General features: G+C 71.4%; 38 protein-coding genes and 6 pseudogenes (1 of these 44 running past the window's edge). 14 read left to right on the top strand and 30 right to left on the bottom strand.

Annotation, left to right across the window (positions count from 1 at the left end):
- Nucleotides 1–313: 313 nt before the first annotated feature.
- A pseudogene (locus AB0N16_RS33965) lies at nt 314–718 on the bottom strand (ATP-binding protein); the annotation flags it as partial.
- A 182-nt stretch (nt 719–900) separates the two neighbouring features.
- Nucleotides 901–1,224 carry a hypothetical protein gene (locus tag AB0N16_RS33960; RefSeq protein WP_351742676.1) on the bottom strand — a complete coding sequence of 108 codons (324 nt, stop codon included), beginning with the start codon at nt 1,222–1,224 and terminating at the stop codon, nt 901–903.
- 357 nt (nt 1,225–1,581) lie between these two features.
- On the opposite strand from AB0N16_RS33960, the gene AB0N16_RS33955 reads away from it, so the two are divergent.
- Complete coding sequence (locus AB0N16_RS33955; RefSeq protein WP_365803490.1) at nt 1,582–2,706, top strand: PLP-dependent cysteine synthase family protein; 1,125 nt, start codon at nt 1,582–1,584, stop codon at nt 2,704–2,706.
- Nucleotides 2,707–2,758: 52 nt separating this feature from the next.
- Here AB0N16_RS33955 and AB0N16_RS33950 read toward each other — a convergent pair whose 3' ends face one another.
- Complete coding sequence (locus AB0N16_RS33950) at nt 2,759–3,217, bottom strand: SRPBCC family protein (RefSeq protein WP_365803488.1); 459 nt, start codon at nt 3,215–3,217, stop codon at nt 2,759–2,761.
- Between the two features lie 67 nt (nt 3,218–3,284).
- Entirely contained in the window at nt 3,285–4,100 is an 816-nt protein-coding gene (locus AB0N16_RS33945) for a DeoR/GlpR family DNA-binding transcription regulator (protein ID WP_351712876.1), read from the bottom strand.
- A 638-nt stretch (nt 4,101–4,738) separates the two neighbouring features.
- On the opposite strand from AB0N16_RS33945, the gene AB0N16_RS33940 reads away from it, so the two are divergent.
- Entirely contained in the window at nt 4,739–7,033 is a 2,295-nt protein-coding gene (locus AB0N16_RS33940) for a hypothetical protein (RefSeq protein ID WP_365803605.1), read from the top strand.
- Here the strand turns inward: AB0N16_RS33940 and AB0N16_RS33935 are convergent, their stop codons facing one another.
- The 4 genes and pseudogenes from AB0N16_RS33935 to AB0N16_RS33920 all read right to left on the bottom strand — a co-directional run bounded on the left by AB0N16_RS33935 (nt 7,034) and on the right by AB0N16_RS33920 (nt 11,478).
- Nucleotides 7,034–9,472, bottom strand: a complete 2,439-nt coding sequence (locus tag AB0N16_RS33935) for a right-handed parallel beta-helix repeat-containing protein (protein ID WP_365803486.1) — start codon at nt 9,470–9,472, stop codon at nt 7,034–7,036.
- A gap of 176 nt (nt 9,473–9,648) precedes the next feature.
- Entirely contained in the window at nt 9,649–10,254 is a 606-nt protein-coding gene (locus tag AB0N16_RS33930) for a hypothetical protein (protein WP_365803603.1), read from the bottom strand.
- A gap of 525 nt (nt 10,255–10,779) precedes the next feature.
- Nucleotides 10,780–10,977, bottom strand: a pseudogene (locus AB0N16_RS33925) (MOSC N-terminal beta barrel domain-containing protein); the annotation flags it as partial.
- 42 nt (nt 10,978–11,019) lie between these two features.
- Nucleotides 11,020–11,478 (bottom strand): DUF6643 family protein, encoded by a 459-nt coding sequence (locus AB0N16_RS33920; protein WP_365803484.1) that lies wholly within the window; start codon nt 11,476–11,478, stop codon nt 11,020–11,022.
- 297 nt (nt 11,479–11,775) lie between these two features.
- Here AB0N16_RS33920 and AB0N16_RS33915 point away from each other — a divergent pair, with 297 nt between their 5' ends.
- Nucleotides 11,776–13,080 carry a TerD family protein gene (locus AB0N16_RS33915; RefSeq protein ID WP_365803601.1) on the top strand — a complete coding sequence of 435 codons (1,305 nt, stop codon included), beginning with the start codon at nt 11,776–11,778 and terminating at the stop codon, nt 13,078–13,080.
- Between the two features lie 15 nt (nt 13,081–13,095).
- Here the strand turns inward: AB0N16_RS33915 and AB0N16_RS33910 are convergent, their stop codons facing one another.
- The gene (locus AB0N16_RS33910) at nt 13,096–14,289 is read right to left on the bottom strand and encodes a glycosyltransferase (protein WP_365803482.1); all 1,194 of its coding nucleotides are present in this window, start codon (nt 14,287–14,289) and stop codon (nt 13,096–13,098) included.
- A 39-nt stretch (nt 14,290–14,328) separates the two neighbouring features.
- On the opposite strand from AB0N16_RS33910, the gene AB0N16_RS33905 reads away from it, so the two are divergent.
- Complete coding sequence (locus AB0N16_RS33905; protein WP_365803480.1) at nt 14,329–15,120, top strand: aspartate/glutamate racemase family protein; 792 nt, start codon at nt 14,329–14,331, stop codon at nt 15,118–15,120.
- Nucleotides 15,121–15,208: 88 nt separating this feature from the next.
- Entirely contained in the window at nt 15,209–15,769 is a 561-nt protein-coding gene (locus AB0N16_RS33900; RefSeq protein WP_365803478.1) for a hypothetical protein, read from the top strand.
- Nucleotides 15,770–15,972: 203 nt separating this feature from the next.
- Here the strand turns inward: AB0N16_RS33900 and AB0N16_RS33895 are convergent, their stop codons facing one another.
- Nucleotides 15,973–17,001, bottom strand: a complete 1,029-nt coding sequence (locus AB0N16_RS33895) for an O-antigen ligase family protein (RefSeq protein WP_365803476.1) — start codon at nt 16,999–17,001, stop codon at nt 15,973–15,975.
- A gap of 184 nt (nt 17,002–17,185) precedes the next feature.
- On the opposite strand from AB0N16_RS33895, the gene lnt reads away from it, so the two are divergent.
- From lnt to AB0N16_RS33875, 4 genes are all read left to right on the top strand, one after another.
- Nucleotides 17,186–18,799, top strand: a complete 1,614-nt coding sequence (lnt, locus tag AB0N16_RS33890) for an apolipoprotein N-acyltransferase (protein WP_365803474.1) — start codon at nt 17,186–17,188, stop codon at nt 18,797–18,799.
- Nucleotides 18,800–18,866: 67 nt separating this feature from the next.
- A complete protein-coding gene (locus AB0N16_RS33885) occupies nt 18,867–19,346 on the top strand; it encodes an NUDIX domain-containing protein (protein WP_365803472.1) in 480 nt (159 codons plus the stop codon).
- A gap of 54 nt (nt 19,347–19,400) precedes the next feature.
- Nucleotides 19,401–20,213, top strand: a complete 813-nt coding sequence (locus tag AB0N16_RS33880; protein ID WP_365803470.1) for a 3-hydroxybutyrate dehydrogenase — start codon at nt 19,401–19,403, stop codon at nt 20,211–20,213.
- 76 nt (nt 20,214–20,289) lie between these two features.
- Nucleotides 20,290–22,257 (top strand): GAF domain-containing protein, encoded by a 1,968-nt coding sequence (locus tag AB0N16_RS33875; protein WP_365803468.1) that lies wholly within the window; start codon nt 20,290–20,292, stop codon nt 22,255–22,257.
- Between the two features lie 24 nt (nt 22,258–22,281).
- Here AB0N16_RS33875 and AB0N16_RS33870 read toward each other — a convergent pair whose 3' ends face one another.
- Nucleotides 22,282–23,652, bottom strand: coding sequence for an MFS transporter (locus AB0N16_RS33870; RefSeq protein ID WP_365803466.1), 1,371 nt, complete (start codon nt 23,650–23,652; stop codon nt 22,282–22,284).
- Nucleotides 23,653–24,013: 361 nt separating this feature from the next.
- Here AB0N16_RS33870 and AB0N16_RS33865 point away from each other — a divergent pair.
- From AB0N16_RS33865 to AB0N16_RS33855, 3 genes and pseudogenes are all read left to right on the top strand, one after another.
- Nucleotides 24,014–24,193, top strand: a pseudogene (locus tag AB0N16_RS33865) (IS256 family transposase); the annotation flags it as partial.
- A gap of 35 nt (nt 24,194–24,228) precedes the next feature.
- Nucleotides 24,229–24,882, top strand: coding sequence for a class I SAM-dependent methyltransferase (locus tag AB0N16_RS33860; protein ID WP_365803464.1), 654 nt, complete (start codon nt 24,229–24,231; stop codon nt 24,880–24,882).
- Between the two features lie 50 nt (nt 24,883–24,932).
- Nucleotides 24,933–25,712, top strand: a complete 780-nt coding sequence (locus AB0N16_RS33855; RefSeq protein ID WP_365803462.1) for a GIY-YIG nuclease family protein — start codon at nt 24,933–24,935, stop codon at nt 25,710–25,712.
- A 53-nt stretch (nt 25,713–25,765) separates the two neighbouring features.
- On the opposite strand, the pseudogene AB0N16_RS33850 reads toward AB0N16_RS33855, so the two are convergent.
- From AB0N16_RS33850 to AB0N16_RS33825, 6 genes and pseudogenes are all read right to left on the bottom strand, one after another.
- A pseudogene (locus AB0N16_RS33850) lies at nt 25,766–26,077 on the bottom strand (hypothetical protein); the annotation flags it as partial.
- 14 nt (nt 26,078–26,091) lie between these two features.
- A complete protein-coding gene (locus AB0N16_RS33845) occupies nt 26,092–28,158 on the bottom strand; it encodes a serine protease (RefSeq protein WP_365803460.1) in 2,067 nt (688 codons plus the stop codon).
- A 1-nt stretch (nt 28,159) separates the two neighbouring features.
- The gene (locus tag AB0N16_RS33840) at nt 28,160–30,013 is read right to left on the bottom strand and encodes a peroxidase family protein (protein WP_365803458.1); all 1,854 of its coding nucleotides are present in this window, start codon (nt 30,011–30,013) and stop codon (nt 28,160–28,162) included.
- Nucleotides 30,010–31,941 (bottom strand): GMC oxidoreductase, encoded by a 1,932-nt coding sequence (locus AB0N16_RS33835; RefSeq protein ID WP_365803456.1) that lies wholly within the window; start codon nt 31,939–31,941, stop codon nt 30,010–30,012. Before AB0N16_RS33835 ends, AB0N16_RS33840 begins: the two co-directional genes overlap by 4 nt.
- Nucleotides 31,938–32,342 (bottom strand): hypothetical protein, encoded by a 405-nt coding sequence (locus AB0N16_RS33830; protein ID WP_365803454.1) that lies wholly within the window; start codon nt 32,340–32,342, stop codon nt 31,938–31,940. Before AB0N16_RS33830 ends, AB0N16_RS33835 begins: the two co-directional genes overlap by 4 nt.
- A gap of 644 nt (nt 32,343–32,986) precedes the next feature.
- A complete protein-coding gene (locus AB0N16_RS33825) occupies nt 32,987–34,861 on the bottom strand; it encodes a DNA/RNA non-specific endonuclease (RefSeq protein ID WP_365803452.1) in 1,875 nt (624 codons plus the stop codon).
- A 559-nt stretch (nt 34,862–35,420) separates the two neighbouring features.
- On the opposite strand from AB0N16_RS33825, the gene AB0N16_RS33820 reads away from it, so the two are divergent.
- The gene (locus tag AB0N16_RS33820; protein WP_365803450.1) at nt 35,421–35,675 is read left to right on the top strand and encodes a Smr/MutS family protein; all 255 of its coding nucleotides are present in this window, start codon (nt 35,421–35,423) and stop codon (nt 35,673–35,675) included.
- A gap of 184 nt (nt 35,676–35,859) precedes the next feature.
- Nucleotides 35,860–36,090: pseudogene (locus AB0N16_RS33815) on the top strand (S1 RNA-binding domain-containing protein); the annotation flags it as partial.
- A gap of 111 nt (nt 36,091–36,201) precedes the next feature.
- Here the strand turns inward: AB0N16_RS33815 and AB0N16_RS33810 are convergent.
- The 13 genes and pseudogenes from AB0N16_RS33810 to AB0N16_RS33750 form a co-directional block, all read right to left on the bottom strand.
- A pseudogene (locus AB0N16_RS33810) lies at nt 36,202–36,528 on the bottom strand (SDR family NAD(P)-dependent oxidoreductase); the annotation flags it as partial.
- Nucleotides 36,529–36,913: 385 nt separating this feature from the next.
- Complete coding sequence (locus AB0N16_RS33805) at nt 36,914–37,837, bottom strand: GNAT family N-acetyltransferase (RefSeq protein ID WP_365803599.1); 924 nt, start codon at nt 37,835–37,837, stop codon at nt 36,914–36,916.
- A gap of 520 nt (nt 37,838–38,357) precedes the next feature.
- Entirely contained in the window at nt 38,358–39,584 is a 1,227-nt protein-coding gene (locus AB0N16_RS33800; protein WP_365803448.1) for a metallophosphoesterase, read from the bottom strand.
- A 192-nt stretch (nt 39,585–39,776) separates the two neighbouring features.
- A complete protein-coding gene (locus AB0N16_RS33795) occupies nt 39,777–41,339 on the bottom strand; it encodes a carboxylesterase family protein (protein WP_365803446.1) in 1,563 nt (520 codons plus the stop codon).
- Nucleotides 41,340–41,354: 15 nt separating this feature from the next.
- Nucleotides 41,355–41,990, bottom strand: a complete 636-nt coding sequence (locus AB0N16_RS33790) for a GPP34 family phosphoprotein (RefSeq protein ID WP_365803444.1) — start codon at nt 41,988–41,990, stop codon at nt 41,355–41,357.
- A gap of 113 nt (nt 41,991–42,103) precedes the next feature.
- Nucleotides 42,104–42,763: a response regulator transcription factor gene (locus tag AB0N16_RS33785; protein WP_365803442.1), complete on the bottom strand. Its 660-nt coding sequence runs from the start codon at nt 42,761–42,763 to the stop codon at nt 42,104–42,106.
- The gene (locus AB0N16_RS33780; RefSeq protein WP_365803440.1) at nt 42,760–43,932 is read right to left on the bottom strand and encodes a sensor histidine kinase; all 1,173 of its coding nucleotides are present in this window, start codon (nt 43,930–43,932) and stop codon (nt 42,760–42,762) included. Before AB0N16_RS33780 ends, AB0N16_RS33785 begins: the two co-directional genes overlap by 4 nt.
- Nucleotides 43,933–44,329: 397 nt before the next feature.
- A complete protein-coding gene (locus AB0N16_RS33775; protein WP_365803438.1) occupies nt 44,330–44,842 on the bottom strand; it encodes a hypothetical protein in 513 nt (170 codons plus the stop codon).
- Nucleotides 44,843–45,055: 213 nt separating this feature from the next.
- Nucleotides 45,056–45,616, bottom strand: coding sequence for a hemerythrin domain-containing protein (locus AB0N16_RS33770; RefSeq protein ID WP_365803436.1), 561 nt, complete (start codon nt 45,614–45,616; stop codon nt 45,056–45,058).
- Between the two features lie 206 nt (nt 45,617–45,822).
- Entirely contained in the window at nt 45,823–45,996 is a 174-nt protein-coding gene (locus AB0N16_RS33765; protein WP_365803434.1) for a hypothetical protein, read from the bottom strand.
- A gap of 412 nt (nt 45,997–46,408) precedes the next feature.
- Entirely contained in the window at nt 46,409–47,416 is a 1,008-nt protein-coding gene (locus AB0N16_RS33760) for an SDR family oxidoreductase (RefSeq protein WP_365803432.1), read from the bottom strand.
- A 20-nt stretch (nt 47,417–47,436) separates the two neighbouring features.
- The gene (locus tag AB0N16_RS33755) at nt 47,437–47,793 is read right to left on the bottom strand and encodes a hypothetical protein (RefSeq protein ID WP_365803430.1); all 357 of its coding nucleotides are present in this window, start codon (nt 47,791–47,793) and stop codon (nt 47,437–47,439) included.
- A protein-coding gene (locus AB0N16_RS33750; RefSeq protein ID WP_365803428.1) for a thiamine pyrophosphate-requiring protein crosses the window boundary here: on the bottom strand, nt 47,790–48,778 show its 3' portion. It continues 814 nt past the right edge of the window; the window shows 989 of its 1,803 coding nt (coding positions 815–1,803); the start codon falls outside the window, past its right edge; its stop codon occupies nt 47,790–47,792. Before AB0N16_RS33750 ends, AB0N16_RS33755 begins: the two co-directional genes overlap by 4 nt.

Below are 48,778 nucleotides of genomic sequence, written 5' to 3'. Positions count from 1 at the left end.
CTTGTTCGGTGGCGGTGGCGCCGATGGCCGCGGGTACGGCGGGGGACGGACCGGAGGCCGTGAGTGCGGCAGCGGTGGCGCCGATGCCGACTTGTTCGGTGGCGGTGGCGCCGATGGCCGCGGGTACGGCGGGGGACGGACCGGAGGCCGTGAGTGCGGCAGCGGTGGCGCCGATGCCGACTTGTTCCGTGGCGGTGGCGCCGACGGTCGCATGCCCGGCAGCGGGCGCACCGGCGGCCACCGGCCCCGCCGCGACGACATGCCGGGTCGCCGGCTCGGCCGTATGGCGCTGCGGGTGGGCCGCCTTCGGTGTGGCGGTCGGCGTGGGCAGGGTGAACCACACGACCTTGCCGTCGTCGTGCGGCCGTACTCCCCAGCTCTCGCTGACCGCGGCCACCATCGCCAGGCCCCGGCCGCAGGTGGCCATCGGTGCGACGTCCGTCCCGTCCTCGACCACCGGCAGACGGGGATCGTGGTCGCGGACCGACACCGTGAGCCGGTCGAGCTGGAGCTCGATCTCCACGGTGCAGTTCTTGTCGGGCTGGGCGTGTCGGTGGACGTTGGTCAGCAACTCGGTCACACCGAGCGCGGCCCGGTCTATCAACGGGTCCAGCTGCCAGTAGCGCAACTGTGCAGATACGATTCTGCGGATCTGTCCGATCCGCGCGGGCAGGGCTTGGAGCTCCACCGAGCAGTGTCTGCTTGGGTGTTCGATCACGACTGCGACTCCCCGACGTGAGGTCCGGAAGAACACGGAGAACGGATCCAGCGGGCGCCGCCGTCCAGGGGGCCGCCTGCTGTCGTGGCCGGCGGGCTGCTTCGCAGCGTTATCGCCGGTAAACCCAGAGTGACGTGAGACAAGCGTGACCCCGTGCGCACGGTCCCGCAACTCGCCGTGGTTCAGCGGTCACGCCCGGCGGCCCGCCGTACCGCCTCGATGAAGCGGCGCGCCGCGGGCGGCCCGGGCTCGCCCGGCGCCGGATCGTGGTCGCCCAGAGTGAGGGAGTAGCGCTGGCCGTTCAGGTCGGCCAGGGCCCGGTCCTCCGACGCGAACCATGGCTTCGAGGCCCGTACCGCCTGCACGGGCGCGCTGTCGATCTCACTGCCGTAGCTGGTCAGCAGCTGCAGCCTGCCGTCGCTTATCCGGACCTGCCCGGCCCGGGTGAGCGAACGCAGCCGCTTGTCGATCCGCACGCCCTTCGCCGTGAACTCCGGCTCCGCCATCCTGCCCCGCCCCTTTTCGAGTACCTCGGTCACCGGCCCGCGAGCTTGTGGCCCTGGCCGGCGCGCTCCGGCTCGCGTCGTGATCCAGTGTGCGCCCCCGTTCGGGACGTTCGTCCCGTCCGGTGGCAGTCTGCCCGCCCTCGACGAGGAGCACCAGTACGCACGGGCCGCCGGGCAGGGGGCGCCCGGAGCATTCGAGGCAATGCGCCCCGGAAGGGTTTGAGTCACCGTGCCACAGGGGGCCTTTGAGGCGCTAAAAGATGCGTTTATGCAGGTGAGAAGCCGTGTGAAAGGTGTTTATGATCGGTGTGTCGGCCGCGCTCGAACGCCGTCGGCGCCCAGCGTAAGGAGCCCGCCGTGAGCACCACCCCGCAGATCCGCACCGGCGCCACCCTCGACGTCGACCACACCGACACCGGGTACCGCGACTGGCTCAAAGAAGCCGTCCGCAAGGTCCAGGCGGATGCGAACCGCTCGGCGGACACCCATCTGCTGCGCTTCCCGCTGCCCGAGGCGTGGGGCATCGATCTCTACCTCAAGGACGAGTCGACCCATCCCACAGGAAGCCTCAAGCACCGGCTGGCCCGCTCGCTCTTCCTCTACGGTCTGTGCAATGGCTGGATCCGGCCGGGCCGCCCCGTGATCGAGGCGTCCAGTGGCTCGACGGCGGTCTCCGAGGCGTACTTCGCCAAGCTGATCGGCGTCCCCTTCATCGCCGTCATGCCACGCACGACCAGCTCCGAGAAGTGCCGGCTCATCGAGTTCCACGGTGGGCAGTGCCACTTCGTGGACGACTCCCGCAAGATGTACGAGGAGTCCGCGCGCCTCGCGGGGGAGACCGGCGGCCACTACATGGACCAGTTCACCTACGCCGAACGGGCCACGGACTGGCGCGGCAACAACAACATCGCCGAATCCATCTTCCGCCAGATGGAGTTGGAGCGGTTCCCGGAGCCGGCGTGGATCGTCGCCACGGCAGGGACCGGCGGTACGTCCGCGACCCTCGCGCGCTATGTCCACTACACCCAGCGCGATACCCGGATCTGTGTCGCCGACCCCGAGAACTCCTGCTTCTTCGAGGGCTGGACCACCGGCGATCCGGACGTCACCTGCGACTGCGGGTCCCGGATCGAGGGCATCGGCCGGCCACGGATGGAGCCCAGTTTCGTGCCCGGGGCCATCGACCGGATGATGAAGGTGCCGGACGCGGCGAGCGTGGCCGCGGTGCGGGCGCTGGAGCGGGCGATCGGCCGGAAGGCGGGCGGTTCCACCGGGACCGGGCTGTGGAGTGCGCTGAAGATCGTGTCGGAGATGGTGGCGGCAGGGCGCACGGGGAGTGTGGTGACGCTGCTGTGCGATCCGGGGGACCGGTATCTCGACAAGTACTACTCGGATTCCTGGCTGGGGGAGCAGGGGCTGGACATCGCTCCCTGTACGGCTGCGATCGAGGCTCTGCTGGCGACCGGGGTGTGGCCGGAATGAACGGGCGTGCTGCGGGCCGCCCGACGCGGCGGGCGCCTTTGGACCGCGGCGTTCACAGCCTTCTCTCCAAGGCCCGTATCCCCTCGCGGATCGCCCGGCCCATGCCTGGCGCCGCCAGTCGGCACATCGCCCGGAACGGGGCCGTACCGTCCAGTGCGAACGTCATCCGCACCCGCGTCCCGGTGCCGGACGGCATGAGGCGCCACTCCTCCAGCCATGCCCTCGCGCCCGGTACGTTCGCCACGTCCACCCGGTAGGCGTACACCTCGGGCGCCTTTGACGCGAGCACCGTCTCCTCGAAGCGCACGCCGCCCCGGAGCCGCACTTCACGGCCGTGCTCCGTCCGACGGGCCGACTTCACCCCGGTGAGCCACTGCGACCAGCCCGGCACGTCCTCCGCCAGGGACCGGAAGACCGCCTCCGGCGCCGTCGTCACCTCCCGCCCGAACACGAGCCGTACGGGTGCGGTCTCGACGAAGTCGATTTCCACCGGGCGCAGTTGGTGAGCCATCGGGCCGGCCTCCTCGTGAGACGCTGCCCCGAAAAGGTAACTGACGGCTCGTCAGCTGTCTGCACCCTCAGTCGGTTTCGCCCGCCACCACCAGGCGGCGCAGGTGTTCGGAGATCTCCGCACGCGCCGCGGCCGGCAGCCCGGCGTCCGTCACCAGTGTGTCGACCTGCTCCAGCTTGGCGAACGAACTCAGGCCCACCGTGCCCCACTTGGTGTGGTCGGCGACCACCACGACCCGCCGGGCCGACTGCACCAGGCGGCGGTTGGTCTCCGCCTCCGCGAGGTTGGGCGTGGACAGGCCGGCCTCCACCGATATGCCGTGCACGCCGAGGAACAGCAGGTCGAAGTGGAGTGCCCCGATCGCCTGGTCCGCCACCGGGCCGACCAGCGAGTCGGACGGGGTGCGCACCCCGCCGGTCAGGACGACGGTCGCCGCGCCCTGCCGCTGCCCGGAGACCCGCTGTGCCGCGTGGAAGACGTCCGCGACCCGCACCGAGTTCGTCACCACGGTCAGATCGGGGACCTCCAGAAGCTGATGGGCCAGCGCGTACGTCGTCGTACCCCCGGACAGGGCGATCGCCGTCCCCGGTACGACCAGTTCGGCGGCGGCCCGGGCGATGTCCTCCTTGGCGGTCAGCTCCAGCCCCGACTTGGCCTCGAACCCCGGCTCGTGCGTGCTCGCCTCGACCACCGGTACCGCGCCGCCGTGCACCTTCTCCAGCACGCCCTGCCGCGCCAGCGCGTCCAGGTCCCGGCGTACGGTCATGTCCGAGACTCCGAGCTTGCGGGTCAGCTCGTTGACCCGAACGCCGCCCCGGCGCCGGACCTCGTCCAGGATCAGGGCGCGGCGCTGCTCCGCGAGGAGGTTCTGGTTCTCGCTCACGTACGCTCCGGTCCTCTCGCCTCAAGCCGTCCGACACGCCCTGCGTACCGGTTCCGACCAGGACATTCCGCCCGGCTCCGGTGCGTGGGCGCCCCATCCTTTCACGGGACCACGCCGGTTGCGCCACTCCCTGTGTCGGTGCGCACATGTCATTCGGTCACCCCGTGTTCCACCGGGTGTCACACACAACGGGGAGATTCCGTGGCGAGTGGTGTGCGTCACACCGGAATCGGAGATCCTGAGATCCGCACGGACACAGACCATCGGCGCGTCACGGGGGAAGTGCGAGAAGAGTGGAACGCGCGCAGGAACGTACCGCCGGCGACCTCGCGGAGCGGCCGCCGGCGACGGAGACCGCACCCGCCCAGCCGCCCGGTGCCCCGCGGACCGACCCGGCCGAGCGGCTGGTGGCCGAGACTGCCGGTCCGGTCGAGCGGTTTGCGGCCGAGACTGCCGGTCCGGTCGAGCGGTTTGCGGCCGAGACTGCCGGTCCGGTCGAGCGGTTAGCGGCCGAGACTGCCGGTCCGGTCGAGCGGCTGGTGGCCGACTCCGCCGGTCCCGGCGAGCGGGTCGTGGTGCAGACGACCGGTCCGGTCGGGCGGACGACGGGCGAGCAGGGCGGGTCCGTCCAGCGGCTCATCGGTGGGGAGACCGACTCGGTCGGGCTGTCCGCCGTACCGGAGATCGACCTGGAACTGCTGGTGCACGGTGTCGGCGGCAGCACGCCGGAGAAGATGCTCGGTGATCCGCGCACGGTGCGGATCACCGGCGACGACACGGCCGCCGTCTTCCGGCGCGCCGAGGATGTCGACGCGGAGTCCCGGCCCGGCGACTACCGCGACCGCCCGGTGCCCGAGGCGTACGTCTGGTGCAACCTCACCTCCGGCAACGCCTCCCGCGCCCTGTGGCTGCTGCTCCTGCCGTTCATGGTGGTCAACCTCGCCCACTGGATGCGCCCCGCCGCCCAGGATCGGCCGCGCACCGTCCGCTTCTACGGCCTGCTGGTCCGGCTCGTCGGCCTCACCCTGACGGTGCTGCTGGTCGCGGCCGCCTGCGAGGTCGCCCTGGATCTGGCCGCCTGGCAGTGCGCGGGCGTCACCGCCTGCGCCCGCCGGCACTCCTGGCTCGGTTTCCTCTCACCCGGCGGCCCCGACGGCGGCTGGTGGAGCGCCCCCGGCCGCCGGCTCGCCCTGGCCGCCCTGGTGCCCACCGCGCTGACCGGCCTGCTCTGGTACCTCTCGCACCGCACCTGGAGCGCCTACGAGTCCACCCGGCCCCTGGCCCACGACGCCGAGCCCGGGCACACCTCCCTCGGCAGCCCCGGCTTCTGGTACGGGCGCCGGCTGGTGGCCCGGCTGCGCGCCGCCCACACCACGGCGGGCCTGCTCACGGTCGCCGCCGCGGTCCTCGCACCGCCGGCCGCCTTCGACCGCCGGGCCGGCGGACCTGCCGTACTCGACGCGGCTGGGTGGCTGCTGTCCGGTGCACTGGCCGCCCTGGCGGTCGCCGTGGTGTGGGTGGTCTGCCGCCGGGGCCGCAGCGAGAACCTCCTCGACCAGGAACTCGACCGGCATCTGGTACGACGCCTGCCGCTCGGCGCGCTCGCCCTGCTGAGCCTCGTCGCGCTGTACGCCGGCTGGTCCCGGCCGGGATGGCGCTCCGTGGGGCGGCTCGCCGGGGATCCCGCCTTCGGCGGCCTGGTCCTGGCCCAGGGCGTGCTGGTGGTCGTCCTCGGGGTCGTCGCCCACGACCTGCACCGCCGGCTGCCCGATCCGCGTGCCGCGATGCGCGGTCTGGGCGGCCCCGCGGTCGCGCTGCTCGCCTGCGCGCTGGGCGGGGTGATCTCGGCCGGGGTCGCCCAGCGGGTCTCCGACTGGCTGGACGGCACCGGAACCTCACTCGCCGGGCCGCCGGTACTGCTGACCTGGCAGGCCTCGGTGATCCCGCCCGTCCTCGTGGTGCTGTGCGCCGCGGTCGCCTGGCTCTCCTGGCGCACCTCGCGGCTCGGTCACGCCGAACGCGCCGCCGTCGGCCTCGACCACGCCAGCGAGCCGGAGGACACCGCACGCACCCGCCGTATCGCCGGGGTCCGTGCCATGGCCGCCCTCACCGACCGGACGCCGTTCGTCATCACCGTGCTCTGCGCGGCCACGCTGGTGCTGGGCGCCGGGGCGCTGGTGGGCGCGCTCGCCACCGGGAAGACCCCGGACGCGGCCGCCGACCGGACTCACGCCCTGGTGCACGGCGCGGCCCAGGCCTCCCAGGCGCTGGGCTCCTGGCTGGTCGGGCTCGGCTTCATACTCTTCGTCACCTGGGGCCGGCGCGCCTACAAGGACGCCTCCGCCCGGCGCACCATCGGCATCCTCTGGGACGTCGGCACCTTCTGGCCGCGCGCCGCCCACCCCTTCGCCCCGCCGTGCTACGCCGAGCGCGCGGTTCCCGACCTGACCTGGCGCATGGACACCTGGACCCGCGGCACCGGCGGCCGGCTGGTCATCTCCGGCCACTCCCAGGGCAGCGTCCTCGCGGCCGCGGCGGCCTGGCAACTGACCCCGTCGGTCCGCAAGCGCGTCGCCCTGCTGACGTACGGCTCCCCGCTGGAGCGCCTGTACGGCCGCTGGTTCCCCGCCCACTTCGGTCCGGCCGAACTCGGCTTCCTGCACCGCGAGGTCGCCTGCTGGCGCAACCTCTACCGCCTCACCGACCCCATCGGCGGCCCCGTACGGATCCCCGGCGACGGCGGCCCGGCGGTCGACCACACCCCTCTGAAGGACCCCCTCGCCTACGGACGCACCCCGGGGCACCCGCTTCCGGCCCCGATCCTGGGCCACTCCGACTACCAGGCGGACCCGGTCTTCGCCGAGGAACGGGAAAGACTGCTGGCGCGGCTGCGCCCGGAACTGCTCGGGCAGCGCCCGCAACCGGGGGGCTGATCAGCCGAGTTCGGGGAGGTCCTCCGCGTACAGCAGGGTGAGGTCGTCGGTGCTCGGGTCGGTGAGCTGGGCGACCCGGCTCGCATGCCGTTCGACCATCGCCTCGAAGGTCTGCCGGGCGGTGCGGCCGTTGCCGAACGCGGGGCCCTTGGGGAGCACCGTGAAGTACGTCCGCAGCGCCTCGAAGGCGCCGGGCGCCAGCCGGTACTCGTGCTCGTCGGCCTGCTGTTCCACGATCCGCAGCAGTTCGTCCGGGCCGTAGTCACTGAAGGTGATGGTCCGGGAGAACCGGGACGCCACCCCGGGGTTGACCGAAAGGAAGCGCTCCATCTCCTCCGTGTAACCGGCGACGATCACCACCACGGCGTCCCGGTGGTCCTCCATCAGCTTCACCAGCGTGTCGATGGCCTCCTTGCCGAAGTCCCGCCCGGCGTCCTCCGGCGACAGCGCGTACGCCTCGTCGATGAACAGCACACCGCCGTGCGCCCGTTGGAAGGCCTCCTGGGTGCGGATCGCCGTGGAGCCGATGTGCTCGCCGACCAGGTCGACCCGGGACACCTCGACCAGATGGCCCTTCTCCAGCACCCCGAGGGAGGCGAGGATCTCGCCGTAGAGCCGGGCGACCGTCGTCTTGCCGGTGCCGGGAGAGCCGGTGAAGACCAGGTGCCGCTTGACCGAGGCGGCCTTCAGACCGGCCTGCTGGCGGCGCCGGCCGACCTCGATCATGTCGGTCAGCGCACGCACCTCGCGCTTGACGCTCTCCAGGCCGACCAGCGCGTCGAGTTCACCGAGCACGGCCTGGGAAGTGCGGGCCGGCTCCTGGGGCGCCGCGGGGGCGAGGAGCGGTTCCTGCTCGGTGCTGCGCTGGCCGGGGATCGCGCCCAGCAGGCCGGGGGTCTGGTGTGCGGTCTGCACGGCCGGCTCGTGCGCCGGGGGCGGCCGCAGGCTGCCGCTCTCGTCGCTGGTGCAGTCCTCCACCACCGGGCCGGTGCCCGAGCCCGCGTCCGGGCCGCCGTCCGCGAACTCGTAACCTCCCCGCGCGCACCGTTCCGTGCGGCACTTGCGCAGCGTCGTACGGCAGCCGTCGATCACATGGAACCCGTAGCCGGCGCTGCCGGTGACCCGGCAGTTCTGGAAGGTGCCGCGGCCGCCGGCCGACACGTAGAAGCCCGCCTCGGCCGGGGAGTCCACCGTGCAGCGCTCGATGGTGGGGTCGGCGCCCTTGGTGACGATCACTCCGGTCTGGGTGCCGTCCACCGTGCAGTTGTTGAGGGTGCCGCCGCTGCCGTGATCGCGGAACCAGGCGCCGGTGGCCGCGTCCCGGATCCGGCAGTCGTCCAGCTGTGCGGTCGCCCCGTCGCTCACCGACACCGCCGTGTTGCGCACCTGGGAGAGGTCGCTGTCGACGACGTCCGCGCGTGAGCCGCGGTCCAGCACGAACAGCGCGTCCGGCACGTCGTGCACCCGGCAGGAGTCCAGGACGGCGGTGGCGCCGTCGCTCACCCACACCGCCGGGTAGTCGCCCGTGCTGTCGAAGATCTCGCACTGGTTGGCGTCCACGCGGGTGCCCGGGTCCCATACCGACAGCCCGTTGCGCCCGAACTGGCGCACGGTCGTGCGTGTCAGCGTCAGTACCGAGCGCGAACGCAGGTCGACCGCGTTCTCCGGGATGTCGTGGATACGACAGTCGGCGAGGGTGAGCACCGCGTCGGTGTCGAGCGTCACGCCGTCGGCGGTGGTGCGGTGCACATCGCAGTCGGTGAGGTGCGCCGTGGCACGCGCGGTGACCTGCACACCGGAGCCGCGCACCTCGTAGATCTCGCACCCCATGGCCTCCAGCGAGGAGTTCTCGCCGGTCGCCGTCATCCCCGTGCCCGAGGCGTGGTGGATCCGGCAGCGCTCCAGCCGGGGGTGGCCGCCGCCGCGCACCGCCACGCCCGCCTGACCGGCCGCGACGACCTCACACTCCTCGAACACCCCACCGCCGCCGTCGAGTACGGCGATTCCGATGCCGGCCGGGTTGTCCACGGTGCAGCGCCGCACGGTCGGCCGCGCCCCGCCGCGCACCTCGATGCCGGCGGCGGAGCGGGTGACGATCCGCACGTCCAGCAGCTCGGGCGTGCCCTCCTCGACGAGCAGCGCGGGCGCGGCCGCGTCCTGGCCCTCGACGTGCAGGTCCTGTACGACCGCCGAGGCCCGCACCGTCAGCGGCACCCCGTCCGCGGGCGCGATGCGCACCGAGCCGGGGGAGCCCTCCGGGCCGCGCAGCGTCACCGCGCGCTGGACGACGAGGTTCTCCCGGTAGGTGCCGGGCGCGACCGTCAGGACGTCGCCGTCTGCGGCGGCCTCCAGGGCGGCGGCGAGCGACGCGTACTCACCCGTGCGGCGCCGCCACCTTGATGTGCCGGTGTGCGTCACCTGGACCGTGCCCTGTGCCATGGCGTTGCTGAGCCCCCACCTCGTCGTACAGATCGCTTGCTCGCCTTCGGGTCGGCCACCTCGGAGGATGTCCGGCCCCTGCGGTCCGCTCGCGCGCGGGTCGATACCGAATGCGCTTCGGCCGGTCCACCGTAGCGTGCGCCGAGGTGGTGCATTGACCAGAGAGACAAAGGCCCTCAGCTGCCGGTGCCGGCCTTGCCCCAGTCCGGGCCCGCCCGGTCCCAGGCCTGGTCCCAACGCGCGTATCTGCGCCGGACCATACGCCAGACGATCATTCGTCTGGCGCTCTCGACCAGACCCGCGGTGAGCAGGGTCGCGCCGAACCCGGCCAGCACGGCGTGGGTCGTCGCGGTGGCGGAGTCCAGCGGGCGCGCCGTCAGCAGGCCGTGCCGGTCCGTCCAGATGCCGAAGTGGTCGCCCTTGTGCGGTGACTTGAGGACCGTCAGGGCCGCGCCGTGCTGCCGGGTGCCGTCCGGTGCGGTCCAGTCTGCGAGGACGCGGCTGCGGGGGTCGTGGGCGCTGGTGGCGTCCGGGTCGGGCTCGGCCAGGGAGCCGCTCAGCTTCCGTACGACGGTGGCGGTGACCAGATGCCGGTCGTGGTGCTGCTGCCGCACGGACCGCTGGAGGGTGTCCTGGGCCGTGGCGCCGACGAGTGAGCCGAGCACCGGCGCGGCCACCACGATCAACAGCAGTGCCACCAGGGCCACCCAGGCCTCGACCAGGTCGGTCGCGCGGCGCAGCGGATTGCGCCGCCAGCGCCACAGGCCGCGGATCGCTCGCACCGTCCACCACCCCCCTTCCGCTCCGTGATAACCCCCGCCCGAGCCGTTCACCCGCGAGCCCGGCCGAAGAGAGAGCGAAATCACCCCGGCCAGGGCTCTCAGGAACTTCTCACGACCCCAACGACCGGGCCGAGGCCTTGGGTTCCCGTGAAGGCGGAGATCACTCGAGCCGAAGTCGTAGGCGGCTCGGGGGAGGTTGACGGGGAGCGGGCCCACGTCGGCGTGATCGTCGCGCGCCATGAGGGAGTCGCGGGCGTCGAGCGGAGCCTGTGCGGTGTTCAGCGGGGGGACAGCCGTCCCAGTGAGGCGCACGGTCTCGCCCGGCAGCGCGTAGGCCGGCCCGGCCGGGCGGCGGGGGCGTCCCTGCGGACGCGGCGGGTGCCGGTTCCCAGGTGGTTGTCGCATCACGCGTGCGTGGCCCGGGCCGGGAGCGCCGCTTCTTTCTTGTGCCATGGACGACCGCCGGCACCGCGGTCGCCGGCTGCTCCGGCGGAGCCTGCCCGGGCGGGGCGGACGCATGCCGCCACCGGACAGCGGCTCGGCGGCGGCCGGTGCGAGACGCGGCTGGGCGCGCCGGGTGACGACCCTTCCCCCGTCGTCGATCAGAGCCCAGCGGCGGTCACCGGCCGGCCCCCAGGGCTCCACGACGGCCTGCCGGGGCGAGAGGCCCCGGAGCGCCTTGACCGGGTGAACGTGCACCGACCGTTGTTCGGCGATCCCCATGACGCCAGCGTGCCGGACGGCACGGACATCAGGGGATGCCGATCAGTAGCCGCGGTACTGCTGCTGCTGTTGCTGGTTGTTGTACGGCTCCTGGTACGGAGCCGTCGGCGCGGGGCGCGGAGCCGCCGGGCGCATCGCCTCGTACCCGGTGCCGCCCATCATCGGGCGCGGCTGCTGCGGCTGCTGCTGTCCGGGGTAGCCGCGCGGTGCCGTCGCCTGCTGGGGGATGTACGCCGTGGGCGCCTGCTGCAGCGGAGCGGGCTGCTGCATCTGCGGGTAGCCGTAGCCGGGGGCCTGCTGGGAGGGGCCCGCCGGGAGGGCGGGCAGCGCCGACGGGAGCGCGGGCAGGTTCAGACTGCTGGGCGCGTCGTAGGCGGGGGGAACCCGGATCGGGGCGATCTGCGGGGTGCCCCGCTCGGCCACGAGGGAGTCGTAGATCGGAGTGTCCGGGAAGGAGGCGGAGTAGTAGCCGCCGCCATAGGTGGAGCGGGGGGAGGTCATGGCACATAAGTTAAGCCCACGATGTGCTGGTTGGGGAGACCGATAAGAGGGTTGTTTTCCGCGTCGGCAGTGACGCCGGATCCCCAATCCGAGCGAACTCGGCAAAAAAGGACGGCAATCAACGTTCTGATCGTGTAAAGGCCGAGTTCCGCGCTGGTTACCGTCGGTTGGACAGGGATCTTCCTGTGCCGCTGATGGGACTTCCCTGTCCCCGGGAATAGGTTGTGCGGGTAGGGATGATCTGGGACCCGCCGGGTGTGCCCGGCGTGCCGACACGCGATGGGGGCGGACATGACAATGCCGAAAGGATCCAATACGCCGGTGCCGACCACGGCGCTGCGTGTCGAATTGGGCTGGCGCTCCGGTCCCGGTGCCCCCGACGCGGACGCCTCGGCGCTGCTGCTGGTCGCCGGAAAAGTGCGCTCCGACGGCGACTTCGTCTTCTACAACCAGCCCGCGCACGCCTCGGGCGCGGTTTGCCACGAGGGTAAACGGCGCTCCGGCGACCAGGTCAAGGACACCCTTTTCGTCGACCTCGCGCGCGTGGAGGCCCCGATCGAGAAGATCGTCCTGGCGGCCTCGGCCGACGGCGGCACGTTCGGCCAGGTCCCCGGTCTCTACATCGAGGTCCGGGACGCGGCGGACGGGAATGAGCTCGCCCGGTTCGACAGTGACGGCGCCACGGTGGAAACCGCTTTCGTCCTCGGGGAGTTGTACCGGCGCCAGGGCGGCTGGAAATTCCGTGCCGTGGGACAGGGCTACAGCAGCGGGCTCGAAGGACTCGCCACCGACTTCGGGATCACGGTGGACGAGCCGCAGCACCCTGCGTCCCCGCCCGTCCCCCCGACCGCCCCGGCCGTCACGCCCACGGTGACCGCGCCCCTCGCCGCCCCCGTACCCCCGCCGCCCGCCGGACTTCCCTTCCCACAGCCCCCGGCGCCGACCACCAGCGGCCTGCCCGTCCCGCCGCCCCCGCCGGTGCGCCTGTCCAAGGTGACGCTCACCAAGGCGGCACCCTCCGTCTCCCTGGCCAAACAGGGCGGCACCTCGGGCACGATGCGCGTCAACCTCAACTGGCAGGTCAGCAAGGAGTCTCCGGGCTGGGGCGGTCGGCGCGGCGGGTCCGACCTCGATCTCGACCTGTGCGCCCTGTACGAACTCGCCGACGGTCGCAAGGGCGTCGTCCAGGCGCTGGGCAACGCCTTCGGCTCGCTCGGCAGGCCGCCGTACATCCACCTCGACGGCGACGACCGTACGGGTGCCGTGGCGAGCGGCGAGAACCTCACCGTCAACCTCGATCACAAACAGGACTTCCGGCGCGTCCTGATCTTCGTGACCATCTACCAGGGCGCCAGGTCCTTCGCCGACCTGCACGCCACCGTCACCCTCCAGCCCCAGCACGGCGCCCCGATCGACTTCTCCCTGGACGAGTGCACGGTCCCCTCGACCGTGTGCGCGCTCGCCCTGCTCACCAACACCGGCGGCGACCTGGTCGTGCAGCGCGAGGCGCGCTATCTGGTCCCGGAACGCGGGGTGAGCCCACAGCGGACCGTCGACCGCGCCTACGGCTGGGGCATGAACTGGACGCCCGGCCGCAAGTGACCGTGCGGGCGGCGGTCAGCCCTCGTCGGCCACGGTGTCGGGACGCGCGTACGTACGGCCCTTCCAGGCCGCCCCACGCCCGCGGTAGTGCTGCACCGCCGAGTCGACCGTCATCAGGAGATAGAGGAACGCGGTGAACGGCAACAGGGGGGCGAGCCACGGCGGCTGCCGGTAGTAGCGGAGCATCGGCAGGTACGTCGCGGTCATCACCAGCCAGGCCGCCGCACCGAGGAGCGCGGCCGCCGGGCTGCCGGTGACCGCACCCGCCAGCACCGCCGCCGGGGGCACCAGGTACACCAGCGCGAGACCTACCACCGTACCGAGGAGCAGCAGCGGGTTGTGCCGCAGTTGCGCGTACGCGCTGCGGGAGACCATCCGCCACAGGTCGTGCAGGCGGGGATAGGGCCGCACGCTGTCCACCCGGTCCGCGAGCCCCAGCCAGATGTGGCCGCCGGACCCTTTCACCGCGCGGGCGAGCGCCACGTCGTCGATCACGGCGTGCCGGATCGCGTCCGGGATGCGCGCCTTCTCCGCCGTGTCGGCGCGCAGCAGCACACAGCCGCCCGCCGCTGCCGCCGTCCGCGAGCCCTTCCGCCCGATCCGGCGGAACGGGTAGAGCTGGGCGAAGAAGTAGACGAACGCGGGGACCACGAGCCGCTCCCACCGGCTCGCCACCCGCAGCCGCGCCATCTGCGAGACCACGTCGAAGCCCCCGGCGCGCGCGGACGCCACCAGCAGCCGCAGGCTATCCGGCTCGTGTGCGATGTCCGCGTCCGTCAGCAGCAGATACTCGGGGTCACGCGCGCGTGCCAGAGAGATGCCGTGCCGTACCGCCCACAGCTTGCCCGTCCAGCCCGCCGGCGGCTCGCCGGGCGAGGCCACGGCCAGCGGCAGCCCCCGGTGGCGCGCGGCCAGCTCCCGGGCCAGCTCCCCGGTGCCGTCCGTACTGCCGTCGTCGACCAGGAACACCTCGGCCCGCCCCGGATAGTCCTGCGCCAGCAGCGACGGCAGACTCAGGGGCAGTACGGCCGCCTCGTCCCGGGCCGGCACGACCACGCACACATCCGGCCATCCACCGGGATCGTGCCGGGGCGGCAGCCGGACGTCGGTGCGCCAGAAGAAGCCCTGGCAGAGCAGCAGCCACAGCCAGGCGGCCAGGGATACGGCGGCGGTCCACGTGAAGACGCTCACGCGCGCAGTCTGCCCCATCGGGCCTGCTCCCAACGGCCCATCGTCTATCGTGGCCGGGTGAAGATCGCGCTCATCGACTCCGGCATCGGCCTGCTGGCGGCCACCGCAGCGGTACGGCGACTGCGCCCCGACGCGGATCTCGTCCTCTCCTTCGACCCCGAGGGCATGCCCTGGGGGCCACGTACCCCCGAGGGCATCACCGAGCGCGCCCTGGCGGTCGCCGAGGCCGCGGCCGCCCGCCGCCCCGACGCGCTGATCGTCGGCTGCAACACGGCGACCGTGCACTCCCTGCCCGCACTGCGCGCCCGCCTGGAACCCGGCATCCCCGTCATCGGCACCGTCCCGGCGATCAAGCCGGCCGTGGCAGCCGGCGGCCCGGTCGCGATCTGGGCGACCCCCGCGACCACCGGCAGCGCGTACCAGCGGGGGCTGATCGAGTCGTTCGCCGACGGCGTGCCGGTCACCGAGGTGCCCTGCTGGGGACTCGCCGAGGCCGTGGAGCACGCCGACGAGGCGGCCGTCGACGCCGCCGTGAGCGCGGCGGCCGAGCTCACGCCCGACGATGTAAGGGCCGTCGTCCTGGGCTGCACCCATTACGAACTTCTGGCGGAACGTATCCGCGCCGCCGTGCAGCGTCCCGGCGGCGCGCCCGTCGTCCTGCACGGCTCCGCCAGAGCGGTGGCCGCCCAGGCGCTGCGCCGGGCCGGTGCGCGGCCCGCCCCCGACGCACCCGCCACCGGCACGGTGACGGTGCTGCTCAACGGCCGCGAGGGCGAGCTCCCCGAGGCCGCGCTCGGCTACGCCGAGGCGCGCCTGCTGCGAACGGCCAGCCCCGCCGCGTCCCAGTGAGCCCTCCAGCGCGCGGAAACCGTCGATCTGAGCAGTCACCCTCCGCAACGCGGTGCCCGCGCAGCGAAACCTGAGTAATCTCGTAGGTATGAGGGACCACCCCCACGACCGCCCCCTGGACGCGAAGGACGCCTCGCACCCGGATGTCTGGACAGGGCGCGCCACCAACCGGGTCCAGTGGCTGCTGGCGCTGGTCGGCGCCGCCTGTATGGCGCTCGGCGTCGAACTGGCCGTGGACTCCGCCTGGACCTCGGGGATCGCTCCGCTGGTGATGGCTGTCGTGGGCTGCATCGCCGCCGGACTGCTGGTCCTCTTCGGCACCCTCGCCTTCGTGCATGTCGACCTGAAGCTCGACAAGGAGTGCCTTGAAGTCCGGTGCGGCCATATAGGGGTACCGCGCCGTCGTATCCCGCTCTCCCATGTGGTCGGCGCCGACTTCACCGCGCAGATCACCCCACGTCACTGGGGCGGCTGGGGTTATCGCTGGCGGCCCGAGAAGGGCACGGCCGTCGTCGTCCGCCGCGGCGAGGGGATCGTCCTGCGGCTGTGGGACGGCCACACGTTCACGATCACCGTGGACAACGCCGAGTCGGCGGTCCGGGTCATCAGGGAACGCCTGCGGACCATCACACCCGGTACCGCGCACTGAAGTAGCCGACGGGGCTATGTGGCTCGGACACATGGGCGCGGGACATATGGACGTCGGTTGGACGTCGGTTGGACGTCGGCTGAACTTCGGCTGGACTTCGGCTGGACGTCGGCTGGACTTCGGCTTCGGCTCTGGGCGGGTCAGCTCTGGTCGGTTTGAGCTCTGGGCGGGTCAGCTCTGGTCGGTTTCAGCTCTGGTCGGTTTCAGCTCTGTGGGACACCTGCCACCCATGGCCGCGCCGTCGCCAGGCCCGCCAGCAGGCCCGCGCCCGCCGACACCGTCGTGAAACTCAGCGCGTCGCCGACCGCGGCGACCGCGGCCAGTGCCGTGAGCGCCGCGCCCGCGGTGAGCACGACCGGCGTGGAGCGTGCCGAGCGCCACAGGGCGTAGAGGATCCAGCAGAACGCGGCGGCCAGCAGGAGGACACCGAGCAGCCCCTGTTCGGCGGCCTGCTGGAGCGGAGCGGAGTGCGGCTTGCCGTCGGGCAGCAGGACCTCGGACGCGGTGCCGCTCAGCTCGCCGAACCGCCCGGGGCCGACGCCCAGGGCGCTGTTGTGGCGGGCGAGATGCAGGGCGTCCCGCCACAACTGGACGCGGCGCTCGGTGAGGTGGTCCGACAGGGCGGTGGTGAGGCCGCCGGGCAGGACGTTCGCGGCGACCGCCCAGACCGTGCCGGTCACCACCGTGGCCGCCAGGGCCAGCCCCGCGACGACCGGGCCCCGACGGCGCAGCCGGCCGGCGGCCAGGGAGCACAGCAGTACTGCGGCACTGGCCGCGCACCCCATCGCCGAGCCCGTGGCCGCCCCGGTCACCGCGATCCCGGCGGCCAGCGCCCGCAGTCCGAACCGCAGCGCCGGAACCGATGTCGCCCAGGCGGCACAGCACACGCCACCCGTCGCGAGGATCAGCAGCGCCGCGACGGCACCGGCATGGCCGAGCGGTGTCGTGAACTGAGGGCCCGCGGCCACCTCGGGCGTCGCCGCCGCCAGGGCCAGCCCGGCCAGCGCGCCGACGCAGGGCGCGGCCACCGGCCACAGCGCCCCCGACATCCGGCCCGCCGCATAGCCAGCGGCCACGGCGAGCACCGCCAGCAGCACGCCCTCGGGCCGTCCGTCCCGCCCGGCCGCCGAGAGCAGCGGCCATACGGCGCACGCCCCGAGCACCACGACGCCCACCGCATCAGAAACGTTTCGTCTGTCGTTGTCCGCGTCCGTCCCGGCAGCGGACATCATCCCGGTCGACCCCACCGTCGCCCCCCGTACCCGGTCCCCCGACCTGTGGCAGGCCCCGCCGCCCGCCTCGGCTCACCGTAACCGGTGATGCCCGCTTTGTGGACGACTTGCGCGGGAACGGTGTGATTCCTGTGTGCCGAGACCGCGCTGTCGGCCGCACAGTCGGCCGCCGTACACTCCCGGAGTGACCGCCACCGCAACTTCCGTCGACCAGTCGGGCCAGCTCACACCGCGCCTCGAGCCCCGCGAACGCGGCTTGCGGCTGCTGCGCCGTCTGGTCCCGGCCGCCGCCTCCGCGCTCAGCGGAGTGCTGCTCTACGTCAGCTTCCCACCGCGCACCCTGTGGTGGCTGGCCCTGCCCGCCTTCGCCGGATTCGGGTGGGTGCTGCGCGGTCGCACCTGGAAGGCGGCCCTCGGCCTCGGCTATCTCTTCGGACTCGGCTTCCTGCTGCCCCTGCTGGTGTGGACCGGCGTCGAGGTCGGTCCCGGGCCGTGGCTCGCGCTGGTGGCCGTCGAGGCGATCTTCGTAGCCCTGGTCGGTGTGGGCGTCGCCGCCGTTTCCAGACTGCCGGCCTGGCCGGTGTGGGCGGCCGCCGTGTGGATCGCCGGTGAGGCGGCACGCGCGCGTGTACCGTTCAGCGGCTTCCCCTGGGGCAAGATCGCCTTCGGTCAGGCGGAGGGCGTCTTCCTGCCGCTCGCCGCGGTGGGCGGCACCCCCGTGCTCGGCTTCGCGGTCGTCCTGTGCGGATTCGGTCTGTACGAGGTGGTGCGCCTGACGGTCCAGGGGCGTCGCACGCGTGAGATCCGGCGCGGGGCGGCGACCGCGGCCCTGCTGAGTGTGGCCGTCCCCGTGGTGGGCGCGGTCGCCGCCCGCGCGCTGGTGAGCGACCAGGCGGAGGACGGCTCCGTCACCGTCGCGGTCATTCAGGGCAATGTGCCGCGGGCCGGCCTGGAATTCGCGGCCCAGCGGCAGGCCGTGCTCGACTACCACGTGAAGGAGACGCTCAAGCTGGCCGCCGACGTCAAGGCGGGCAAGGTCGCCAAGCCGGACTTCGTGCTGTGGCCGGAGAACTCCTCCGACGTCGACCCGTTCGCCGACGCCGACGCGGCCGCCGTGATCGACGAGGCCGCCACGGCGATGGGCGTGCCCGTCTCGGTCGGCGGGGTCGTCGAGCGGGGCGGCAAACTCCTCAACGAGCAGATCCTGTGGGACCCGGTCAAGGGCCCGACGGCGACGTACGACAAGCGGCAGATCCAGCCCTTCGGCGAGTACCTCCCGTTGCGCGGTCTGGTCGGCGCCATCAACAAGAACTGGACCAGCATGGTCCGGCAGGACTTCAGCCGGGGCTCCAAGCCCGGAGTGTTCGACATCGACGGCACCAAGGTCGGCCTCGCCACCTGCTACGAGGCCGCCTTCGACTGGGACGTGCGGGACACCGTGACGCACGGCGCCGAGATGATCTCCGTGCCGAGCAACAACGCCACGTTCGACCGCAGCGAGATGACCTACCAGCAGCTCGCCATGTCCCGGATCCGCGCCGTCGAGCACAGCCGGACCGTCACCGTGCCGGTGACCAGCGGCGTCAGCGCGATCATCATGCCGGACGGGAAGATCACCCAGAAGACCGGCATGTTCGTGCCCGCCTACCTGGTCCAGAAGGTGCCGCTGCGCACCTCCGAGACCCCCGCGACCAAGCTGGGCATCCTGCCCGAGATCGCGCTGGTGCTGGTCGCGGCGGGTGGGATCGGCTGGGCGATCGGGTCGGGGCTGCGCTCCCGGCGCACCGGTGACGCGTAGCCGTACGCCCGCTGTACGCCCCGTGGTTTCGGCCGGTTCGGGGGAACCGGGCGGTTAGGGTCGGCGCATGGCCACTCCTGACTTCATCCATGCGATCCGGGCCTCCGCCGGCCACCAGCTGCTGTGGCTGCCCGGGATCACCGCCATCGTCTTCGACGACGAGGGCAGAGTGCTCCTGGGCCGTCGGACCGATACCCGCAAGTGGTCGGTCATCGGTGGCATCCCGGATCCCGGGGAACAGCCCGCGGCCTGCGCCGTGCGGGAGGTCTTCGAGGAGACGGCGGTGCGCTGTGTCGCCGAGCGGGTGGTCCTGGTCCAGGCGCTGAACCCCGTCACCTACCCGAACGGCGATGTCTGCCAGTACATGGACATCACCTTCCGCTGCCGGGCCGTCGGCGGCGAGGCCCGCGTCAACGACGACGAGTCGCTGGAGGTGGCCTGGTTCGACGTGGACGCCCTGCCGGAGCTGAACGAGTTCGGTGTGTTCCGGATCAAGCAGGCCATGTCGGATGCACCCACATGGTTCGACGCTACGGCTTTCAGCTGAAGTATGTGCGCTGACCCTATGTGGTCCCGGGGGAGGGCCGCTTAGGGTCGGATCATGAGTTCGCCCAGCGCCCTCTCCGGCCCCCACCCGCCCGCTCTCGACCTGCGGGGCCGTACCGCCCTGGTCACCGGTGCCGCCGGCGGCATAGGCCGTGCCTGCGCGCTGCGCCTCGCGGCCGCCGGAGCCGAGGTGAGAGCCATGGACCGGGACGCGGCCGGACTGGCCGAACTGACGGAGGCGGCCGGACGGGTCGTCGGCCCGGGGGGCGGTGGTGTCGAGCCATACGTCCTCGACCTCACCGACCTGGACGCGGCCGAGCGCGCCGCCGCCGGAACCGACGTCCTCGTCAACAACGCCGGCATCCAATTGGTGCGCCCCATCGAGGAGTTTCCGCCGGACGTCTTCCACACCGTGCTGACGGTGATGCTGGAGGCCCCGTTCCGGCTCATCCGGGGTGCGCTGCCGCATATGTACGGGCAGGGCTGGGGGCGGATCGTCAATGTGTCCTCCGTCCATGGACTGCGCGCCTCCGCCTTCAAGTCCGCCTATGTGGCCGCCAAACACGGTCTGGAGGGACTCTCCAAGACGGCCGCCCTTGAGGGCGCACCCCATGGCGTGACCTCGAACTGTGTGAACCCCGGCTATGTGCGCACCCCACTGGTCGAGAAGCAGCTCGCCGACCAGGCCCGGGCCCACGGCATTCCCGAGGAACGGGTGCTGTCCGAGGTGCTCCTGACGGACACCGCCGTGAAACGGCTCGTCGAACCGGAGGAGGTCGCCGAGGCCGTGGCCTATCTCTGCGGCCCCCAGGCGTCCTTCGTCACGGGCACCTCGCTGGTGCTCGATGGCGGCTGGACAGCCCACTGAAGGGCCGGGCGGCCACCGGCCCGCGAGTTTTCCACAGGGCCGACGGACCGCGGCGACGATGCGGAATCCTGTGACCATGTCGCGCAATCATGTGCAGTCCGCCAGGTGGCCGGCCCCGGCAGAACCGGTCGGCGCCCTCGCCGAGGGTGCCGAGCTGGTCTCCGGCGCCGATTCGGCGTACCTCGAACTGCTGGCCAGGGGCGCCTCGGCGGAGGCGTACGAGCAGCCGCTGCTGGTCGCCCGTGCCGAAGGCCGGCCGCCCGAGATGATCGCCGAACTGGAGCGGGCCAGACTCCTCGCGCTGCGGGTCCGCACCGAACTGGAGGGCAGACGGCGGCGCGAGGCGGAGCTGTCCGCGCTCTTCGAGACCGCGCACGACCTGGCGGGACTGCGGGACGTGGACGCCGTACTCCAGGCGATCGTCCAGCGCGCCCGCTCCCTGCTCGGCACGGACGTCGCCTACCTGAGCCTCAACGACCCGGCCCGCGGTGACACCTACATGCGGGTCACCGAGGGCTCCGTCGCGGCCCGCTTCCAGCAGCTGCGGCTCGGCATGGGGGAGGGGCTCGGCGGGCTCGTCGCACAGACCGCGCGGCCCTACGTCACCGACGACTACTTCAGGGACGACCGCTTCCAGCACACCCTCACCATCGACGCCGGGGTGCGCGACGAGGGCCTGGTCGCCATCCTCGGGGTGCCACTCATGCTGGGGCCGCACGTCATCGGCGTGCTGTTCGCGGCGGACCGGCGGGCGCGCGTCTTCGAACGGGGGCAGATCGCACTGCTCGGCTCCTTCGCCGCGCTGGCCGCGGCCGCCATCGACGGGGCGAACCTGCTCACGGAGACCCGTGCGGCCATGGCCGGCCTGGAGCGGGCCAACGAGATCATCAAGGACCGCAGCGCGGTCATCGAACGGGCCTCGGACGTCCACGACCGGCTCGCCGAACTCGTGCTGCGCGGCGGCGGAGTCCATGACGTGGCCGCCGCCGTCTCCCAAGTCCTCGGCGGCACCGTCGAATTCACCGACACCGCCGACGCCCGCTCGCTGGCGACCTCGCGCACGGAAGGGCACGCGGTCCGGCACGGCGACGACTGGATCGCCGCGGTCGCCGCCGGCGGCGAACTGCTCGGCGCGCTGGTACTGCGCGGCCACCCCGGCCTCGACCCCGTCGACCAGCGCACCCTGGAACGTGCCGCGATGGTCACCTCGCTGCTCCTGCTGGCCCGCCGCTCCGCCGCAGAGGCCGAACAACGGGTGCGCGGCGAGCTGTTGGACGACCTCCTCGACGCGCGCGACCGTGATCCGCGTCAACTACTCGACCGCGCCGCCCGGTTGCACGCCGACCTCGACGCCACCCATGTCGTGCTCGCCGCCCGGCTGGGCAGCCCGGCGGCCGGTGCCGAGGAGGCGGCGGCCGCCCGCCGCCGGCTCTGGTCGGCCGCCTCCCACCTCGCCACCACCCGGCACGGCCTGGCCGCGGCCCGTGACGGCGGCACCGTCCTGCTGCTGCCGCTGGACCCCGGCGACACCGCCGCCGACCTGGCCCGGCGCACCGCCCGCCAGCTCGGCACCGCCGTTCACCAGCCGGTGACCGTCGGGGCCTCCGCGCCCGTCGCCGACCTCGCCGTCCGGCCTGAGACGGTGGCCGCCGGCTATGCCGAGGGCCGCCGCTGCCTCGACGCGATCCACCTCCTCGGCCGGGGCGGGGACGGCGCCGCCGCCGAGGACTTCGGCTTCCTTGGCCTGCTCCTCGCCGGCGAACGGGACGTCACCGGATTCGTCGAACGCACCATCGGCCCTGTCGTCGCGTATGACACACGACGCGGCACGGAACTGCTGCGCACCCTCGAGGCCTACTTCGCCTCCGGGATGAGCCCGGCCCGCACGAAGGACGATCTCCATGTCCATGTGAACACGGTGGCCCAGCGGCTGGAGCGCGTGGCCCGCCTCCTCGGCGACGACTGGCAGAGCCCCGCACGGGTCCTGGAGATCCAACTGGCACTGCGCCTGCACCGGTTGGCGGCGTCGCCGGAGAGCCGCTGATCCCCGGGGACCAGCGGCGCATGCTCACCCGGTGTGTGCGTCGGCCCTGCTGCTCGCCGTGACGGTCCCGGTGCCGTCGTCGGTCAGGTCCCGCCGCCGGGTCTCCTTCGCAGCGGCCACCGCGACCAGGGTGAGCAGGCAGGCCGCGATCACATACAGCGCGATCGGGGTCGAACCGCCGTAGGCGGACAGGAGCGCGGTGGCGATCAGGGGGGCCGGTGCCCCGGCGGCGACGGAGGCGAACTGGGCGCCGACGGAGGCGCCGGAGTAGCGCATCCGGGTCGCGAACATCTCGGAGAAGAAGGCGGCCTGGGGCGCGTACATGGCGCCGTGCAGCACCAGACCGACGGTCACCGCCAGCACCAGGTATCCGAACCGCCCGGTGTCGACCAGGGCGAAGAACGGGAACATCCACAGCCCGATCCCGGCCGCGCCCAGCAGATAGACGGGCCGCCGTCCGACCCGGTCGGACAGCGCGCCCCACGCCGGGATCACGGCGAAGTGCACGGCGGAACCGATGAGCACGGCGTTCAGGGCGGTCTGCTTGGAGACGTCGGCGGACGTGGTGGCGTACACGAGGATGAAGGCGGTGATGACGTAGTAGCTGATGTTCTCCGCCATCCGCGCGCCCATCGCCACCAGCACATCACGCCAGTGGTGCCGCAACACCGAGACGAGCGGCGGCGGTTCGGGTGTCCCGGCACCGCGCCGGGCCTCGGACCGCGCCACCGCCTCGCGGAACACGGGTGATTCGTCGACGGACAGGCGGACCCACAGTCCGACGACGACCAGGACACCGGAGAGCAGGAACGGGATCCGCCAGCCCCAGCTCACGAAGGCGGCGTCCGACAGCACGGCGGTGAGCAGCGAGAGCACACCGGTCGCGAGCAACTGTCCGGCCGGCGCACCGGTCTGCGGCCACGACGCCCAGAACCCGCGCCGACGCGCGTCCCCGTGCTCGGACACCAGCAGGACGGCGCCGCCCCACTCACCGCCGAGCGCGAACCCCTGCACCAGCCGCAGGAGGGTCAGCAGCACGGGTGCGGCGCTGCCGACCGTCGCATGCGTCGGCAGCAGTCCGATGGCGAAGGTCGCGCCACCCATCAGCAACAGACTGAGCACCAGCAGCCGCTTGCGCCCGAGGCGGTCCCCGTAGTGCCCGAACACCAGCGCCCCGAGCGGCCGGGCGGCGAACCCGACGGCGTAGGTCAGGAACGACAGCAGCGTGCCGACGAGCGGGTCGGACCCGGGGAAGAACAGCTTGTTGAAGACGAGTGCGGCCGCGGATCCGTACAGGAAGAAGTCGTACCACTCGATGGTGGTGCCGATGAGGGACGCGGCGACGATGCGCTTGAGGCTGGCGGGGGCTGGTGGAGCGGCTGCGGGCGACGACATCGGCACCACTTCCTGGGGTGTGACGGGGACGTTTGCGTGTCGCCACACCGTAGGAATCCGCAGGTCAGGCGCACATGTGGCGGGGCAACATAGTTCGAGGGTTCGCTATGCGTGCGGCCACCATGCCGGCTCGTGGGAAGGCGGTTCAGGGGATCGATGGTGTCGAAACGAGTGCCCCTCCGGGACGCGCAGTTCAGGGTGATTTGACGGTGCGGTGCTGATTCCCGTGCTGGTTTGGTGCTGACCAAAGGCCCACGTCATCACCCCGTCTTCACCTGTCCCGTGCTGACTTGGTGCTGACTACGCTCCGTTGAACTCGGACATCTTGGGGCTGATTGGCTCAGGGCCTTGGCCGTCAAGGAAGGTCACCCACGGCGCCGGCTCCCGCACCGCCGCCCCCGCCATGGTCTTCGAGGTCGTCGAGTCCGCCCAGCAGCGGTGGCGGGCGGTGAAAGCGCCCCACCTCGTCGCCCTCGTCCGTGCCGGAGCCTGCTTCGAACGCGGCCAACTCGTCGAACGCCCTGCCGCCCTGGCAGCATGACCGGCCTCAGCCAAGCACCCAGAGAGGCATCTGCCGTGTCCGACCTCGACAGCCAGGTTCCCTACTGGGACGCCGCCGCGGCCACCAAGACATTCACCCACCCGCTCCACCTGCCCTGGTTCGACGGTCTCAGCAGGCACGCCGCGATCCTCGACTACGGATGCGGCTACGGCCGCATCATGAAAGAGCTCGAACAGCACGGCTTCGACCACCTCACGGGCGTCGACGCCTCACCGGCAATGATCAGTCGGGCACGCCGCCTGCACCCCACCATGCGCTTTGCCGCGCTGGACGCACCACCGGCCTCGCCCTGTCCGGACGCAGGCTTCGACGCCGTTCTGCTCTTCGCGGTGCTGACCTGCATTCCCGGCGATGAAGCCCAGCACCGACTGATCGCCGAGCTGAACCGCATCCTCAAGCCCGGCGGGATGCTCTACATCAGCGATCTTCTGCTGCAGGACGACGAACGCAACCGCAGCCGTTACGGCCGCCACGCTGATCACTACGGCAGCTATGGCGTGTTCGAAACCGGCGACGGTGCGGTCTGCCGCCACCACCCCCGCGAATGGTTCTCCACCCTGCTCACCGAGTTCCAGAACGTCGACACCCGGACCACCACGGTGCCCACCATGAACGGGCACGAGTCAACGGGGATCCAGATCCTCGCCCGCAAGCCCACATCAGCATGAAAGCAGCTCAGATCCACGGGTATTGACAATTACTCTGAGTGAGGACGTTGATGCAGCCCGACCGCGTCGAGGCGCAACCGCCAGTGCCGTCGCCCGTCTGCACTCTGGACACGCGGGCCGCGCTGCTACACCGGCTTGTCGACGCGACCGGCTGCGAGTCATCCCGCTACCCTGCCCAGGACGCCGAGCACCGGGCCGCCGACGCCCACGCGGCCGCCGAGACCGTGGCCCGCGAGTGCGGTGACCCGCCAGGTCCGAGGGAGCTAATCACCGTCATATGGCTGCCGATGCCCACCCGGACCGGGCAGGATGAGCGGGTGACGATACCGCCGTCCACGCCCCTCCAGCCGTTCATACCGCTGCCCATTCCCGCCCCGCCTCCATTCCAGCAGACCAAGGAGGAGGCCGAAGCGATCCTGCTGACCGGGGCGGAGGCTCCGCTGCCGCCCGCAGTCCGACGCCATCAGCAAAGGGTCCTGACCCGTGTCCGCGACGTCCTGGCCAGCACGGGCGCCAAGGGACACCGGCTGTACGTTCTGGAGATCGCCGGGCCCATTCCCCGCATCAAGATCGGCCGCAGCAACGATCCCCGGGCACGTATCCGTGATCACGTCCACGAGATGAACAGCTACCAGTACGGCCTCATCGACGCCCACGTCACCGACCCGGTGGACGACCTGCTCTCCATCACCCAGGCCGAGAACGAGGCCCACATCGGGATGGGCAAGCGCTACGAGCGGATCAACCAGGAGCTGTTCCGGGACGCCGACTTCTTGTACGCCACCCTGTGGGCTGACCTCGCCGTCACGGTCCAACTGAACCGGTTGTAACGAGTTGGTGCGTGATAGCGGGTGAGGCGTGTTTGGTCTGGTCGTGGCCGTTCTCAGGTCGTGGCGGTGCGGTCGGAGGCGAGGTTGGCGATGGCGCGGTAGGTGTCGGGGAGGCGGTCGCGGCGGTGGGTCCAGCGCGTCAGTTGCTTGCAGCGTTTGTGGTCGGCGAGGGCGTGTTCGACGGTGATGCGGTCGGAGGAGTGCCCGTGGCGGTCGCGGCTCAGGCCTAGGTAGCCGTCGTCCAGAAGGACCTAGACGTCGGGGACCGCGCACCCCCGCTCGGTCAGGAGCGTACGTATCTCGGCGATCGCACGGGTGATGGTGGAGCGGTCGACACCGAACAGCAGCCCCAGTAGCGCGATCGGCGGGACACTCAGGCTCAGCCGCCGAGGTGGCTGCCGATCGACCGGGCGACCTCGGCGTGGGCGAGGTACTCGACGATGCTGTGGGCCCGGTCGCGGGCGTTGACGACGGCGAGGTCGGACAGCCCGTCCGCCCAGTCGTCGCCCAGCGGGCATCCGATGGCCACCGCGTCGGTCGGGCACCATGCGTTGAGCCAGTCCGCCACGGTGTCCGGACGCTTCGGCCCGCCGACGAGCAGCCTGCTGTACACGCTGTCCAGGCCGAGCGGACTGCCCGCCGTGGTCAGATGGACGAAGTTCACTCCGGGGGACAGCCGGGTGAGGAGATCCAGGCCGACGACCGTGCCGAGGCTGTGGCTGACGAGCACCACTTCCCCGGCGTCCGGCATCGTCTCCAGTACACAGTCCAGGACCTCGTCCCGGATGCGCCGGTCGTCCAGGTACGCGGCCACGTCTCGGAAGACCAGGGCGATGGCCCAGGCATCGAGGTCGCTTCTGGCGGCCAGCCAGCCCAGCCGCTTGTGGAGGGTCCCGACCACGTCGTCCAGACCGATCCGTTCGGTGGCCAGCCGGTCCTCCGGCGGCATGTCCCACTTCGTGGCGGCCTCGCCGATGATCTCCTCGTACACCGTGCGGGCGGTGGGGGTGGCGGGTGCGACAGCCTCCGCCGCCCTGGCGGTCGGCGCCTCGGTGAGGTGGGGGACGGCCTCGTGCGTGGTCAGGGACTGCACCAACCGGTCGCCGTAGTAGGGGAACCAGACGTCCGCCGGGTCGACCGGACGGAGCCCGGCGCGGACGAGCCCCTGGTTGAGTCCGGCCGCCCACTCGCGGCGCAGTTTCTCGGGGTCCTTGCCTTCCTGGGAGCGACCGTGCAGGAAGACCAGATGCCGTGTGCCGCCGAACGCGCCGACCCGAGCGGGCAGGCCCGCACGCGCGGTGGCTTTCTCGACGGCCGGACGCGACACGGCGACAGCGAGATCCGGAGCCGTCGCCGGACCGGCGGCGGGAGCGGCCGGTGCCGTCGCCGGACCGGCGGCGGCCTCCGCGAGGCTCAGTCCCGACTCCGGGCCCATCTCGGCCAGCAGTTCCCGCTGCCGTGAGGTGAGGGGCAGGGCTGCGAGGTGTTTCAGGATGGAGCTGACGCGTACGCCCTCGTTGGACACCCAGTCGATGGCGTCGTCGCCGTCGCCGGGCTGCCAGACCTGTCCGTCCCGGCGCAGGGTACGGCCCTGTTCGTCGGTCCTGGGCACCCCGCTGTGGTGGAGCGCGACGACCTCCCACTGGTCGTTGAAGACGGGAGAGCCCGAGTTGCCCGGCTCGGTGTCCGTCTTGTAGTGGAGGAAGTCGTCGAGGCGCACCTGGAGCATGTTGTCGCGTACGGCGATCTCCTTGAGGCGCCCCATCGGATGCCCGATGACGTTGACCGGCTCGCCGATCACCAGTTTTCCCGGCTGTGCGCTGAGCCGGTTCCAGCCGAACGTCTCCCCAGGGGGCCGCGGGTCCGGGCCGGGGGCGACCAGCACCAGGGCGAAGTCCAGGCGTTGGTCCGTGACGAAGAACCCGTCCGGGTCGAGTTCCAGCCGCGTCGGCGGCTGGGCCGTGTTGTCGATGGTGACCTGGGCGTCGAATTCCACGAAGCACTGCCGGGCGGCCTGCGCGTCGGTGAGCACGTGATGGTTGGTCATCAGCAGGCTCGGCGACACCAGGAAGCCGGTGCCGAGAGGCAGCTCACGGCCGTTCTCCCGCACCGAGATCCGGGCGACGGTGCGTGCCGCCCGGGCGCCGCGCGGCAGGAAACTCCATGCCTGCAGATCCTTGGACACCCCGAGGATGCGTTCGTACGCGGCGGTCGCGGCCAGCGGTTCCGCCCGGACGGCCGCCACCGCCATGGCGGCGGGCACCGCCTGCCGGTCGAGCAGCCGGGCCGCGCGCGCCGCGAGTGCCTCCTCCGAATCCGGGAAGGCGACCCCGGCGTTCTGCTGCTCCTCGACCGCGCGCCGCTCGTCGCCGGTCTCGTCGTACCGCGCGGTGGCCGCTGCGACCTGGCGTTCCCGTTCGTCGCGGAACCTTTCCGTCGCTGCCATGTCAGGTCACCGTCCTTCCGGCGGTGTGCCACGGCACGAAGGCGTTCGTCAGCCCCGAAAGTGCCGTACGCAGCTCCGGGTGGTGGCGTAGCAGCACCGTGATCATGCTGTTGTCGTCGATCCAGGCCATCCCGGCCTTGGAGTACACCTCGGGGGTGTAGTACTCGGTGAAGAAGCGGTCGCTGTTCAGCCGGCGTGAGGCCATCAGGATGAAGATGCGGAACGCCGTGTCGCTGAAGGCGAACCCGGCCGGCAGCTTCTCCGCGTACAGCCCGACCGTGAGGTCGACCTTCTCGATGTCGCCGTCGTAGAGCCACTGGATCTGCTCGGCCCACGCCCGGTTCTCCGTCAGCTCCAGGAAGTTCGCCGCGGGCTTCAGCCGCAGCAGCCGCCGGAACTCGTTGTAGCGGGGGACACCGAATTCCCGGGAGCGCAGGATGTCGGTGGCGGCGAGGTCCTGTAGCTGCCCGTCGGGGCGCTCGAACTCCTGGAGGAACCTGGGGAAGTTGTGCAGCGTGACCAGCCCGGGGTGGAGCGTGCCGAAGCTGTAGAGCAGATCGGCCATCTCGGTGGTCTCCAGGACCTTCAGCGCCCCGGGACCCGAGATGTCGCGGAGGGTGCAGTGGCGCAGGCTCGCGTCGTCGGCGACGGAGCGCAGATGCCACTCGTCGCGGATGAGCGGGTGCATGCGGTAGACGGCCACGAACTCCTCGGTGAGGGAGTACGGGACGCCGTAGTGGTCCGTCTCGCCGCCCGGGATGCCGCTGACGACCTCGCTGTCGCTGATCCGGCCGAAGAGGTCGTGGACGCGCTCGCCCGCGATGCCCCACCAGTTGGCGCGCAGTGCCTTGACGGTGGTGGGGTGGCTGATCACGGCCGGTGTCCACTCCACGGTGTGGATCTTGGCGAGGAGCGCGGCGTTGACGAGCCGGGCGCGCTGGAAGAGTTCCTCGTCGTTCCAGGACGGGTACGCGCCGTGCAGGTGGTCGCAGATCGCGTTGTGCTCACGGGCGAACAGGTCGTGCATCATGGCGAGGCCCAGCCAGAAGCCGGGGACGTGCGAGGGGTCCTGGGAGGGGTCCGAGGGGACCGGGGACTGCTCGTCGTCCCACAGGTGCAGCTTGCCCAGCTCACCGGTGCGCATCAGGCGCTGCTCGGTCTCGTTCTTCCCGTAGATCTGCGACGCGTCCCACCAGTGGGAGGACACGTTGACGCGGGTGTCGGGCGTTCCGGGAGGTGCCTGCGGGTCGCGGGTCGGGTCGTCCGGTGTCCGCATGATCCGCATGGGGTGTTCCGGCCACGGGTCGTCGTCCATGAGGGGCACTTCCCAGGGCCGGTCCGTGGGGCTGGTCCCGTGGCTGAACCAGTCGCGGACCATGAACTGAAGCCAGGCGGCGACCAGCGAGTTGACCGATTCGGCGGGGATGAGCTCGTCGCGGGTGAGCACGGCGCGGCTGACCTCGCGCGGATTCGGCGTGGACAGGACGTCCTCGGGTGTGGCCGGTGCGATCCGGTCCAGCGGGATGTTCCGGCCGAAGCGGGTGCCCGCCATGCCCATGCGAGGCTCGTCGAGGTCGTTGTGGCTGCCGTCGGCGGTCCGGTCGACCTTGTGGGTCTCGGAGGGGGGTCCGGGATCGGGCAGGTTGACCGAGGGCAGCCGGCCGGTGTCGTGCAGGTTCTTCTGCCGAAGCCTGACGCGCAGTCCGAGAAGCGTCACCAGGCCCGGAATGACGGGCAGTCTGTCCCAGCCGATGCGCCGGTCCACCGCTTCGGCGACGGCGGTGACGATCCGCCAGGGCAGTGACGTACGGTATCCGGCTGCGGCATCTCGTGCGGCGGGTCGTTGCTTGCTCATGGCGGTCCTCCTCGGGCGGCTGCTCCTTGGGTGGTTGCGAGGATCACGTCGCTCGCCTTCTCGCTGACCATGTAGACGGGGGCGGCGACGAAGAATCCGGGAATGCGGGGGAAGACCGAGGCGTCGACGATCCGCAGACGGTCCACTCCGCGCACCCGGAACTCGCTGTCGACGACGGCCGAAGGGTCGTCCGCCCGTCCCATCCGGCAGGTGCAGGACGCGTGGTGGCCCCAGGCCTCGTCCTGCACGAAACGGCGAACGCCGTCGTCGCCGTGGATGTCCTTGCCGGGCCACAACTCCTCCAGGATCACGGAGCCGGCCTTGCGGTTCATCCGGCGCACGAACTCGACGGCACCGGCCATGGCGTCGAGATCCACTGCGTCCTTGTCCGTGCCCTCGCCGAAGTAGTGGAAGTTCACCAGCGGGGTGTCACGGGGGTCGGTGGAGCGCAGCCGCACCCGCCCCCCGGTGTTGTGGGTGCGGCTCTTGAGGATGGCCCAGGTGAAACGGTCCTTGTGGAGTGTCAGATCGAGCGAGTAGCCGGGCCGGTAGCCCCGGAAGTCGAAGGGGCCGCCGAAGATGAACAGGTCGGGTGCGTCCAGCTCCGGACGGGACTTGCGGGTGACACCGACGACGGCGCCGTTGGTCGTGTAAAGACCTTCGCCGCGCCGCCAGGCCTGGTAGCAGTGGTCCGGTTCGGCCCCGGGTCGCGGCGCGTGGAAGTCGCAGTCCTTGAGGACCGGGAACTCGCGGTCCATCCGGCTGACCACGCCGACCTCGTACCGGTCCTGGAGATTCGCGCCCACGCCCTGCAGGTCGACCCGTACGGCGATGCCGTGCCGCTGCAGTTCCTCACGCGGTCCGATGCCCGAAAGCATCAGCAGCTGGGGCGTGTTGAAGGCACCCGCGGCCAGGATCACCTCGCGGGAGGCGAGGACCCTGCGCAGGACCGGCGGCCCGGCGTCCGGCCGGCTCGCGGGGTCGGCACGGTAGGTGTGCGCCCCGTCCAGATAGTCGACGCCGGCCGCGGTTCCGTTCCCGTCCAGTACGACCCGGGCCGCCAGCGCGTTCGTACGGACCACCAGGTCGTCGGGATGGCTTCGCTGTACGGACTGGACCCGCTCGCGCACGGCGCTGCGCCGCCCGTCCGCCGTGCAGAGGGGGATCTGCCAGAGTCCTTGCAGGGCACGTGTCTGAGCCCGCCAGTCGTTGGGGTCGACGAAGGAGCCGAACCCCTCCAGCGGGGACAGCGGCCGGTCGAGGAAATCGGCCAGCGTGTCCTCCGCGGCCGAGAGGATGATCTTCAGCAACTGCTCGTCCTGGACGGCCAGTTCGGGGTCGGCGAGCGCGGTCGGCAGCCAGCCGTCGAATCCGTGGCGTGCGTCGTTGCGGTAGCGGGCGCCCGTGACCGGCAGGACCTTCAACAGCGCGGCCAGCAGCGGGCCGACGGATGGCTCCTTGGGCCTTGGCCGGTAGGTGCAGCGTTCCAGCCGCTCGAAGTACCGGCGCATGGCAGTGCTGTGCCACGTCGCGTCGCCGGTCTCCTCCGCGATGGCGTCCCAGTCACGGTTGTACGGATAGACGGTGATCAGCGCGTGGTGCGCGGTACAGCCGCCGACCGTCCCGGCGCGCGGGTAGAGGATCCCCCGGTCCGGGACGAGTTTGCTGTCGCGCTGTTGCTGCGCCTCGTCGGCGTAGTGCCGTACGAAGTAGTTCCAGCACTGGACGGGGTCCTCGGAGGCGTCCGCGTGGAAGGCGGGCACCAGGTAGTTGTCGTTCTCCGGGGCGCCGCCCGCGTCGAGCAGCAGGGTGCGCATGCCCGCGGTGGCGAGGTTGGCCGCGAGCGGTCCGCCGCCCGCCCCCGCGCCGACGACGACGTAGTCGAAACCCGTCTCGGCGGGTGAATCGGCACCGGGCCTTCCTGTCACTTCCGCTTCCCCTTCACCGGGTTGGCGAGCGAGGTGGCGGCCAGGACCGTGTTGGCGGCCGAGACGAGCGTGGTCAGCGCCGCGGTACGCGGGGGAAGCCGGCCGCTCAGGCCCAGCGTGGCCGCCGTCGCGGTGTCACTGCCGTGGATCAGGACGCCGTCGCGCAGGTCCTCCCGCAACCGCTCGTCGCGGTCGGTCAGCAGAGCGAGACCGAGCAGGATCGTACGGATCCCGAAGAGCCGGAAGGCGTACACCGCCGCCGGACTGGGCGGCTCACGATCGGGGTCGAGGCGCCGGATGAGCAGGCCGGGTGCGAGCAGTCCGGTGACTCCGTTGAAGAGCCGGATGCCGGCGAGTGCGTAGACCGAGACAGCGCGAGGGCGGCCTTTCTGGGTGGCCATCAGGTCTCCTGACGGTGCGGTGATTCTTGCGGTGACGGGAGCTACCGCCGAACCCCCCGACGAGGGAGAAGACACCCCGAAAACAGTCCACTTCTGACATTACGGGAATCGCGGCTTCCGTGCATCTCGAACCCCAGATCTACCCCCGGGCCTCCGACGTGCGTGCGTGTCCTCGCGGCTGCGGAGGAGAGGCCGCCCGGTCCGCCGGGCGCACGGTCCGCCGTCGCCGCGCAGGCTTTCTCCGCTGGGTTCGGCCGGGTGCGGGAGCGGCGGGCGCAGCCGCTCCTCGCGCCCGCCGCTCCGGGCTGCGTCACAGAAGCCGATCCACCGCCCGGGCTCCCCGCCTGGACGCGCTCCGACGAACCGTGGGCGGCTCGCCGGGGTAAGGGCGCCGCCCAGAAACGGGCGGCTGCACGGTGGCAGCCGCCCGGAAACGGGCGGCTGCCCCCGTGCAGATCCTTCAGCGGATGTCAGGGTGGTGTTCCGTGACTGCCTGGCTTGTCGATCGTCTGGCACTCGGAGACCCTGAGTCAGGGGTTCCGGGCGGAGCTCGTGGATGCCGTGGTCGCGAAGACCCAAGACCGTGAGGAGCCGGCGTGTCTCACGCGCTGTGGCTTGACGAGACACGCCGGCGGGCCGCCAGGTCAGTCCCAGTGGATGTCGGCCAGGTCATCCAATGGTCTCCGCTCTGACACCGCCTCCGGCACGAGCAGGTGGTCGCCCTTGTGAAGGGCGGTGGGGAAGCGGATGTGGGCTCGTTCCTCGATCTCGTCGAGGGTGACCTGGAAGACGCGGAACTCGTCGAGGTCCAGGGCTTCGAGCTGGTCGAGGTTCTGCGTGAGCAAGAACGCCTTGGCCTTCAACTCACCTCGCTCCACGAAGGCGATGACCTTCCAGAACTCACGGGGGATCTTCACGTCCCGGTAGACGCGGTCGTCGTCCTGGAGGACCGGTCCGCCGAAGACGCTCACCTTCAGGTCGTCCACGTCGACGTCGGCGAAGATGGCGTCCTCGAGCTCGCCCCACAGGCCGTTCTTGGCGCTCTGGTTGAAGTCGTCCATCTGCGGGGTGATGTTGGTGTAGAAGAACGAATCGGTGTTCGCCTTCTGGGCCTCGGGCATGCTGCCCCAGATCAGGTCCGCACGGCGGGCTATGTGGCCGCGGTCGAGCCGGTTGGCCTCATACAGTTCGTTCCCGACCTGCGTGTTCGCGGGAAGCCGCGGGTCCTTGGTGAAGGGTATGCCGGACCGGCTGAGCTTCTTGAGGCTGGCGCCGTCGATGTTCCAGCCCACCCAGAAGGGGAAATGCCGCTTCTTGCTGAGGGCCAGCGAGTAGTGCGTGTACGGGATGACCTCGGAGCCACCGAGGCGTACGGCGTCCCCGCTGATCTCCGCGGTCAGCTGCGGAATGTCGATCTGTTCCCTGAGGAAGTCCGGGTTGTAGCCCTGCAGGGGCTGCACCTCCTCGGGAGAGGGCTGCTGCAGGGTGATGTCGAGCTTCTCGAAGACGGAGCCGGCGAGGCAGGCCAGCGCGTGGTCGTCGGGGTCGCCGGCGCTTTCGCCGCCGAAGTGCAGTCCGGCGATGACTTTGCTCGGCCGGCCGTTCTGCTTGAACAGCCAGGCTGCGCCCGAGTCACCGCCGCTGCTGATCTGCTTGTCTGCCGCCGGGTGCTCGTTGTCGGGCCCGATCTCGAAGCAGCCGATGGTTTTCTCGCCGACGTCACCACCGTAGTCGATCTTGGCCATCGTCTGGATGCGGCGGACGATCCCGTGGGTGACGCCCGTGGTCCGTCCGCTCTTGACGACCTTGTCTCCCAGAGCCGCCTCACCCAACTCCTGGGGTGCCACGTCAAGTCCCAAGATCTTGGGATCGAACGTCCGACCCTCTTCGATGGTGGCCACGGCGCAGTCGCCGGCCGCCCCCAGGTGAGACCGCCTCAGGACGCCGAGGCGGTTGCGGGAGATCTGGTTGTCGTCGAACCGGCCGGGCTGGACGGCCTCCTCGCCCAGCTGACCGTCCGGGCCCTGCAGTACATGCCAGTTGCTGAGCACGTATGGGGTGCCGTCGGTCCTGTCGAACACGATGCAGCCGATGGTGCCGGCCGAGACCGTCACACCGCCGACACTGGCCCCCGGGGCTATGGGGTTGAGGCGGGTCTTTCGCGGAGGCTTCTCAGCCTCCGCGACCACGCGGAAGTGGGGCTGGTAGCTGCGCTCGATGACGTCGGTCGGCACCTTCACCCCGTCCACCGTGATGCTCTCCGGGATCCGGGTCGTGCCCAGCGCCTCGAGGGCTTCCGGCTCGGCCTTCCTGTTGACCGTGAACTGCAGTGCAATCTGTTTCCCCCGAGTGCCGTTCTTGAGTTTGTGACCGATTCCGACGGACGACACGTTGGGGTCTGCGAGCAGGTCCGCACCGCGCGTGCGGATGTACTGCTTCAAGGACTCGATCAGCTTGTCCTGGGAGGACGCCGATTTCCTCGGCGCCGACGCAGTGCGGGTCTTGTTGTTGGTGGGCATGAAAGGGAGACGTCCCTTCGCGGAGGAGGGAGAACGGCTCGCGCAACGCACCGCGGGCCAGTCAGAGCGGGTGCGGTGTCGCTGCGAGCGTCCGCTGGCCACCACTCATCGAAACAGGACCGCGAGGCATATGCCTCAATATGGTGACCCAGAAGGTGCACTCCCTCGGGGCTCCTCGTAAGCAGGTCGCCGGGGGATCGGGTGGAGACGGCGGATCCCGCCGTTGGGGGAACGTCCGGGGCGGACCGGCCTCGGGGGCCTTCGTGCCGCGATCTGACGTACCCGCCCCGAAGCCGGCAACCTGCCCCCCGGGCCGCGTCGACGGGGTGCGTGTTCTGCCCGGCGGCACGCCGGCCGACCGCCCGGCCGACTGCGATCTTCGCGCGGCAACCCCGCGCGTGTCCGAGCACGTCGCCCCCGGCGGCGCCGAGGTCGGTTTCGCGGTCGCTGGTCTGTCGGTTGTTCCACGTCTCGTACACGGTGGAAGGCGTCCTGGCAGGGTGGCACATGACACACTCGGACCGGGTCGTCACAGGTGGCGGCAGCGGGAGGTAGCACCTTGCTGACATTGGATTTGCACCCGATCTTCCGGAACAACCGCGACATCGAACTCTCGCTGCGGCAGATCGTCTTCCAGGCGAAACGCACAGGAGAGCCCGTCGTGCAGATCATTCACGGAAAGGGCACTGGGCAGCTCAAGGGGCGCGTCCTCGCGTTCCTCGGCCAGAAGCACATCAGGAAGCTGTACGACCGCGTGGAGATCGACACGGTGAACACGGGCCGGATCCTGGTCCATTTCGCGCCACGTTCCTGAGTCCCCGCCCCGCTCACTCGGCCTGTTCCCGGAACGCCTGGACGCATCGCCGTACGACTTCGCCCCGACGCCCCCTGCACGAGCAGCGCCCGGCCGACGCCGACTTCTGGGCCCGCCCGCGCTGGGTAACCAGCGTCCACCGAGCCGCGTACCTGGAGGAGACCTACGCCGCGAACGCCTCCCGATGGCACCGCCTCACCCGCGACACCATCGAGGCAGTGCGCTCGTCACCGGCACGGTGACGACCATCGCCCGCTTCGGCGCCGCCTTCGTGGACATCGGCGGCTTCACCGCGATGATCAACATTCCGGAGCTGTCCTGGCGGCCGATCAATCACCCGTTCGACGTCGTCAGCGTCGGCCGGCAGATCACCGCCGAGGTCCTCGACGGCGACATGGTCAGGGAACGGGTGCCGCTGTCTCGCCGAGCAGGGCAGGAAGTCCCGTCGCCGCAGGTGGCGCAGCGGATCGGGCAGGTGGTCACCGGACCGGTCACCAAGATCGTGCCGTTCGGCGTCTTCGTGCGCCAGCGGCTCGCTCCGCATCGCTCCCGCGTTGTTGACCAGGATGTCCAGGCGTTCCGAGTCGGCCATGACAAGATCAGCGAGGCGCTGACACTCGTCGTGCCTGGACAGGTCGGCGGGGATTGCCTGAACGTCGCCGAATTCGGACAGTAGATGCTGTGCCTCCGCGCACGCGTCTGCCTTGCGTGAGCTGATGACGACGCGGGCGCCCGCCTGAAGAAGGCCGCGCGCTATCATCATCCCAATGCCCCTGGTGCCGCCAGTGACAAGGGCGTACTTCCCACTCAGATCGAAAAGTTCCGTGCGAGTGGTGGATTGGTTGTCCGCCATTGGTCTCCGTCCCTTCGTTAGTGGAAGAAATCGCCGACATGGTCGCGCATTCGGGGCAGCTGAATTAAACCGATGGGGGTATAGCTGCGGTGCGTGTCCATGGAGTGTTGTCGGCGCTTTCGGCTCAACCAGGTTGACAGGCGTTCTGGACGTCTGGGAGACCCTGGTGATACAGGTACTGTGAGATCCCCCCTTCCTGGTGCGCTGACCCCGGATCCACCAGCTTGATGCCGGCGGATGGTTCTTCCAGAAACGAAGAAGTGCCTTGCGACCTGCGATGATGGGGTTTCTCTAGGACCACATCAGGCAGGATCGGCAAGGCACTTCGTGAAGTTCCCGGGGCGCGTGGACGCTGCTGGGCCTCAAGCCCGCGCCCCATGCGCGATCAGCCCCAGGTCATGTTGATTTCACGCTCGAAATTGATGTATCCAGCGCGCCGGAATGCATTCGCCATCGGGATGTTGCCGAGGTCCGTGGACGCGCGGATGCGTGGGACATGCTGCTCGGCGAGGACGCGGGTGCCCTCGGCGAGGATGTCGTCGATGTAGCCGTTGCCGCGGTGTGAGGGGAGCACCGCGATGTAGGCGATGATCGCGTTGTAGTCGTTGCGGGCCGGGATGACGAACCCCACTGGCTCTCCGTGAGGCAGTGTGGCGACACGCCACCAGTCCCGCGGGGTCGTGTAACGCGCCAGCTCGTCCTCGTAGTGCCGGACGGCCGCTTCGTGCACGGACATCCGGGTCAGGGCATCACGGCCATGTGCGTCGAGCGTTCCGTCCAGAACCGAGGCCATCAGAGCCACGAGTTCCTCGCCATCGTGGACCGGCCGGAAGAGGAGGCGCCCGTTGGGCTCGGGAACGGGCGATTTTGGACGCCATTCCAGGCGCAGTCGTTCGACGAAGAGCCGGGCACCGGTCCGTCCGAGGACCGTCATGCGGTCTTCGACGGCCTGTCTCGTGACCGCGTTCTCACGCCAGTCCGGCGGGACGAAACGGCTGTACTCAGGGCGAGGCGACCCGTTCGGGAGGGTAGCGGCCATCGCGGTCTGTAGAAGTCGCACCCCGATGTCCACGTGATCGGAGCCCGAGGCGCTGTCTTCGATGTCGACGACGTCCAGGATGAGTGGTGCGTCGCCGGCTGATCGGCTCCACCAGGCTGCCCTGGCCAGCAGGCGGTCACCGCGCAGGGCGACCCACATCCACGCCGGACGTCGGCGCCCGGCGGCAAGGTCGTCCGCCAGTTCCTCGTTGAGGACGTAAGGCAGTTGGGAGAAGAGGTCGAGTTCTTCGCGTCCGGTGATCGGACGCATGGTCAGGTCGTTCGTTTTCACGGTCAAGGCACGCTCCGGTGAAGGCGCCCGTCCGCTCCGGGGTCAGACGCGGTCCGCACCCCGGGAGGACACAAGCGCGGTGATCATGGCGATCATGGGCGTATCCCTCCTCTCGCTGTCGTGGCCCCTCAACCCTCGTGTCGGGGATCCGGCAGCAACATCTATCCAACCGCAGCCCCGGTCCGCAAACCCTTTTCGATCAACCTGCGTCCGACAGTGCCGAACAGCGAGCCCGGCGCCGTCAGTTGCAGGTTCCGTCACCGTGGTTCACGGCCCGCGGGAAGGCGGTTCAACTGGCCTGTCGCCGCGGTGGACTCTGGCAGGCGAACGCCCCTGTCGGTCGGCATCTCCGCCGCCAACCGCCTCCACCGCCGCTACGAGCGCAAGCGGAAGACTTCCTCGCCTTCACCGCCATCGCCGCGACCCTTATATGTCACCGGGGACTCACCACGGGAGCCCAGTCGGGCGGCAGTTTCGTAGGCGCCGCAAACTCCCGTGGTCACGTTGAGGGAAGGCTTGGGCGATGCGGCGAGCGGAGTACGAGCAGGGTGATCTCGCTGGGGGCGAAGACGCGGAACGGCGGGCCCCAGAAGCCGGTCCCGCGGCTGGTGTAGAGGAGGGTGCGGGTGCCGTGGTGGCTGAGGCCGGCGAGGGCGGGCTGGTCGATGCGCACCAGGTGGTGGAAGGGCCAGATCTGGCCGCCGTGGGTGTGGCCGGAGAGTTGGAGGTCGACGCCGTCGGCTGCCGCCCGGTCGACGAACGTGGGCTGGTGGGCCAGGAGCAGGACGGGGTGGTCGGGGTCGGCGCCGTGCAGGGCTCCGGCGAGGTGGGCACGGTGGCCGGCGAGGCCGGAGGACTCGGCGGTGACGTCGTCCACGCCGGCGACCACGAGGGTGTCGCCACCGCGTTCGAGCAGCAGATGACGGTTGCGCAGCGGCTCCCAGCCCAGTTCGTCCATGAGGTCGACCCAGCCCTGGGCCTCGCTGTAGTACTCGTGGTTGCCGGTGACGTAGACCCGGGCCCGGGTGGCCTGCACGGTGCCGAGGGGGGCGGCCTGGGCGCGGCGGCGTTCGGCCGTGCCGTCCGCGATGTCTCCGGTGTGGCAGACCAGGTCGGCCTGCAGAGTGTTCACGGTCTCGCATACCCGTGCCGACCAGCGGGCTCGGTCGAGTGGGCCGTAGTGGGTGTCGGTGATGAGAACGACGCGCGTGCCGTCCAACCCGGCCCCCAGGCGCGGAAGTCGCACGTCCAGGCGGCGTACCCGGGGTACTCGGCGGGCCTCGGCGTACCCCCAGGCGAGCAGCACGGCGGCGGTGCCGAGGACCGCCCAGGTGACGATCCGGGCCCGGTCCTGGCCGTCGCCGACACCACCCACGGTCAGGGCGAGCCGCAGCAGGACGCCGAGCAGAACGGACCAGGTGAACAGGACCCAGATGGTGCCCAGCAGGGTGTCCCCGACGATCGCCGCCCAGTCCTGCTGCCGCCGGCCGTGGCCGCGCACCATCGCGAGCGGCATACCGATCAGGCCGAGGGCGAACAGGGCGGTGCCGGCCAGAGTGACAGGGAGCGGCCAGTGCTGGCCGGCGTGCAGCAGCAGCCAGCAGGGCACGGTCCACAGCAGGACGGGGGCGATGAGGGGGAGGTAGCGCATCAGGCGGAGCAGTCGGCTCCGCTGGGTGTCGTGCGCCGCACTGTCGGCGGATCGGGTTTCGCTGGTGTCGGTCACGCTTCCCCTCCTTGAGCAACCGGGCTGCCCTCGCGCGCACTGTATCCGGCCGCCTCCGGACCGGTCGGGCGGGGTGTTCATGGTGGGCAGCCCCATGCGGCGAGGGGTCTCGGCCGGGCGGTGAGACTCCGCTGCGGCGGTGTACTACGAAGGATTGCCGGGCCTGAGCCGAGCCGGGTCACGTGCGCGTGGTCATCCGAGGGTGGTCCAGAACGCGCAGTGATGGCGGGACAATGGCGTGCGGGTGGGGACGAGGTGGTCCGGCGCCAGGGACAGCACCGTCTGCCGGGGCCAGGGTGGGGACGACGGGCCGTTCGGGTCGGCGGTGCGGGCGAAGCGGGCCCAGTAGTCGATCATGGTGTCGGCGAGCCGGTGCTGTGCCGGGGTCAGGTCGCGGGGGCGGCCGCCGAGGTCGAAGAGGTAGGGAAGTTCGCCGGCGTGCGGTGCGCCGAGCGGGAACGGCGGCGTGCCCGGGGTGAGCAGCGGGGCGTGCTCGTCGGCGAACTCGTAGCGCCAGACGGGTACTTGGCTGGCGAGCAGGCCGCCGGTGCGTGCCGTCGGGCAGGCGAAGTTCGCGTCGCCGATGACTGCGCCGAACACCGGGCCCCCGTCGGTGCGGTGCACCGGGTATTCGCGGACGATCGCCTTGGCCTGTCCTGGGGAGGGGAAGAAGGCGGACACGACGTCGGGCCAGGTGTCGGGGGTGACGGGGTTGCCGGCCTGGACGATCCCGGCGGCCCAGCCGTTGCCCTCGTCGTGGTTGTTGCCGATGAGCACGGGGACGCGGTGGAAGCGGCCGGCGGCGATCGCCGCCGCAGGGTCGCGGGGCAGCAACGGAGTGCGGTACGCGGGCTGTTGATCGGAGTCCTGGGCGGCGAGCAGACGCGAGACAGCCACGCGCCGCAGACAGGCCAGCACGTCGCGGGCGGAGCCGCAGCCGACCTTTGCCGCCAGGTCCGCGCCTGTGGCGCGCGCCGTGGACAGGGGGACGGAGGACGGGGCGAATGGCCGGTCGGGGCGACCGGTGCACGGCCCGCTCTGGATGATCGCCCGGTCGAAGAGCGCCGCGGCGGCCGGTGAGGCGAGCTGGGCGCAGACGCTGTAGCCGCCCGCCGACTCCCCGGCGAGGGTCACGTTGTGCGCGTCGCCGCCGAAGGCACCGATCTCCGTGCGGACCCAGCGCAGCGCCGCCTGTTGGTCGGCCAGGCCGAAGGTGCCGGAGCCGGTCAGCCCGCGGTGCGCGAGGAAACCGAGGGCTCCGAGGCGGTAGTTGACCGTGACGACCACGACGTCGCCGCGGGTGGCCATGCGGTGGGCGTCGTAGGAACCGCCCGCCCCGGTGGTGAACCCGCCGCCGTGCAGCCACACGATCACCGGCCGGGGGTGCACCGGTTCCGCGCCGTCAGGTGTCGTGATGTTCAGCTGGAGGCAGTCCTCGTCGGTGCTGCCGCCGGGCACCTCGCCGGCCGGCTGCGGACAGGCACCCGCGGGCCGGGTCGCGTCCCGTACCCCGGGCCAGGGGGCTGCGGGGCGGGGCGGCGCCCAGCGCAGGCCGCCGACCGGGGGCTCCGCGTAGGGGATGCCCTCGAAGGTGCGGTAGCCGTCGTGGGCGGCGCCCCGCACCACGCCGTCGTGGGTGCGTACCGCCGTTGCGGCGGGCCGGTCGGGCCGGCTCGGTGGCGCTGTGGACCAGGCCGTCGCGAGGACGGCGGTCAGGGCGCAGCCCAGGGTGGTCAGGACGCGGTGCATGCTCATCGTCTCCCCGTTCGGTCAGCTGCCGCCCATGCCGCCCTGTGCGGCGATCATGGTCGTCGGTAGCGCGCGTACAGCTTTCTCCAGTCCGGGCGCGAGCACGGCCAGCGAGCTGGTGCAGGCGTCGATACGGGCCCGGCAGGCCGAGTGGTCCTGGCGTGACACGATCGAGCGGATGCGGCCCGCCGCGGCCAGGGCCAGCAGCGCGGCGTCGGCGGCGGGGATCTCCTGTACGGGGCCGTGCCCGTGCAGCACCGCGGACACGCGGGCACGGAGTGCGGCGGGCACGGCGCGGTCGGTCACGGTCAGCCGCCGGGTGCCGAAGCGGGTGCGGGGCGCCTCGACGGTGAGAACTCCCGCCGCGGCGAGCCGGTCCTCCACCTGGATCAGGGTCCGCTTGCGGTGGCGGCGTACGAGGTGCTTCCAGCCGTGTCCGGCGGCGTCGCGCAGGACGTCGTCCAGGACCGGGTCGCCCGTCGACCGCGTGCCGGTCACGGTGACCGTGCCGCCGTCCTCTCCCAGCCGGCCGCGCAGCGCGAGGTCGATCAGGGCGGCGGCCCGGACCAGCAGCTCCGTCCGGGAGCGGTCGTAGGGGCCCTCGGCCGCGTCGTCGTGGGCGAGCAGATACATGAGGCAGGCCAGGTCGTCGGTCACATCTCGACGCTACGGCCGCACGCGCAGGCCACGGATCAGCCGCGGGAACGGGCCGGCACTGGGAACACAGGAGGACCGCGGCTCGGTCTCCTCCTTGAGAAGGAGACCGGTTCTCAGGGCCGGCGCGGCTGCACGAGGCCGTGGTCGTAGGCGGCGACGACGGCCTGGACGCGGTCGCGCAGACCCAGCTTGCGCAGTACCGCGGTGACATGGTTCTTGACGGTGGCCTCCGACAGGTGCAGCCGCTCGGCGATCTCCGCGTTCGACAGCGCCTGACCGATCAGCGTGAGCACCTCCCGCTCGCGGCCGGAGAGGTCCCGCAGGGAGGGCGGCGGCGCGGGGTCGGGCGTGGTGCGCAGGAACCGGTCCAGGACGCGGCTCAGAACGGTGGGCGCCAGCAGTGCGTCGCCGCGCGCGGTGAGGCGGATCGCCTCGACAAGTTCGGCGGGGCGCATGTCCTTGAGCAGGAAGCCGCTGGCCCCGGCCCGCAGGGCGGCGACCACGTTCGCGTCGACGTCCCAGGTGGTCAGCACGAGCACCCGGGCCCCACTGCCCGACTCCGCGAGCTGCCGGGTCGCCTCGATGCCGTCCACCACGGGCATGCGTACGTCCATCAGCACCACGTCGGGCGCCAGTTCCAGCGTCAGCCGTACCGCCTCCCGGCCGTCGGACGCCTCACCGACCACCTCCAGGTCGTCCCGGGCGTCGATGATCATACGGAATCCGGTGCGGACCAGGGCCTGGTCGTCGGCCACCACCACGCGCAGCGTCATCGCGCGCCCTCCACCGGCAGCCGCGCCGCCACCTCGAACCCTCCTCGGGCGAGCGGACCGGCGCGCAGGCTGCCACCCAGGAGCCGTGCCCGTTCCTTCATCCCCAGCAGACCGCGTCCCGCTCCCGCCGCGGCCGAACGGCCCTGCGGTGCAAGCCCGTTGTCGACCACCGTGACCTTCACGTACTCGCTCTCGGCCGTCACGCGCACGCTGACCTCGTCGGCGCCGACCGCATGGCGCAGCGTGTTGGTGAGGGCCTCCTGGACGATCCGGTACGCCGCCAGGTCCACCGCGGCCGGCAGCCCGGCGGTGGCGCCCTCGCGATGCACGTGCACGGTCATCCCGGTCGCGCGCACGGTGTCGGCCAACTCGTCCAGGCGCGCGAGCGAGGGCACCGGACCCCGCTGCTCCGCAGCCTCGTTCGTCCCCTCATCGGGCCCGAACGCCCGCAGCAGAATCCGCAGTTCGCCGAGCGCCGAGCGGGCGCCCGTCTCGATGGCCCGCAGCGCCTCGCGGGCCTGCTCGGGCCGTTGCACGAACACGTCGTCCGCAGCGGCCGCCTGAATGACCATCACCGACAGAGTGTGCGCCACGACGTCATGCACCTCACGCGCGATCCGTCCCCGCTCCTCCACCACAGCCCGGCGCAACTCCGCCCTCGTCCGCGCCTGTTGCGCCCCGCGCCACTGCCCCGCGGTCCATGCCAGCACCACCGCCAGCAGATAGACCGCCACCCCCGCTGGGCCGCCGCCGGCCCCGAACGCCAGCGGCCCCGGCAAGCACATCGCCACGAGTGCCCGCACCGACACCCGCCGCGGCTCGACGGCCGACAGCACGCACAAGGAGACCTGCGCCGCGAGCAACGCCCCCGTCAGGCTCACCGCGGGCAGCAGCGCCCACACCGCAAGTCCCGTCGCGGTATTCGCGGCCAGTACGGCGACCGGGGCGCGCACCTGCCATCTCAGCGCGCAGACCTGCACGAGGACCAGGGCCACGGCCACCGCCAGTGGCAGGCCGTGCTCCGCGCCGGCGACGAGTACCGAGGTGCCCAGGACGCCGAGAACCAGACCGGCCGACCCCCACCACAATGCCCTGGTCGCACGCACCGACAACGCGCCCCGAGCCTCCCCGGTGAACGCGTCCTCCGGCTTCCTGCTGCTGAGCTCCACGTCCCGACCCTATCCAGCGTCGCAGGCCGGACCGTTCAGGGAAACCACCGCCTGCGCGATGACCGTCGATGCCGACGGCAGTGGCTCGGCTCTCGACATGAGAAACGGACTGCCACCATTCCTGTGGACTGAGTCCGGCCGGGCTACGAAACTCCTCGCAGGACGGGGCGGCGGCTGATCAGCTCGATCGAACGGTGTGGGACGCTCCGGTGCCGGCTGGCGTGCGAGGGCGCCGCGGAAGCGTCGCGGCAGCCCGAGGACGTCGCGGCACAGCTCCAGGACGTCGCGGCAGCTCCAGGACGTCGCGGCAGCTCAAGGACGTCGCGGCAGCTCAAGGACGTCGCGGCAGCTCAAGGGCGTCGCGGCAGCTCAAGGACGTGACGTGCACCCTGTGAGATCAGGGCAGCTCGGCGCCCTCGGCACTGAGCAGTTCCATGAGCTGGGGCCGGTGCAGGCCGGCGATGTCCTCGAGCAGGTCGGGATGGCGCAGCAGAGGCGCGGCTTCGGTGTCCCGCGTCCCGGGATCGGTGAGCCGCCGCAGGCCGCCGGTGGTGTGGTGCTCGCTCGCTGGAAGGGCCTGCTGGGCGGCGCGGGCGGCCAGCACGGGGTCGGCCAGGAGACAGGCCGCCCAGCTGACCACCGTTTCGTCCACCCAGGTCCGCCACGCGGTGTCGTAAGGCCGCGGTTCGCATCCGGTGAGCCAGTCCAGCCGGTCGGACCCACTGGGGGCGAGCAGGTGGAGCAGTAGCACGTCGACACGCGTGGGGTGACGCAGAGTGGCGGCGAGTGTGACGGCCTGCCGGGCCTGGGCCTCGGCCAGCGCCCGGCTGAGCGCCCCGCCGGGGGCCGGGTAGGCGGCCAGGAGCCAGCGGGTGGAGGCGGCTATGACAGGTGTCAGATCGTCGGTCACGGCGGTGGGTCCCTCGGGAACGTGCTCGCCTGTGTCCGGCAGATCGGTCCCGCGAGCTGTTTCGCGGAGCCACGCTGCCCCGCTTCGTGACCCCTCAGCGTAGGCAGCCGGACCCGAGGAGGGAATGAGCCGCGTCACAGGGTGCCCGGCGTCCGTGCCGCGGCCGGGACCGAAGGTGCGCGGTCCCGGCCCAGGAGCCTGCCCCAGCGGGGGTCAGGACTTGCCGCGCCCGGTGATGAAGTCGCGGGCCCGGTCCACCAGGCCGGTTCCCGGAGCGAGGAGCTTGTTCGCGGGCGGCGTGTTCGGGGCGGCGGGGTGCGGGCGGGTCGGGGCCAGGGCCTTGGCCCGGCGGATCTTGTCCCCGAGCTCGTTCAGCGCCTCGGGGGAACAAGCCTGCCGCAACATGGGGAAGAGGTTGTCCTCCTCGTCCTGGACGTGGGCGGCGACCTCGTCCATGAGCTGTTGCAGCAGCGGGCTCATCCGGGGATCGTCGGTGTCCGTCTTCTCCACCTGCTTGAGGAGCTTCTCGACCCGGCCGTGATCCGCGATCTCCTTGTCCGCGATCCGGTCGCCGCCCTCGATGTGCTCGCGCACCGCCGGGTACAGGTATTCCTCCTCGGCGATCGAGTGCCGTACCAGTTCGATGGTGACCTCGTCCACGAGATCACGGAGCTCCTGCCCCCCGCCCGGCATCCCCTGGATCCCGGCGAACATCTCCTCGACCTCACGGTGGTCGGTCATCAGTTCCGCAATCGCGTCTCCGCCATGCCCCATCGTCCGTCCGCCTTTCGCTGATCATGCTCGGCGCGGGTCCGTCCCGCCCAGCAGTCAGTGGTTCCCGATCCGGCTGGATCCGGCGCCGTCCCGCGTGAGGTCCACCCGGTCGGATGCCTCCGCCATTCCGGGAGAGAGGAACCGACCGGCTCGTGACGGTGCGCGGGACGGGGTGACAGCACCCCCAGGCGTCTGTGTGGCGAAGCTCAGTCCTCGCCCCGTACGACGTTCCAGTCCTCCCTCTGTCGCAACCGTCCCGTGGTGTTGTCGAGCGTCGCGCGCATACAGGTGCGTATGCCCTGCCCGCGCAGGCGGCGCGCCCTCGCCCAGCCCGTCTCGGGGCGGCGTACCGCGGTCGGGTTGCTGGCTTTCGCAGTCACGGCGGATCATCTTCCTTCCGAGTCAGGCCTGTTGGGGTCCGATTCATCCTTCTCTGCCCCCAGCTCTTCTTCTTGTCCCGAGTGTCCAACGGGCCGGGGGTGAAACCTGGTTCAGCCCCCGCGGCGTGCGCCACAGGCCATGGCGTGAGCCTGTCCTGGTGGCGGGCCCTCCGCGTCCCGGGCCTCGCGATGCGTCGGTGTGGCGCAGGAGTCTGGGGCCGGTGGCGTGGTCGAAGGCGTCCCGCCCGCCTCGGGGACCGGCTCGATCATGGTGCCGCGGGTCGCCTCACGCCCTGGGTGGGCGGACGGTGGCTCGGATTCCACGCCTGGACCGGCTGCTCGACCTTCAGGGCCGGGTCACGGGCCGCCCGACCTTCGAACGGTTACGGCGACTTCCTGCCGGCGACACCGTTCACGAGCGGCCTCCCGCGCGGTGCCGGATCCCGATCGCGGCCGCTCCCACCGCCGTCGCCGTGGCGACCGTGACGGCCGGGTGGCGGGCCAGTGCGGCCTGCCAGGAGTGGGCGTGGGCGCGGTCGTCGAAGGAGCCGTGTGCGCCGTGGTCGGTGGCCGGCGCGTCGTCGGCCGGGGTGAAGAGGTTGTCCGAGCCCGGCGGCCGCGGGGCGTCGGTCTGCTGGGAGGAGAAGCCGGTGCGGGCCAGGTAACGGTCGAGGACGGCCGGTACCAGGCGGTTGGCCCAGATGGTGCCGGCCGTGCTGGCGCCGATGTAGTACTGCTTGCGCCGGGGATGATCGGCGGCGTGCAGCACGCCTCGTGCGGCGACCTCGGGCTGGTAGATCGGCGGCACCGGCTGCGGGTGCCGGGGGAGCCGGGAGCGGACCCAGGAGAACTGCGGGGTGTTCACGGCGGGCATCTGGGCGACGGTGATGCGTACGTTGCTGCCCCTGTGCAGCAGTTCGACGCGTACGGCGGAGGTGAAGCCGTTGATCGCGTGCTTGGCACCGCAGTACGCCGACTGGAGCGGGATGGCCCGCTCACCGAGCGCGGAGCCGACCTGCACGATGGTGCCCCGGTCGCGCGGCAGCATCCGGGCGAGTGCTGCCCTGGTGCCGTTGACGAACCCGAGGTAAGCGACGCTGGTGACCCGCTCGTACTCCTCCGGGGTGATCTCGGTGAAGGGCGCGAACACGCTGGTGAAGGCGGAGTTGATCCAGACGTCGATGGGACCGAGGAGCCGTTCGGCGGCGTCGGCGGCCGCCTCCACCTGGCTGGGGTCCGCGGTGTCGGCCTGCTGGATCAGCGGGTGGCCGCCGCGTTCCGCGACCTCCCTCGCCGCCCCTTCGAGTCCGGCCTCGCCCCGCGCGATCAGGACGATGCTCGCGCCGCGCTCGGCGTAGAGCAGGGCGGTGGCGCGGCCGATGCCGGCGCTGGCTCCGGTGATGACGACGACTTGCGACATGGTCCCTTCCTTCGGGTCCGTCAGCTGATGCGGAAGGAGCGGGCCCGCTCGGCGGCGAGGCTCAGGCCCAGCCCGATCGCCTGCGCGGTGATCCCCGGCAGACCGGCGTTGCGTACGGCGCGGTGCATGGCCTCGTTGGCGCGCGGCACGTCGAGGGCCGAGACGCCGGGGACCACGTCGGCGAGCATGTCGTCGACGACCTGTGCGGCCGCCGGCGGGGCGTAGGTGTACCCGAGTCCGGTGGCCTCGCCGCAGCGGACGGTGGCCAGGACGGGCGTGGTGCCGTCCCAGGCCGAGGTGCCGTCCGCCTCGGGCGCGTCCGTCGGGACCGTGCAGACCGCGCTCTCCACCCGCTCGACGATCGGCAGGTCGCTCACCGTCGCCCCGATTCGTGCCGGTGCGGCAGGAACTCCTGCATCTTGGCCTTGAAGCCCTGCCGGACCATCCCGGCCCGGTCGCTGTCGCCCTTGAGGACGGCCGAGGCCGCGGCCTCGATCTGGTCGAGGGTGGCGTGCGGCGGGATCGGCGGTACGGCGGGATCGGTCACGAAGTCGAGCACACACGGCCGGTCGGCGGCGAGCGCGGCCTCCCAGGCGCCGGCCACCCCGCCCGGCTCGTCGATCCGCATGCCGGTCAGACCGAGCGAGCGGGCGAAGTCGGCGTATGCGACGTCCGGGAGGGACTGCGAGGGCAGGAACTGCGGGGCACCCTCCATCGCGCGCATCTCCCAGGTCACCTGGTTGAGGTCCCGGTTGTTGAAGACGGCGACGATCAGCCGCGGATCCTCCCAGTCCTGCCAGTACTTGGCGATGGTGATGAGCTCGGCCATGCCGTTCATCTGCATCGCCCCGTCGCCGACCAGGGCGATCGCCGGCCGGTCGCCGTGCGCGAACTTGGCCCCGATGGCGTACGGCACACCCGGCCCCATGGTGGCCAGCGTCCCCGACAGAGAGCCCCGCATCGACCCGCGCAGCTTCAGATGCCGGGCGTACCAGTTGGCGGCGGAGCCCGAGTCGGCGGAGAGGATGACGTCGTCCGGGAGCAGCCCGTTGAGGGTGTGGGTGACGTACTCCGGGTTGATCGGGTCGGCGTCGACATCGGCCCGCCGCTGCATCACCTCCCACCAGTCCTTGACGTTGTCCTCGATCTTCGTCCGCCAGGAGGGATCCTCCATCTGCTCCAGCAGCGGCAGCAGCCGGCGCAGCGTCCGGGCGGCGTCGCCGACCAGGTTGACCTCGAAGGGGTAGCGCAGCCCGACCATGTGGGGGTCGATGTCGATCTGCACGGCCCGCGCCTTGCCGAACTCCGGCAGGAATTGCGTGTAGGGGAAGGACGAGCCGATGACGAGCAGCGTGTCGCACT

Source organism: Streptomyces sp. NPDC051105 (assembly GCF_040682795.1).
GTDB lineage: Bacteria > Actinomycetota > Actinomycetes > Streptomycetales > Streptomycetaceae > Streptomyces.
The sequence above is the reverse complement of the archived record's forward strand: the minus strand, read 5'-3'. Positions and strand labels throughout refer to the sequence as shown.

Coding starts and splice junctions, on each gene's coding strand:
- AB0N16_RS33910 (WP_365803482.1), bottom strand. CDS start 14,289: ATGGGGCAGACTGCGCGCGTGAGCGTCTTCACGTGGACCGCCGCCGTA.
- AB0N16_RS33950 (WP_365803488.1), bottom strand. CDS start 3,217: ATGGCTCACCAACTGCGCCCGGTGGAAATCGACTTCGTCGAGACCGCA.
- AB0N16_RS33770 (WP_365803436.1), bottom strand. CDS start 45,616: ATGGGGCATGGCGGAGACGCGATTGCGGAACTGATGACCGACCACCGT.
- AB0N16_RS33795 (WP_365803446.1), bottom strand. CDS start 41,339: ATGAGCATGCACCGCGTCCTGACCACCCTGGGCTGCGCCCTGACCGCC.
- AB0N16_RS33830 (WP_365803454.1), bottom strand. CDS start 32,342: ATGGCCACCCAGAAAGGCCGCCCTCGCGCTGTCTCGGTCTACGCACTC.
- AB0N16_RS33960 (WP_351742676.1), bottom strand. CDS start 1,224: ATGGCGGAGCCGGAGTTCACGGCGAAGGGCGTGCGGATCGACAAGCGG.
- AB0N16_RS33855 (WP_365803462.1), top strand. CDS start 24,933: ATGCAGCCCGACCGCGTCGAGGCGCAACCGCCAGTGCCGTCGCCCGTC.
- AB0N16_RS33935 (WP_365803486.1), bottom strand. CDS start 9,472: ATGGCACAGGGCACGGTCCAGGTGACGCACACCGGCACATCAAGGTGG.
- AB0N16_RS33875 (WP_365803468.1), top strand. CDS start 20,290: ATGTCGCGCAATCATGTGCAGTCCGCCAGGTGGCCGGCCCCGGCAGAA.
- AB0N16_RS33895 (WP_365803476.1), bottom strand. CDS start 17,001: ATGATGTCCGCTGCCGGGACGGACGCGGACAACGACAGACGAAACGTT.
- AB0N16_RS33880 (WP_365803470.1), top strand. CDS start 19,401: ATGAGTTCGCCCAGCGCCCTCTCCGGCCCCCACCCGCCCGCTCTCGAC.
- AB0N16_RS33885 (WP_365803472.1), top strand. CDS start 18,867: ATGGCCACTCCTGACTTCATCCATGCGATCCGGGCCTCCGCCGGCCAC.
- AB0N16_RS33870 (WP_365803466.1), bottom strand. CDS start 23,652: ATGTCGTCGCCCGCAGCCGCTCCACCAGCCCCCGCCAGCCTCAAGCGC.
- AB0N16_RS33845 (WP_365803460.1), bottom strand. CDS start 28,158: ATGGCAGCGACGGAAAGGTTCCGCGACGAACGGGAACGCCAGGTCGCA.
- AB0N16_RS33785 (WP_365803442.1), bottom strand. CDS start 42,763: ATGACGCTGCGCGTGGTGGTGGCCGACGACCAGGCCCTGGTCCGCACC.
- AB0N16_RS33805 (WP_365803599.1), bottom strand. CDS start 37,837: ATGCGTCCGATCACCGGACGCGAAGAACTCGACCTCTTCTCCCAACTG.
- AB0N16_RS33920 (WP_365803484.1), bottom strand. CDS start 11,478: ATGACCTCCCCCCGCTCCACCTATGGCGGCGGCTACTACTCCGCCTCC.
- AB0N16_RS33915 (WP_365803601.1), top strand. CDS start 11,776: ATGCCGAAAGGATCCAATACGCCGGTGCCGACCACGGCGCTGCGTGTC.
- AB0N16_RS33840 (WP_365803458.1), bottom strand. CDS start 30,013: ATGAGCAAGCAACGACCCGCCGCACGAGATGCCGCAGCCGGATACCGT.
- AB0N16_RS33900 (WP_365803478.1), top strand. CDS start 15,209: ATGAGGGACCACCCCCACGACCGCCCCCTGGACGCGAAGGACGCCTCG.
- AB0N16_RS33760 (WP_365803432.1), bottom strand. CDS start 47,416: ATGTCGCAAGTCGTCGTCATCACCGGAGCCAGCGCCGGCATCGGCCGC.
- AB0N16_RS33825 (WP_365803452.1), bottom strand. CDS start 34,861: ATGCCCACCAACAACAAGACCCGCACTGCGTCGGCGCCGAGGAAATCG.